We start from the raw sequence: 56,508 nt of genomic DNA, 5'->3' as shown, positions 1-56,508 counted from the left end.
CGCGAGGGCCGAGGTTGAGAACCTACTCTCGGAGTTAGGAGTTTCGTTTCGGGTGGAGGAGAGGCCTTTGGGCGTCGAGGGCAGGGTTCTGGCTGAGGTGGGCGAAGCTTTCTACACCGACGAAAAGGGCAGGAGGAGGGAGCTGAGCGTTCCTACCTACCTCAACGAGCGCTCAAGGCTCCTCCACCGCGTAATCATGGAGATAGCGAGCGAGCGCTTTGAGGGGATCGGGGAAGACGAACCCGACCTTGCCCTCAGGAGGATAGAGGAGTTCGTCTCGGGGCTTCCAGTGGAAAGGTACGTCAAGGTGAGCGAGAGCTTCGCCGTGAGGAGCTTCCGGAAGGGGGAGCACAGGATAACGAGCCTCGACATATCAAAGACCGTCGGAAAGGCGATATTCGAGAGACTCTCCCGCTTCGGGACTCCCAAAGTCAACCTCGACCACCCGACCGTTATTTTCAGGGCGGAGCTCGTTGGAGGGGTCTTCTTCCTCGGGATAGACACGACGGGTGATTCTTCCCTCCACAAGAGGCCCTGGCGCGTTTACGACCACCCAGCGCATCTGAAGGCCAGCATAGCGAACGCCCTCATAGAGCTGGCAGAGCCGGACGGAGGTTCATTTATCGACCCCTTCTGCGGCTCAGGGACGATTCCGATTGAATTAGCGCTCAGGGGCTACGAGGGGAGGATAATCGGCCTTGAGAAGTTCAGGAAGCATCTGATCGGGGCAAAAATGAACGCCCTCTCCGCGGGGATTCTGGAGCGGATAGAATTCATACTCGGCGACGCCACGAGGCTGAACGAGTACGTCGGAAGCGTCGATTTTGCCGTCAGCAACCTGCCCTACGGGCTGAAGATAGGAAGGAAGAGTGCCATTCCGAAGCTCTACATGGACTTCTTTGGCGAGCTGGCGAAGGTGCTCGAAAAGCGTGGCGTCTTCATAACGACGGAGAAGAGGGCGATAGAGAGGGCGATAACCGAGAACGGCTTCCAGATCAAGCACCATCGCCTCATAGGGCACGGAGGGCTTATGGTGCACACATACGTCATAGAATAGCGGGAAAGAAAAATTTAGGGTCAGACCTTCAGCGCCTTGACCGCGCTGAGGGTCTCCTTAAGGTCGTTGTAGCCGTAGCGGAGGTACCTCCGTCCCTCCTTCTCGTAGCCGTCAGCGAAGGCGCTCCAGGCCCTGTTGAGGGCCCTCTCGCCCCTGCTGAAGACGCTCATGATGGTTCCGTAGGTCATGAGCCCCTCTATCCTGAGCGGCTGGGCCTTCTCTGCGAACTCGTCGAGTTCTTCGAGTATCTTCGTCAGTTCCGCCGTGGCTCTTTCGCCGGAGGCGTCCATTATCCTCTCGATTCTGCCAAGGGCATCGGTGAGGAGCCTCTCAAGCTCCCTGACGCCGCCGGTTCCGGTCTGGGCCGCCCTGTGGAGCTCCTCCTTCGCACCCCGGCGCCTGAGGAATATTCCGACACCCATGACGGCCAGGGAAACCGCTAAACCACCCCACATGGGCGGTATCCTGGCGGCGGTTATCGAACCTGCGACGAGGCCTACCGTGAGCAGGACGTTTCCTATGAGCTTCTTCATTTCCATCACCTCACGGGTGGAGCACTCCGAGCACTGTGAGGACCGCGAAGAGGAGCGTCATCGCGGCCTCTCCGACCATGAGTCCAGCCGCCACTGGAAGCACCTTCTCGGTTATGAACTCGCCCCCCTTCTTCCTCTTGGCTATCTCGTGGACGATACAGCCGAGTCCGTAGGGCAGGATGTAGAGCATCGGCAGGTACATTGACAGACCGACGAGGACGCCGAGTCCCGGTATTCCGCTCATGGAGAGGGCGAAGCCGAGGATTCCTCCCGCGATGAACTTGTCCACCGGGACGTTGCCGCCGAGGATGGCCTCGACCATGGACTTGAGGGCCATGGCCTGCGGCGCCGGGACGGCCTCGTTTCCTATTCCGTAGGCCTTCCAGATGAGTCCGACGACGGTGAGGGCTATTATCGGCCCTATCCAGGCGGTGAGGAGCTCGACCTTCTGCTGCCTGGAGGGAATGCCGCCAACGAGGTGGCCGGTCTTGAGATCCTGCATCATGTCGGCCGCTCCTGAGATGGCGACACCGACGGTGGCTCCGAGGAGTATGGTCAGCGGCACCTGCTTGCCGGTGAGGTAGAGGAGTATCATGACCGACACGAGCGAGAGACCCGAAACGGGGCTCCAGTCGGTCATTCCGGTGGACATGGCCACGAGCAGTGAAGCGACGAATATCCAGGCGACGCCGACGAGGGCAGTGAGCAGGCTCCTGCAGATGCCTAGGTTACCGAGCTTGTAGGTCGTGACGAGGAGCAGCAGGAAGGCGAGGGTTATTCCGGCGTAGAGGTACTTGATCGGGAGCTCCTCGTTCCTGCTGGAGTCGAGTTTGCTCGCGTTGGCTATGCTCCTGAGGGCGACGATGATGACCGGCATTGAAAGGATGAGGCCGGCTATCGAACCGCCGAGGAGCATACCGATGCCGAGCGGCCTAGTCATGTTGGCGTAGACGAAGCCACTGATGGCCCCTCCGGTGACGTCGCTCGGGAGCCAGCCGAGGCTCTTGACTATGGGGGTTATGATGTAGTAGGAGAGTATTCCACCGGCGAGGACTATGAGACCGTTCCTTCCGGTGATGAGGCCCATTCCAAAGACCATGAGCGAGAGGGCCATCGCGAGGCTGACCCAGTCAGGGAGGTGGAGCATGGCTCCAAGATCGATGTATTCGGGGATGATCTCCGGGAGGCCGAGCACCGGGAACTGCTGGACAAGGTAAACAATAGCGCTGACGGCCATGCCGAGGAAGAGCAGCCTGGCCTTCTCGATTCCGCTTCCCGGGGTCTTGAGGACGGTGGCGACGGCCGTTCCGGTCGGGAAGCGGAGGCGGTCAATCTCGATCATCTGCTTCCTCAGCGGGATGATGAAGGTGATTCCCAGTATCGCCCCAGCCGCGGTGGCGAGGAAGAAGTACGTAGTGTTTATTTCCCCGTGGAGCCCCATGATGTAGAGCGCCGGGATGGTGAAGATGACTCCAGAGACGGAGATGTTGACTGCCGAAGCGATGGTCTGGACGATGTTGTTCTCAACGACTGTTCCCTTCTTGAGGATTCCCCTAAGGACTCCCCAGCCGACGATGGCGGCTATGGCCGAACCGCCGGAGGTAAAGCCCATTATCATCCCTGCGTAGGTGAAGCTGGCCGCCATGAAGGCGCCCCAGATGACGCCGAGGATTACCGCCGCGGGAGTGATTTCGCGGTAGGTCTCGTCAGAATTGCCACGCTTCCATCCAGATGACCTCAGTTTCCAGCTGGCGTCTGCCATCTCCCAACCTCCTGCACATTTATGAGCATTCATGTCCACATGCCCATGGGATGTGCAACCCTTAGATATCGCCTCTTTCCAAAATATAAAGTTTTTCAGACCTGTAAAAGTCAAGAAAGTGGATTTAAATCCAGAAACGAGTCAAAAAAAGCCTTTATGACCTTTTTAGCTTCCGCATGAATAAAAATTCATCAGGAAGATGGACAAGTGAACACCAGCGCACATTACGACATTGAAGGCTCGAAGGGTGTTTAATGTGCCGTTTAATCTGCCGAACGAGGGTTAGTTGAAACTTGAAAAGGCTGAAGCTATTTAGGAAAATTCCAGAGAAAAACGAAGGCTCAGGCTTTAATGGTCACATCAATGACCGCGGTCTCGTTGCCGGGGTTCCTCACCACGACCTTCCACCTGCCCTTCGGAAGCTCAACGACCGCATTTACTTCCCTGACGGTTCCAAAATCCTTCAGCACGGTTCCGCCGGAGGAGACAACCTCCACCTCAACGGGAATGTTTGAGGTAACCTTCACGGTCAGGTTCGCTGGCCCCTTGAAGAACCACCCCCTGCTCTCCCCCGGCGGGACGCTCTTCCCCCTGGCGTAAACGAAGTTGTTGTCCAGACAGCCAGCCATCGCAACGGAAAGAACCAGCAGGAGGACGACCCCCAAACGCACCCTCTTCATGACACCACCAAAAATAGTTAGAAAGCAAAAACTTAAAAAAGTTTCTCAGCAGAGTATCGCGCCCTCGGCCAGAACGTCGAACTCGACCTTCCCAATGCCCTCAATCCATGCCTCGATGTGGTCGCCGTGCCTGAGCGGGCCGATTCCGGCCGGGGTTCCGGTCGCTATTATGTCGCCTGGCTCAAGCGTCATGACGGAGCTTATGTGCTCTATCAGCTCAGGAACCTTGAAGACCATCTCGCTCGTCCTTCCGAGTTGCCTGAGTTGGCCGTTCACCCTGAGGCCAATTTCAAGGTCGTCTATGTTCAACTCGCGCCTGTCAACCACCCTCGGGCCGACCGGGGCAAAGGTGTCGAAGCCCTTCGCTATCGTCCAGGGGAGGCCCTTCTCCCTCGCCTCGGCCTGAAGGTCGCGGGCGGTTATGTCGAGCATTATCGTGTAGCCGAGGATATAATCGAGCGCCTTTTCCCTCGGGATTCTCCTCCCGCGCTTTCCGATTATCACCGCCAGCTCAACCTCGTGGTCAACCCTTTTGCTTATCCTCGGGAGGATTATCGGCTCGCCGGGGCCTATCAGTGCACTCGGTGGTTTGAGGAAGAAGACGGGCTTTTCCGGAACGTCGCCCTTCATCTCTTTAGCGTGTTCTGCGTAGTTTTTGGCTAACGCTATTATCTTGCTCGGACGGAGCTCGTAGTAGGTATCGCGGAAGGGGAGTCTGACCATCTTCAACACCGGATAGAGTTGAACGTCCAAGGTTATAAACCGCTCGCAAAGGATAATAACGATGACGCCGAAATTCCACCGGTGAATCCAATGAAGCTGGTCGTCCTCAAGGAGAGGGGGAGCACGGTTGCACTTGCCGTTCTGGGGGTCTTCACGATACTTTTAATAGCGGTTCTCGCCTTTGTGTTCATCAGCGTGTCGGAGGGCAGGCTCCTGATTACGGCGTTCTTTGCGTTCTTCCTGCTGATAATGTTCTCCGGGCTTTACGTCCTGATGAAAAAGCGGGGAGAATACAGGCGTGCTGAGAGCTTTGCTGGTCTGTCCGGCTTTTCCGACTCGGGGTTAACGTTCCCGGAGGAGCTTGAATTCGAGACAGGAACTCTTGAGATGAGGGGCTACTGGGTCGGGAGCGGAAGGAACAGGAGCTACCACGTGGAGAGGAATTTCCTTCCCGGGAAGCGGGAGAGGGCATCCAAGGTTCCCTTCATGAGCTCACCGTTCAAGGTGGCCGTTTCCCCAGACGGAACGGGCTTCGTAAAGGCCCCCGCCGTGAGAATAACCGACGAGCCCTACAAAAACATCGTGGTGCTTTTCTTCACAGATGAGGGTGAAGTCAGGGGGAGCGGCACGGTAACGGTGGTGACCGAGAGCGACTCGGCGCAGGTAAACTACCGTGGAGACGGGAAGTTCATAGCGGGGACGGTTTACTCCACCCTCACAAAGGCGAGGCGCGTAAAGGTGGTTCTCACCGCTGAAGGCTTTGAGTACGAGAAGGTCATCGGAAAGGGCCGGAGCTTCGAGTTCCGTGAGAGAATGCTCCCAGAGGAGAAGGTCGTCATGGTAGGAACCTACGGGACGGTGACTCCGAGGATGGTGGCAAAGGCTCTCGGTGGAGGGACGGTGCTCCTCGGTCACGGTGAGTTCATAATCCGGGGCGTTCTGGACGTAAGGCTGAGGCCGGACGTGCGGGCTGAGGAAACCTTCAGGGTCGAGCTGAGGGGAGAGGAAATCGAGAAAGGAAGGGAGTTCGAGGAGGAGTGGGGGTTCAGAGATTAGCGATCCTCCCAAAGAGCGTACAAGAGACAAAAAGAAGCGCCAGGACAATGAGTGAGGTCAGAAGTGAAACGAATACCAAAAAGCCCCCATAAGAGGGAGTTGCCGTCCCCAAGAGCACTGCACCAGAAGCTATTATCATTGGAGGCAGAAGGAGCGCTAGAAGTCCCCAGAGGACTTTTCTCTCCATGAAAACTGCGACGGCAGTCCAGAAAAGGACTATCTGAATGGAAACATTGAGCGGAGGATAATACATGACCGCACCTAGGAGGAGAAAAGAGACCGTTGCCAAGACCAACGCCCCGAGCAGCGTTTTCTTCCCCGGATGAATGTGGCCAAAAATCACGGCGAATGCAATCACAAGGACGATGAATCCGATGCCGCCCATCGTGAAAAGGCCTTCCCACAAATCCATCACCGAGAAAAGGTTATTATAGGCTCTGAAAATCGCCCTCAGGCCAGGTTCACCTGGTGTGTAGATGTAGCCGTTTATCCGGGGAAATATTTTGGAGTAGAACCCCGTTTCAGGGCTTTTCACGAGGAGGTATTCGCTTGAGTTCACCGGAACGAGCGCCGGGTCGCCAAAGAGAACCACCTTAGGCCTCACCCCGACCTTCATGAAGTACGCGTTGCTTATCTGGACAAGCTTTCCCATGGGGTAACCCGAGGCCCAGAATTGCTCCGGAAGGTAGGAGACGCCGCCCATGTCTATTGATGCCACCACGGATGGGGAGCCCTTTCTGAGGAGGGCGAACACGAGGGAATCGCCCGTCTCCCAGACCTTCCCAACGTCGCAGGATTCCAAAACAAAGGCCTTTCCAGAAGGGTTGCCGAGACGTGAAGGATAGAGACCCCACGACCCCATATTCACACCAAAGGGACTGCCGTGGCCTTCAAGCCACACGAGGGATGCGTTTTCCGAAAGCCTCAGGTACTCATCGTATTCAACTTTTCCGGCCCGAAGAAATATTGCCCCATCAGGCCTGAACTCCCGGAGCGAATACATGAGCGGAGCGATATCGGGCGAGCCCCTGACCGGCAGGAAACCGACGGCAGGGTCGTAGATGCCGTCGCCGTCAAAATCCAGGCGGTCATAAATGGAATAGACAAAGTGCTCGTTAAACTGATAATAGCTAACTATTAGGAGAGCATAGTCGTCAGAGCTTAAAAAGGTAAGATCGGAGAAGTTCGAGACGACTACAGTTCCGTTGTGAAGTTCGGCGATCACTTGGGCGTAGGGGTACAGGCCGCTCACGTTTTCGTCGAGGAGGATGTAGTAGTGAGCTGAAACCATGGGAGAGAAAAGGATGAGAAGAAAGAGGGGAACGAATATCCGCTTCAATTCACATCCACCTCTATCCCTGCAACTTCAAACTCCCGGTTCACATTGGCCATTACCTCATCCGGGTCGATGACTATCCTCACCGGCTTGAAGGGGAGTTCAAAGCTCACCGTTGCCGTTCCGTTAACCCAGACCGTCCCCTCAACATAGCTCCCGTCGTCGAGGTAAATCCGCACCGGGACGGGCATCGTGAAGTTGCTGGCGTCGACGATGGTGAAGGTCAGGTTGTAACCGTCCCCCACCTGTGAGAGGCTCAGGTTGGTGATGTTGTAGTCCGGGAACAGCGTCGAGTTGAACCACTCGTCAAAGAACCAGCCAAGGTCTTCGCCGGAAACGTTCTCAACCGTTCTGATGAATGCCGTGTAGTTGCAGGAGGAGCCGTGGCACTCCTCAAGGACATCGTGAAGGGCCCTGTTGAAGGTCTCGTTTCCGACGATGAAGCGGAGGGAGCGGAGCATGAAGGCGCCCTTCCAGTAAAGGGTGAGGGTAGAGCGGGGGTACTTCATCGGGTCCCTCACCACCTCGTAGAAGGGCATATCGTCCCCATATTTCAGCGCCGTATACTCATTTTGGTTCAGCCAGGAGAGATAGCCCCCGGGGTTCCACCTGCCGTACGCCTCCATCTGCATAAAAGTTGCCAGTGGTTCGCTAAAGTAACCGAAGGGAGCGTAATAGCCGGCCCACTCGTGGGCAATCTCGTGGAAGATTATTGAAGCATAGTTTACCGCGGAGTCTTCCATGTCAACGGGGCATTCCACGAGTATAACATGTCCTAAATCTATTCCAAAGGGCTTCCTTCCAAAGCGTTTGTACATCATCCTCCGCAAACCAGGGAAGAAGACGGCATCAAACCTTTCAACCGGAAGAATCCCTGTCAGGTTGCTGTACAGCCCCATGGCGAAGGTGAACTCCCTTTTAACCAAATCAAAGCCTTCCTCGTTGTATATGTTCTTGGTGAAATAGACGGTGAAGTTTACCCCGTTCCACTGGAAGCCCTTCCATTCCATGTCCGGGATGTAGAGTGTAAAGCCCTCGTAGGGCTTAAGGGAGGCGTTGTAAACGACCTTCATGCCCGAACGGACTATGCCCCACTTTGACAGCACAAAAACCGTGTTCTCTGGAAACGTGGGGATTACCGTGATGGTTGCATTCCTCGAAGCAAACTCCCACCAGGAAAAGTCGGTTCCAATGAGGACGTCCTGCTTCCACATCTCACGCAGGTAGTCCTCGTTCTCAAGGTATCGAAACTCGTAGGTGGCAACGCCGTGGAGCTCGGACAGGCTGGTCGAGACGTTGACCGCGTAGATCTCAATGCCAACGCCATCTTCATCAACCCATCTGTAAACGTCCATGCGGGAAAGCTCAAGCGGAACGCCCTCTATGGTGATGTTGAGGGTTATAGGGTCCTTCTGGGTGACAAGGAGCGCCAGATAAAGCGTTCCAGAGGTGAAATTTGTGAGGACGAACTCGTACCTGCCCCTGAAGGTTCCATCTGTGTAGTTCACGCTTATGTTCCCGTGCTGGGAATAAGGCACTGCAGAATACGTCTTCCAGAAGAATTCGGTCATGTTCTCAAAGGTCATGTTTACGTCAGCCCGCTCTTCTGGGTAGAGGAACTTCAGCGGCGTCTTGTGCTGAGAAGCCGGTGATTGAAGGGACGAAACTGTGTTCGAGGCCGATCCAGTTGATGTCGTTCCGGTTGTCGTATTCCCACCAAGACAGCCGCTCACGAGAACCACGAGAATAACCAGAGAAGCAAGAAGGGCCTTCCTCACCTTTAACTCACCGGTAAAAGTTAACCTCAGCGAGTATAAAAAAGTTTCGAGAAAATAGATTAAAAATCCGGCTCAGCCCCTCAGAGGCCCCGGGATGCTCTTCTCCCACTGCTCCCTCGCCAGTTCGCCGGTGTACTTGAACTTCTCGACCTTCTTCTCGGCCTCTTTCCTCTTCCTCTGGTGCTCCTTCAGGAAGTTCTGAACCTTTTCGATAAGGTAGCGCTTGCACTGGCCGCAGAGGAGCTCGCCGTTCTTACATGCCTGATAGCGCTCCATGAGCTTCTTGTCGTCTTCCTCGAAGAATATCTCCAGCCACTTGAAGACGACACACTTCTCGGGCTCGCCGCCCTTCTCGCGCTGCTCCTTTGCGGTTGCCCTGCCTCCGGTTAGGGCGTACTTCCATATCTTCTTACCGGCCTCCTCCGGGTCGTCGGTGAGGTAAATGGCCGTCTCGGGCTTGCTGGCGCTCATCTTGCCCTCAAGGCCCATGAGCCCTGGCACGAACTTGGAGTGAATGGCAGCGGTCTTGTAATAGCCGAGGCTCTCTGCAAAGTCCCTCTGGAGCCTCCAGTACGGATCCTGGTCTATAGCCGCTGGAATGAGACAGCGCTTCCTCTCAAAGAAGGTCGGCGCCGCCTGAATCGCCGGGTAGAATATCATCCCAATCTTGCTCTGCTCCGTGAAGCCAAAAACAGCACGGGCCATCGAGTAGTTTATCTTCTTCGCTATCGGTATCGCCATCTCGTATATCTTGGTGAACTCGCTGTCCTGGAAGATGAAGGTCTTGTCCGGATCGAAGCCGACAGCTATGATGTCAAGGATGTTGTCGTAGGCCCACTTCTTGGTGTCGTCGAAGGTGAGCTTCTCCTTGAAGAGGAACTTCTCGTCGTCCGTAATCTGGATGTAGAGGTTCACGCCGAACTTCTCCTGGAGCCACTTTGTGGCGAAGAATGGAATGATGTGGCCTATGTGCATCGGACCGCTCGGGCCCCTACCGGTGTAGAGGAAAAAGCCCTTTCCGCTCTCGTAATCAGCCAGAACCTTGTCGTAGTCCCTGTGGGAGAAGAAGAACCTCCTCCTGAAGTATATCGGCAGTTCGCTCTTCGTCAGCTCTGCTGTTTTCTCTATCAGTTCGTCCGTCAGCGGACTGGTTCCGAACTCCTCTATCAGCTTCGCGTAGTCCACAACACCCTCAACGTCCCATGGGGTGACCTTAAATTCGTCCATTCAAAACACCTCCATTTCCAGTGGAAACGAAACTCAGGACTAAGCCGGGGCAGAAAAGGAAGGCTTCACCAGGGCCAAAAACGACCACCGCGCATGGAAAGAAAAAGGGAGGAAGGGAATTTAAAGTTTTTGGAAATCATGACTTTAGACATGCGCCCAACTTTTCCGTCCTGCTCTTTGACTATTCAATGCCAATTCTCTCCACCAAATGATAACATACCAGAAAGGTAAAACACGCCAAAATCCTTATTAGCCTCAAAAGCGGAGTTCCATTGGTGGGACAATGGAAGTCACAGTCGAGGCTGTTTATGAAAACGGAATTCTAAGACCCAAGAAAAAGCTCAATCTTCCCGAGGGGAGCAAGGTTACCCTCAAGATTCTGCCAAAGAAGGTATCGGAGAGAACCTTTGGGATAGTCAAGATGGAGAAGGATGAAATTGATGCAATAATAGAGGAGATCGAGGATGAGTGGCAGGCCTAACGTTTTCTTTGACTCAAACGTTCTCATATATCACTTAGGCGGCATAGAAAAAGCCAGATCACTTATAGAAAGCGTTGAAAACGGCGATGTGAGGGGATTTATAAACCCAATAGTTGCCTCTGAGGTCATGTTCTTCTACATAAAGGCTAAAACTGGGATGAAATCCTATGAAATCAAGAAGACTCCCTCAATCTTGGCCGAGGTTGATCTGGAGCCGCTCTTTGAGCTCCTTTCCATATTCGTCACCCTGGATATAAACTCCGATATAGTGTCGAACTCGAAGAATGCAATTGAAAAGTATCATCTCCTCCCAAACGACGCTCTGATCGTCTCAACCTGCGAGTTCTACGGGATAGAAACGATAGCGACCTTCGATGATGATTTCAAAAGAGTGGAAACGCTGAAGATACTGAGATAAGAGTCAGAGCGGTATGTCCTCCTTAACAAGGATTCCATCAACGTCCCACTTTTCGTCCTTGGCCCTCTTTGAGAGGAGTTCGAACCAGCTGGCCAACAGTTGGACGGCACTGACTTTCTGCCCCCCTATGTATTCGATGTCCTTTTGGGTGCTTTTAGTCTTAAAAGTCATCCAAAACCTTGCCTCCTTCGGTCTGTCCCACCCTTCGAGATAAAAGCTGTCATAATCAACCCTCAAAGTCGAGCCAGAGATAAGGCCATCCTTTATGGAAACCCTCTTTATTGCATAGTGAGGGAGTCCAGCAAAAATAGTGTGTATCTTTTTTCCTCTTACGCCCCTACTTGTCCACATTTTTAAGATGTATAGCCTTTTGTCAGCCAGTAACACGTCGGCATCGGCCGTTTCCATCTTCCACTCCGGGGGCGGGTAATAAACACTTGAAAGCATTCCAAATTTAACATAAAAACCCACAGGGATCGTCCGAATTTCTGTCCACGAGCCTATTGGCCCCAAATTAAACGGAGCGTCTTCATCTTTTTCCATAATGTTCTTCAGTGCTTCCATGTACTCCGAATACAACTGTTTAATTGCCTCTCGTTCTAATAAGCCCTTTCCTCCCCGGAGAAACAAATTAATCCCCACCCCCTTCTCCCTCCGGGTATTTATACTTTTCCCTTCTCCCGAAGGGTAATATACTGGGGAACGTAAGAAGCAGAAGTCTATAAGGTCTCCACAAATGAAAGTCCCAAAAGTTCAGACACGATAATACAAAAGTGTTAGAAAACTGTAACAAATGCCAAAGAAGAAAACAGAAAGTCCTCAAAGCTTCTCGTTCTCCCTCAGCCACTCACCGTACTTGACGAGGGCATAGACCGCATCGACGCCGTCCTCGACTGTCTCGTAGACGGGGACACCGGCTTCCTTCTCCATCCTCCTGGCCATCCTGTGCGGGTAGTCTCCACCGGGGGCCACAAAGACTATCGGCTTGCCGTACTCCCCCATTCTGACCATCGCCTCGACGATTCCCTCGTCCAAAGCCGGGCTCTGGAAGAGCGCTATGACGACGAGGACATCAACATTTGGATCCTCCAGCGCGTAGCGCATGGCAAGCTCGTACCTGCTGGAGGGAGCATCGCCAATGACGTCTATCGGGTTTCTGTAAGACATGTGGTGCGGGAGTTTGCCTTCCTCGATGTCTTTCCTAAAGCGCTCGTTGGTCTCATCGCTCAGCTCTGCGAGCTTCATGCCGCGCTCAAGCAGGCCGTCGCTCATCATGACCCCGGCCCCACCGCCGTTGGTGACTATGGCGACGCGGTTTCCTTTGGCCGGCTTCTGCATTGCCAGAGCTTTGGCGTAGTTGAAGAGCTGGCGCATGCTCTTGGCGCTCAAAACCCCGGTCTGCTCAAAAGCGGCCTCGTATATCTTGTAGGAACCCGCGAGCGAACCGGTGTGGCTTGCGGCGGCCTTGGCGCCGGCCTCTGTTCTTCCGGCTTTGAGGACTATGATGGGCTTCTTGAGCGTGACCTCCTTGGCGACGTTGAAGAACTTCCTCCCGTCCTTAACGCCCTCGATGTAGCCGGTGATGACGCCGGTCTTCTCATCCTCGCCAAGGTACGCTATGAAGTCGCTCTCGTCCAGGTCGGCCATGTTGCCGAGGCTGATGAACTTGCTCATACCTATCTCATGGTTGGCCGCCCAGTCAAGGATTGCAGCGCCGAACGCTCCACTCTGGCTCATGAACGCTATCTTTCCAGCGGGCGGTCTTGCCTGTCTCTCCGGCGGGTTGAAGTTGCAGTCGAAGCCGTTCTCAAGGTTGGTGACGCCGAGACAGTTGGGGCCGACGAGCCTGATGCCCCACTTCTTGGCTCTCCTTACGAGCTCCTCCTCAAGTTCGACCCTTCCGGCCTCCTTGAAGCCGGCGGAGATGACAACCGCCCCCTTAACGCCCTTTTCACCGCACTCGTCTATAACGTCCGGGACGAACTTCGCGGGAACCGCTATGACGGCCACATCTATCTCGTCCGGTATCTCCCTGATGCTCCTGTAAACTTTAAAGCGCTTCCCGTTGACCTCGACTTCGCCACCCTTGACGTTGACGGCGTAGACCTTTCCATCGAATTTGAGCGTTATTGAGCGCATTATCGAGTTTCCTATCTTTCCTGGGACGTTTGACGCCCCGATGACCGCGACGCTCCGTGGATAAAACAGGAAATCGAGCTTTGGAGCCTCCATCGTATCCACCTCCGAAGGTTTTTAGGGAGCCCATATTTAAGCCTTCCTCCGCAGATGGGTACATCCGGAAAGGCTGGATATTTTGTCCAGCATGTGTTCTAAGAGGGCATGGATTTTACATATATAAACCTACCGGGGAGCAAAAGAGTTAAATTCTCGAACGTTCAAAAAACCATTAGAACGTTTAAATTGGGTGGTGGGAATGGCGAAGGTGAAGGTCATAACAGACCCCGAAGTAATAAAGCTGATGCTTGAGGACACGAGGAGAAAGATCCTCGGGCTGCTCCGCAACAAGGAGATGACCATCTCCCAGCTGAGCGAGATACTGGGCAAGACTCCCCAGACTATATACCACCACATCGAGAAGCTCAAGGAAGCGGGCCTGGTCGAGGTTAAGAGGACGGAGATGAAGGGCAACCTGGTGGAGAAGTACTACGGGAGAACGGCCGATGCGTTCTACATAAACCTCTACCTCGGAGACGAGGAGCTGAGGTACTTCGCCCGCTCCAGACTGAAGACAAAGCTCGAAGTCTTCAAGGCGCTCGGATACGAGTTTGACGATGAAGAACTCCTCAACACGATGGACGAACTGCTGAAGAAGGAGCACGAGTTTAAGACTGAAATATCCCGGGAGATAGAGGAAAACGAGGACAGGCTCAGGGACTTCTCCAACGAGGACATCATCCACGCCATCGAGTGGCTCGCCATGGCGAGGATGGGGCGCGATGAAGAGGCAATGGAGCTCCTCAAGAGGCTCGGGAAAATACTTAAAAAGTGATGGGGAAAGGAGAAGCGATGGGATATGGCGAAGGGGATACGGCTTCTAGTCCTGGACGTGCTCAAGCCGCACCAGCCCATGGTGACGGAGCTGGCCCTTGGACTCAGCGAGCTTGAGGGCGTCGACGGCGTCAACATAACACTGGTGGAGATAGACAAGGAAACGGAGAACGTCAAGATAACGATGGTCGGCGACAACCTCGACTACGATGAGATAGTCAGAACCATCGAGGAGTTCGGCGGGGTAGTCCACAGCATAGATATGGTCGCGGCGGGCAAAAAGATAGTTGAGGAAGGAGAAACTCCCCAGGACAAGCTGGAGGAGTATTGAGTTGAGGGAAGTTCTCATTATCACCGAGCCCGAAAAGGTCAAGGTTCTCTCCGAGGAGACGCGCTTTAAAATTCTTCAACTACTCAGAGACAGGCCAATGACGATCAACGAGCTCAGCGACGCCATAGGAAAGGACAGAACGACTATATACAGGCACGTGAAAATGCTTGAATCAGCGGGCCTCGTGGAGGAGCTGGAGATTCACGGGAACGAGAGGGTCTACGCAAGGGCGGCGAGGATATTCCTCATAAAAGCGGATCCGGATGAGAGCGTCGAGGAGTTCAGGCAGGACTACCTCCAGGTGGAGGCAGAGAAGCTGGTTCAGATCCTGGAGAAGGCAGGATTCCGGATAGAGGACAGGGAGACGCTCAAGAAACTGGCGAAGGAAGTCCTGAACGAGATAGAGCTCAACTCCCAGCCAATAATCAAAAGAATATCCCAGGCCGACGTTGACCTCACGGAGATAGAGCTCTTCCACCTCCTCAACATGCTGGTCTTCCTCCAGAGCTGCGAACTCTGTGAGAAGGCAAAGGAAGTGAGAAAGCTGGTTGGGTTCTAACTTTTTTACACACCCAACATGAAACATGACGTTTTATTTTTGGCCCCGATTGTAATGAACAATTACGCTCCTTAATGTACATTAACGATAAAGCTTAAATATTTCACCACCGGTGATATATTCTGACCATCAGGTGGTGATTGCCATGGCCAGGAAGGTGACGGTTGCACTTCTCGTGCTTCTGGTAGTTCTCAGCCTCTCGGCAGTTCCGGCAAAGGCGGAGACCCTTGAGAACGGCGGCGTCATAATGCAGGCCTTCTACTGGGACGTCCCGATGGGGGGAATCTGGTGGGACACGATAGCCCAGAAGATACCGGACTGGGCGAGCGCCGGGATTTCGGCGATATGGATTCCCCCTGCGAGCAAGGGCATGAGCGGCGGCTATTCCATGGGCTACGACCCCTATGACTACTTCGACCTCGGCGAGTACTACCAGAAGGGAACGGTGGAAACGAGGTTCGGCTCGAAGCAGGAACTGGTGAACATGATAAACACCGCCCACGCCTACGGCATGAAGGTGATAGCGGACATCGTTATCAACCACCGCGCCGGCGGCGACCTGGAGTGGAACCCCTTCGTGAACGACTACACATGGACAGACTTCTCAAAGGTTGCATCGGGCAAGTACACGGCCAACTACCTTGATTTCCACCCGAACGAGCTCCACGCTGGAGATTCCGGAACATTCGGAGGCTACCCGGACATATGCCACGACAAGAGCTGGGACCAGTACTGGCTCTGGGCAAGCAATGAAAGCTATGCCGCCTATCTCAGGAGCATCGGCATCGACGCCTGGCGCTTCGACTACGTTAAGGGCTACGCTCCCTGGGTCGTCAAGGACTGGCTGAACTGGTGGGGAGGCTGGGCGGTTGGAGAGTACTGGGACACCAACGTTGATGCCCTTCTCAACTGGGCCTACGCGAGCGGTGCCAAGGTCTTTGACTTCCCGCTCTACTACAAGATGGACGAGGCCTTCGATAACAACAACATCCCAGCACTTGTCGACGCCCTCAGATACGGACAGACTGTGGTCAGCCGCGACCCGTTCAAGGCGGTGACTTTCGTGGCAAACCACGACACCGACATAATCTGGAACAAGTATCCAGCTTATGCGTTCATCCTCACCTACGAGGGTCAGCCCATGATATTCTACAGGGACTATGAGGAGTGGCTCAACAAGGACAGGCTCAAAAACCTCATCTGGATACACGACCATCTCGCTGGGGGAAGCACCGACATAGTCTACTACGACAGCGACGAGCTGATCTTCGTGAGAAACGGCTACGGAAGCAAGCCCGGACTGATAACCTACATCAACCTCGGCTCAAGCAAGGCCGGGAGGTGGGTCTACGTTCCGAAGTTCGCCGGCTCCTGCATACACGAGTACACAGGCAACCTCGGCGGCTGGGTGGACAAGTGGGTGGACTCAAGCGGATGGGTCTACCTTGAGGCCCCGGCCCACGACCCGGCCAACGGCCAGTACGGCTACTCCGTCTGGAGCTACTGTGGGGTAGGGTGACATTAATTTTCCACCCTGCACACCTCTTTATTTATCCTCACAACCTCGTCGGTGAGATACGTCCCGTTAATGACCTCCACCTGGCAAAGAAGGGTTCCGTTCGCCCCGGTTATCTCCGCGAAAATTCCCCACGTTCTCCCAACGACCTCAGCGCTCCCGTTCACACAGGTTGTCTCGTTGGAAGTCTCGAAGAGGAAGTAAACGATGGAGTTCCTTTCAATTTTGTAGCCGAGGTAAGTGCCGTTGATGCAGGAACTCAGGGTTATCCTGCTCTTGAGGGCGTCTTCAAGGGTTGAGGAGCAGTTTTCTTCACGGATCACAAATCGTCCGTCCTCAAAACTCGCCCTGCAGTAGAGCATGTCTCCGTCGCGTATCTCCGCCACAACGTAATCGACGGGAAGGTCAAAGGCCTTCACGAACCGAAAGTCCCTTCCACTCCCGCCTGAGCGCCTGAACTTGAAGAGCGCCACGTGGGTGACCTCGTTGGGATAGCCGGCCATAAGCTCCGCACCCTCAAACTCAACTGGAGAGCTGAAGTGAGCCTCGACCTCTATCGGGTACTTCTCCCCTGAAGAGAGAATAAGAAATGAAACCAGAGCCAGGGAGGCAACAACAAGGAAAAGGAAGGCCTTCAAAAAACGCCCCATCGTACCACCTCAGAACTCCATCACCCATCTAACCGCGTGCGGCACCTTCTTCGCAACCTCTAAAGCAGTGAAGTTCTCGCCGAGCTCTTCCTTCACCATGTCCCCGGCAAGGCCGTTGAGGAAGGCGCCAACGGAAGCGGCCCTTAGCGGCTCGTTGCCGAGTGCAAGGAGTGCTCCAACCAGGCCCGCTAAAACGTCCCCGGTTCCCCCGGTGGTCATGCCCCTGTTACCGGTTCTGTTGTACTTCCAGGTTTTTCCGTCGCTGATGATGTCGTAAGCACCTTTGAGCAGGATAACGCCGCCAATTTCCCTTGCCTTCGCCCTCACGAGCTCTGCTTTTTCCTGGAAGGAACCCTCTGGCTTCACGCCAAAGAGGACCTTGAACTCGCTACCGTGGGGAGTTAGAACGAAGGTCTTGCCCTTGAGAACACCCAGATCCTCGGCCACCGCCTTCAGGCCATCGGCGTCTATGACCAAAGGCTTTTCGCAGCGCTTTACAAATTCCCTGACGAACTCATTAGTTTCTTCGGCGAGACCGATTCCCGGGCCGATGACGACGGCATCGGCCTTTTCAGCTATGCTCAGGAGTTCATGAACGTGCCCCGGCGAGAAGTTTTTCCCCTCAACCGGCCTGAGTATCAGATCGGGGTCGCTTATCCGTTTCGCCGGTTCGGAGGGCATCGCTAAGTAAACCAAATCGACGAGGTAGCTCGCCCCCTTGGAAGCAAGGTAAGGAGCACCGTAATAGCTGGAACTCCCACCGATGATGAGCAGTTTACCGTTCTGACCCTTGTGCTCGCCCTTCTTCCTTAAAGCGAACTTTGCACCACCTGGGCCGACGAGGTGGTAGAGCTCCTTCGGATAGCCTATCTTAACCACAACACGCTCGAAGCCCTCATACTCCTCCTTGTCCCACTGGAAGGTCACCGCGAAGTCGGCATTGACGCGAACCGAGGATGGATAACCGCTCGGCAGATCAACGCTAACTATCCTCGCCCTTCCCGCGTATTCGTTAATCTTCTCTATCGCAGAGCGTATCGGTTCGCGCGGCTCGCCCCTCGTGCCGGCCCCGAGGAGAGCATCAACGATAACGTCAAAGCCAGACAAATCAAGGGCTTTAATGTATGCCGAGTCCCTAAGAACCTTGATTTTCACGAAGTCCAGGCCCTTGAGTATCTCCCAGTTGTGCCTAGCTTCCTCGCTCCTTATCTTCGTCTCATCTCCGACGAGGAATAGGGCGACATCGTTCTCGAAGCTGAGATGCCGGGCGGCAACAAATCCGTCGCCGCCGTTGTTGCCGGTGCCGGAGAAGACCGCCACCCTCAGCCCTGTTCCAAAGCGCTCCTCTATAACTCTGGCAACGCTCGCTCCGGCGTTCTCCATGAGCTGGTAAGGGGTAATCCCGAGCCACTCCGCGTTGATGTCCCAGATGTAAACGTCCTCGATGCGCATGAGCACCACCAGGGGAATTTGGGCATCAGTGGTTAAGGGGTTTTCCCCGCTAGGACGAAATCAAAACGAGAAGCAAACCTGAGGGGGCTGTGATATACCAAAAAAGGGCAAAGAGGAGAAGTCCAACATATCCGCTCTTAACGAGCGCGTAGGGAAACTCAAAAATGATGGCGATGATGAAATAACCCATGAGAAGTTTGAATGGAAACCCTCCCTTTCTGAGGACTATCAGCAGGTGGGCCTCGACGATGCCCATTAAGATAGGATAAGTCAGGATTAAAAACCTGGGAAGGTGCAGAAGGAGCTGTGCGTTGTAAAAAAGCGCCAGACCGAGAGCCGAATCGAGGAGCGTAACGAAGCGAAAACCGAGCCGGAAGAGGATAAGAACAGGCAACCAATGAAAAAAGGGAGGATTGTTCCTTCCAGTCATGCTATTCTCACGTCCCATAGACGATGCACCCGTTATTTCCTGTCAGATTTTTCCGTTCCGCTGGACGAGAAATACCAGAGGACGGAAAAGAAAACAACGGAAACGACGAAAATCATGACGAGCATGTCAACGCTGCTTATACCCGGCGGCTCAGGCCAATGGGCCGATGAGCACAGCCCCGTTGATGCACATGCCAGCTTCCGGATGGCGTAGTAGATAACCAGAAAGCCCGAGAGGAACAGCATGATAAATCCAAGGGCAAGCTTTCTGATGAGTTCCTCAACCCTCTCGCAAGACATTGCACTCCTAGCAAATTTTTTAACTCGAAGATTTATATACCTTTCTACAGCATAAAGTTTAAAGTGCTCAGCCCAAACCGAGGGTTTCAACCGCGGTTCTGTAATCCCTCTCCGAGTACAGCACAAGGTAAACCCTCTCAACGCTCATTGCTTCCGTCGAGAACCCCTCCACAACCTCCTTGAACGTCCTCACGACCCCCTCCAAGGGACAGCCGTAGATACCGGCGCTTATGGCCGGAAAAGCCACGCTCCTGATGCCAAGCTCATCGGCCTTCCTCAGTGCGCCGAGGATGGCTTTCCTGAGCTTCTCCTTCTTGTTCTCGTCCCAGCGACCGCCGCAGTATGGCCCGACCGTGTGGATGACGTACCTGATTCCGTATTTCTCAAGCCTCATAGCCGGAGTAACGACGACCTCTCCGTGCTCAATGGAGCCCTTTCCGAGCTGCTCCCTCATCGCCTCCTTGCTTATTCTGATGTACTCGCGGGCATTTCCAGCGGCGGCCTTAGCTATTGCATAGGCGACGCCACCGCCGTGTTCCAGATAGCGGTTGGCGGCATTGACTATGGCCTCCGCCGGAAAGCGGGTTATGTCCCCACGGACAATCTCGAAGGAGACCATCGGGCTCACCGTTTTAGGGATTACTCAGAGGGATTTAACCCTTGCGCGATTTATTACTATGATTTGCCTTACAACATCTCTCCTCTCCAAGCTTTGCTCTTCGGGACGGAGAGGAGGGCAGTGGAAGACCAACATGGAGAAAAAGAGATGAGGTGAACGTCGATCCGGACTGGCTAGCCAGTCTTTAGGCCAGCTTTTCTATCGTTTTTTCGGCCTCGTCAATTATCTTCTCCTCGTCGAGCGTGAGCACTTCCCTGTCGAGCATTAGGATTTTTCCGTCGACTATCGTAGTCTCGACGTCGCTACCGGTGGCGGAATAGACAAGGTGGCTTATCACGTTGTTAATCGGCCTCAAGTGGGGCTGGTTGAAGTCGATGATTGCTATGTCCGCCAAATAGCCCTCCTTTATGACTCCGGCGTTGAGGTGCAAAGCCCTGGCCCCATTGAGGGTCGCCATCCTGAAGACAGTTTTAGCATCGGCAACCGTTGGATCGAGGTTGTGCACCTTGTGGAGGAGAGCCGCTAACTTCATCTCGTCGAGCATGTCGAGGTTGTTGTTGCTTGCGCTTCCATCGGTGCCGAGGCCAACGTTCACACCCGCGTTGAGCAGCCTCTGGAGGGGCATCACGCCGCTCGCGAGCTTCATGTTTGAGCCGGGATTGTGGGCAACGGTGACGCCGTGCCTCGCGAGTATTTGGATGTCCCTGCTGTCGAGCCAGACGCCGTGGGCGATGATGACGTCGCTCCCAAAGAAGCCGATTTCATCGAGCAAAACCACGGGGCTCTTGCCGTAGCGCTCGCTTATCTGGCCGATCTCCGCCATAGTCTCGCTCACGTGGATGGTGATGAGCTTGCCGTGCTCGTTCGCGAGCCTTCTGACCTCCCTGAGGAGGGCTATGGAGCAGGTGTACGGTGCGTGAGGCCCGAAGACGAAGTGAACCCTATCGGAGCCGAGCTTCTCTATGAATTCCATCACCCTGAGGGCCTCTTTGAGCTCCTTCTCGGTCTTCTCGGGGTCACCGAGGTCTATCATCCCATAGGAGAGGTAGCCCCTGAGGCCAGACTCAAGGACAACCTCCGCAACGGCGTCCATGAAGAAGTACATGTCGAGAAACGTGCTGGTTCCGCCCTTTATCATCTCCAGCGCGCCGAGGTATGCCCCAACCTTGGTGTACTCCCGCGTGAGCTTCGCCTCCCGAGGCCATATGTGGTTCTGGAGCCAGTCCATAAGGGGCAGATCGTCAGCCAAACCGCGGAAGAGGCCCATTGGAGAGTGTGTGTGGAGGTTGACGAAGGCCGGAGAGACAACGCGCCCCTTGGCGTCTATGACCGTGTCAGCGGACTCATTGATGCCCTTTGCAACCTTAACAATCCTGTTGTCCTCGATCAGAACGTCGGCCTCGATGATTTCGAAATTCTCGCCGTAGACAACGTAACCGTTCTTGATGAGAATGCTCATGACCATCCCCCCTGTTTTAAAGGGGTGTGTTTCCGGTGGAAGTTAAAAATGTGTCGGAGAAGAAAAGATCAAACGAACATAGTCTTCAGAACCTCTGCACAGCCGCACTTCCTCTCCTCGGGGATCCTGGGAACGGCCTTCTTGAGCAGTTCCTGAACCTTGTAGTTGTTTTCCTTCATCACCTTGAGAACCTCCTGAGCGTCAACGGGCTTGTCAGCCCAGACGTCGTAGTCGGTAACGGTCGCTATGTTTGCATAGCACATTCCAAGCTCCCTGGCGAGGTTTATCTCCGGCACGAGGGTCATGCCAATGATGTGGGCGTACTGCCTGAACATGAAGCTCTCAGCGCGCGTTGAGAACCTCGGGCCTTCAATGCAGACGTAGGTGCCCTTTTCGTGGACGGAAAAGCCGAGCTCTTTTGCCGTCTCGTAGAATATCCTCCTCATCTCAGGGCAGAATGGGTCGGCCATGCTCACGTGGGCAACGCGGGGCCCATTGTAGAAGGTGTAGTCACGCTTTTTGGTGAAGTCAATGAACTGGTCTGTTATGACGATGTCGCCGGGCTTGTACTCCTCGCGGAGGGAGCCGACGGCGGTGATCCCGATAACCCTCTCAACGCCGAGCTCCTTGAGGGCCCAGATGTTTGCCCTATAGGGAACCTCGTGCGGAGGGAACTCGTGGTGCTTGCCGTGTCTCGGGATAAAGGCGACCTCAACGCCCCCTATCTCCCCTATTTCCACTGGAGCGGAAGGCCTGCCGTAGGGGGTGTGGACCTTCACTGTTTCCTTGGGCTCGAAGACGCCGTAGACGCCGGAACCGCCGATGATACCTATCTTCGGCATGGTCATCACCGTGTTAAATGCTCGCTCCATGCATATAAGGATTGCTTTTCCAGTGGAAATGAAGCCCGGAACAAAGCTTAAGGCGGAGAAACCCCAAGAGAAATTTGGGGAGATCTATGCTGAACGACCCCGGGACTAAGTGGCTCCTATCATGGACTCTCGCAGGAATCCTCGGCTGGTTCATTGGGACTTTCCTCATGTTCTACCTGCTAGGTTCTGGTATCAGACCTTCGGCCGGCTGGTTTGTGGCCTTTATGGTGGGTTGGATAATCGGTGGCTTCATCTGGTACGAGCGGAGAATAAAGGGGGAACTTAAGGGGAGCACCTAAGCGGGAAACGAAAATTTAATAACCTTTTGGAACTAAATTTCTCCGGGGGTGGTACCGTGGAAAACGGGAGTCCGGTCAAGATAGTTCTGCCGGAGATAAAGAACCCCATCCTGATAGAGGGCTATCCCGGAATAGGCCTGGTCGGCCACATAGCGGCCAACTTCTTAGCCAAAGAACTCGGAATGGAGATGATAGGCTACGTGGAGAGCCCGTTCATCCCGCCCATGGCACTGATCCTCGATGGGAAGCCAAACCCCCCGCTCAGGTTCTACGGGAAGGACAACATAATACTGGCAACAGCCGACATCTACGTGCCCCCAACCCTCGTGAGCGAGATAGCGAGGGAGCTCGTGAGGTACCTCAAAGAGAACAACGCCCGGAAGGTAATATCCCTCGGCGGCATAGGTATAGGGCTCTTCAAGGAGAAGATGGACGTCTGGGGTGTTGGGGCCAAGGAAGAGCTGAACAGGGAGCTTGAGAACCTGGGCGTGAAAATCCTCCAGTACGGCTCGATAATGGGAATGAGCGGGAAGCTCCTCTGGGAGGCGAGCAAGGAAAAACTCGACGCCTACGTCCTTCTCGGCGAGACCTTCGGGGACAGACCCGATCCGAGGGCAGCGGCGAACGTCATAGAGATCCTCAAGAAGCTGACGCCAATAGAGGTCTCAACGGAGCCGCTCATCAAGGAGGCGGAGATGATAGAGGCCCAGCTGAGGAAGATGCACGAGCAGATGGAGCAGGCGAGGAGAAAGGCCGAGAAGCAGTACGAGAGCATCTACCTGTGAGGTGGGAGTATGGAGGCGATAACCCTCGCCGGAATCGCGAGACGAGTTCTCGATGAGCTTTTGAGGAGCCCGTACAAGACACTTGAACTAAGGAGCGCGAGGAACGTTATTGCACTTGAAAGAGCTAAAGAGCTTGGAAGGGTCTTCCTCACCTACGAGACCTTCCAAGACGTCACCGTGGGCACGGAGGGACTCCTGGCGGAGATACTCCGCCTGGAGAGCATGGAGCAGAGGATTCCATGGGAGGATAGCGACGAGAGAGAAGTGACAGTGTGCCGGGCACAGGTGAAGCTCCTCGGCCTCGGCAGGATAGTTGAGGTGAGGAAGAGGAACTCGGTGCTTGTGGTCAGGGTTCGCGAGATGTTGCCGCAGGAGATGGACATAGGCTAAAACAGGGTTTTCTGTCTGCCCCTTCCGAACTTTTCCCTCTTCGGCGGCTGAACCCTTCTGAACTCAAGGCCCTCCTTTTCGAGGAGCTTCTTTGCACCAGCGGTAAGGGACGGTGCTACCAGTATCCCCCTCACAGTCTCGTGTTCTCTTTTCAGCGCTTCAACGTAGCGCTTAAGCTGGCTGACGGCATGGAGGTCAGCCTTCCTGCGCTTCAGCTCAAGGACGACGAGGTTTCCGTCCCTATCGCGCCCCAGAATGTCCACTATGCCGTGGCCGATCTGCTTCTCCCGGAAGAGAGGCTTGAAGCCCGGCTCGATAAGCTCAGGGTTCCGGAATACCATCTCCGCCATCTCTGCCTCGCTTCCGGTCAAGGCAAGCTCCTCATAGTCCTCAGCCTTGAACAGGGAGATCAGATAGACTTCCTCAAGCTCGACTTCAAGTATCTCCTTCGGCTTTCGCCGGACAGAGCGGAGGACTAGAATCCCATCGCGCTCCTCCATCATCACGAAGCTCCCCGGCGGCTGCCAGTTGACGGGTTCCCTCTTCCTGCTCTGGTGGATGAGGAAGGCACCATCGGGCTTGATTATTATCACCCTGTCGCCGGAGCCGAGCTCGCTCTTGGCCCTTCCATCGTAGTGAACCTTACATCGGGCGAATATCGTCAGCATTGCCTCGGCTGACAGGGCAGAATCAACCATCCTCATGAGCTCATCGCGGGAGGGGTTCTGAACGGCCTCAACTTTTGACATGGGACGAAGTAAAGAAGAGGGGTTAAAAAGCTAACTCAGTCCTCGACGCCCTTGTCAGTTATCCTGAAGATCGCCTCACCCTCTGGAAGGTGCGGGCTGTCTATAAGCCTGGCGACGCGCTTCCCGGCCTTACCTTTCCTGAGATATATCCTAAGGGTCGCGCTGTGGGCCAGGATGTGACCGCCAACGGGCCTCGTTGGGTCACCGAAGAAGGCATCGGGCTTCGCCTGCACCTGGTTGGTAACGAAGACCGCTATGTCGTAGAGGTCCGCTATCCTGTGCAGATCCGAGAGGTGCTTGGCCAGCTTCTGCTGTCTCTCCGCTAGAGTCCCCCTGCCGACGTACTCGCTCCTGAAGTGGGCCATGAGAGAATCGACGACGAGGAGCTTCACTGGCCTGTCTGTCTCGGCCTTCTCCTTGATTATCTCTTCCGCCTTCTCGATGAGGAGCATCTGGTGGTTGCTGTTGAAGGCCCTGGCCACGTAGATGTTCTTGAGCGTCTCATCGGGGTCAAGGCCTCGGTTCTCGGCGATCTGCCTTATTCTCTCGGGCCTGAAGGTGTTCTCGGTGTCTATCCAGATGACCGAACCGTGGAGGCCGCCCTCTTCCTCGGGGAGCTGAACCATCACCGCGAGGGTGTGGGCCAGCTGGGTGTTGTGGAGGACGAGGCCGTTCGGGGCTATGAAGTTGTGAGTCTCTGGAACAACGAGGTCGTAGACCCAGTCGTTGTATTCAACCAGTTCAACGGACTTTACCTCGTAGAACTCCAGCTTTTTGACGAGCTCAATAAATTCAATGGCTTTTCTGGCAATCTTCTCGTGCTCTTCAATCTCACGCAGGAGAGCCGAGACCACCCTACCCCTAAGGGGTTCGCGCTTTGGAAGTCCTCTCGTACGGTAGTTCGAAATCTGCCTATCGGTAAAGCCATACTTCCTGAGAACCGTCCACGGGAACGGAAGCTCTGGTTTCTCCCCGTTTTCAATTGCTTTCTTTGTGAGTTCAAGCCTGTTGAGAGCATCCCTGAAGTAGTCAGAGATCCTTTCGAGGGTTCTCTCGGTGAACCAGACGTTCTTACTGCGTGTCAGAATGTGGTATGCAGTTTCACCCTCCCTCTTTGGCAGCCTGAATTCAGAGTAAAGGGCAGAGAGGTACCTGGCCACTGCCGGGGGATAACGACCAACGCCGCCCCCAGGTAGCTCCGAGTTCTTGATGAGGGAAACCTCAAGAACAGAGCTGAAGGAAGCCCTGTCCTCACCAGTTATGAAAATCCTGTAGTAGGTTTCTCCGTTTATGACCTTCTCGGAGACCGTTGGGGAAATCCCGAGGCGCTTCAGCAGGAAGACGAGGCCTTCCATAAGGTCTTTGCTCTTGGTGACGAACTCAATGTGGGATCCGGCAACGTGGCCATCACCGTCGAGGTAGCCGGCGAGGAAGCTGGTTACTGCCCTCTCATCCCCGTTGAGTATTTCCTCTGGAACGGATTTTGTCTCGGCCGTTGACGCCGCGATGCCGCCGAGCCACTCGGCGGTCTTCTTCCTAAGGAGTATCCTGTAAAGGCCGCGTCTCATCTCAACGGTGGGGTCGTAGCCGTCGTACTTCCTGATGAACTCCACTATGAAATCCCTGAGCTTCTCCGAGGACGTTGTTATCGAGAGCGGGTTGGATGTACCCTCAGCGACAAAGAGACCGAGGAAGTACGCCTTCTCCTCTAGAACTTCCAGAGAATTTGCAGGAACCTTGCGGATCCCGACCACAACGTCGCCTTCCCTAAGCTCCCCAGCACGAACCCACTGGAGGCCGTTTCTAAAGACAAGAACAGGATGAACTGCGGTTATCCGGAGCTTCCGCCCCCGGGAGAGGTTAAGATGAAGTATTTTCCTGACCCGCTCGCGGTACAGATAAGATGCCTTAGTGCGCTTTATTTCTCCGGTCGCAGGATCAAAAGTGTAGACACTGACGGTTTCCAGTGGAACCGCAAAGCCAGTGTCAAAGGGAACTTCCCCGCCCAAGGCCCTGTACTTCTCGTACATCTCCTCAATGGTCTCAAAGTGAACCAGGGTGTCGTTCTCATAATAAACTTTCGTGTCCTTGGCAAAGCACTTCCCGCTACCGAACTCTCCAAAGACCTCTGTTATAGCCTGGGTCTCGACCCCACCGCCGACGAGCTTGTCGAGGCTCTTGCTTCCAGTGGAAATCCTGCCTATAGTCTTCCTCTTCTCCATGTACTCATCTGCTCTCATGAAGGTTCCGATGTTTGCCGCTTCCCTTGCGGCCTGGATTATCTTGAGGGCCGCACCCTCACTTATGCCAGCTATCTCCTTGAGCTCCATTGGAGATGCAACAGCTATGGCCTCGATGCTGTCGTAGCCAGCCTCGCGGAGCTTCTCGGCAGTGGCTGGCCCAACACCAGGGAGGTCTTCAAGGGTCTTTATTTCCTTCTCCTTCTTTTTCTTGGTTGAGCTTGATGGTGACTCCTCAACGATGTCGAGCTCCTCAAACTCTTCGAGCTCTTTTATTTCATCGTCAGCCTTCTTCTTCCGTGGCATCTCACTCACCCTCTACACCTACCTTTCATAGGGGTAAAAAGTCAAAGGGTTATATACTTTTCTTTCCGATGGAGAGGTGGCTGAAACTGCCATGTGTTAAGAAATATTGCAAATCCCTGCCCCCGAAGAACCGTTATGCGCTGAAACAGGGCATGTGGTGGAGTACAAAGGGAATAAAGCAACACCATCAATTTTTTCCACTGGAAGAGCCGGACCGTATAACGATCAGTTTGGATCCCTTAGGGATTCTCTCGTCCAGTGCAGGGCTGAGGACGGGCCTTTCCCAGTAGTAGCCAAGGAGGAAGTAGCCCTCCTCACGGAGGCGCTTCATGGCCTCGACGTATGGGACACCCCAGAGGTTCTTACGCTCCAGAACGGAGATGTCATAGCCACCTGTTGATGTGGTAAGATCATCTATGACGTCTACCACTTCCGGCTCGAAAACGGAGCTGGCGAGAAGCCTTCCCGCGAGGCTCCTGCTGAGTATCACCCTATCGGCTCCGGCCCCCTTGAGAAGCTCCAGGCTCTCCCCACGGAGGGCCTCGACGAAGACCTTCGCGTTAGACATGCGCTTCACCATGAGGGTCGTGAAGACGGACTTCGAGTCGTCCTCCAGGGCGAGGATGACGTAGGAAGCCTCTCTCACATGGGCGCGCTCCAGCGTTTCCGGATTCGTCGGGTCGCCTATGAGAACCTCCACTTCCTCTGGAAGCTCGACCTTCTTCCTCTCACTTTCATCTGGAAAGACCACCACTATGGGTCGCATCTCCACCTCTCCACTGGAAATCGCCGCCATGAGTTCATCCACGCAGCTCGGGATGCTGCTCCCCCGACCGATTATCACGTAGTGCCCGGAATAGTTGACCCTGTGCATGCCCATCATCCTCCTTAGAGACGATGAAATAAAGTATTCGGCCAGAATTGAAACAAGGGCCGTAAAAGTGGAGATTCCGGCAACGGCAGCGACCATAGCCACCGCGCGCCCGGCCTCGGTCTGGGGTGTTATATCACCGTACCCGATCGTGGCCATCGTTATGACCGCCCAGTAAAAGGCCGTGTAAAAGCCCACGTTCTCGAAATACATGAACAGAAACGCGAAAACAACCGCCAGCAGGAGCACAAGGGTGGCTATCTGCAGGAGCCGGTTCCTGCTGACCTTGACCTTCATTCTGAGGAGTCTCCGCACTAGGGGTACCGGAATCATGGTGTACACTATGATGCCTACTTTAAAAAATTATCACCCATGTCCCCACACATCCACGGATGGACTCATTTTTCCAGTGGAAACGAAGGTCTTTTTCGATGCCCATCTGAAAGACCCCCCAGAGTTCCATTTCCACTGGAACCCAGTTTTGGAGATGGACGGATTTAAGCGGACAGTTTATAGAAAGGGCAATTTATAAAGCGGATTACAAATGCCAAATCCACAATTTTTAAATAATGCTGGATTCGTGATGAACTAGTTTTCATCACTACAATTGATTGCATGATTTTTATGAACATTGTTCATGAAAAAATATAAATACCAGAAGTCGTAGACAGAACGGGAGAGTTTCACCATAGATTCAAGAAAAGAGGCGAGTAGCATATCCGTGTTCCACAGGAAACAAAACTCCCGGGGGTCATGTTTTGTTAACGATTTATCAAAGATGATAACAATTCTGTTTTCTCAAAATGTCTAGATAGTTGCTCTGATGGACTTGTATGGATATCCACAAGAGTACATTCTTCCTTCAGTGGAAGTGATGGAATGCCCCACTGATCCATTTACAAACAGAAACTCTTGATGTACATTACTGTACTCAGAACCCCTTTGCTTCCTGTGGAGACTCTGCTTCGGGTGCAATATTATTAACCCCTTTGACAAATTTGTATCGGTGGTTCGCATGGAGGATATTGAAACTCTGGTTGTGGGGTGGTTGAAGGCTGGCAATGACAATGCAGAAGACATCGTTGATCTGCCATGGTCCGTTAGGGAAATGCGGCCGGGAATGTACGTGGCGGAGCATCCGAGGATGCCCTTCTCCCTGCTGGTGGCCTTCTCGGAGGACTTTATACACCTGCTGGTGCCTCTGGGCTTGGAGACGTTCTCCATGACAAAGGACGAGAAGCTTAAGGTCTACCACACCCTCCTGCGTCTCAACGACCAGGTGAACCTCATGAAGTTCACTCTCTCGGGCATGGATGATGATGTTTACCTCCGCGTTGATTTGGATAAGAAGACCCTCGGAAAGGAGGAGTTCAACGACGCCCTGACGTCGCTCTTAATAGGGCTTATGTCTGCCGTCTCAGCGCTGGGCCTTGAGGAGGCCTTTGCGAAGGAACTCTTTGACCGCATCGTGGGGATGGTCTTGGAGAGGGTTGAACGCGGCGCCAGCAGGGATGAGCTCATGAGGTTCCTAACTGTTAAGGTTGGGATGAGTGTGGAAGATGCCAAGAATCTGCTCGACGAAGTATTTGCGGCCAAGAAGGAAATGGAGGAGCGGGGAAAGGATGTTGGTTATTTCTGAGCTTTTTATTCCCCAGTGATTTTTCCATGTGGGTATTTTCTTCTGATCCGTTTGCACTAACGGCTCCTCGACGCCGTTTAGGGTTATATCTGGGGAACTGGGCGACAAAGAATGGTGATTCGGCCTTATTTTCATTGATTATCTCTTTTATTTTCCACCTGCCTTTTTACATTCGCCTGTTCAACAAGGCATATAAACCCCTTGGCTCGACTATCTATGCTTTCCTCTGCATCCGGTGCTTCCTCTGGAGCACATGTTTGATGTTCAGGATCTCTTCGATAGAATTGGCTAATTGGCAACTATAAAATATAACATTGTCATATGTTTAATAAATGTTGGACCTCATGAATAAAGATCAGCGGTAGGGCTGGATTTCCAGTGGAGTGGGTGGTGTCCATGGACGACAATTACCTTGATTCAATCTTTGAGAAGTACCTTCACGCCAAGAAGATCTTTAAGAATAAGGAGGTTCTCAGGCACAGCTACACGCCCAGGGAGCTTCCTCACAGGCGTGAGCAGATTGAGAACCTTGCCCATATCCTCGTTCCCGTTCTCCGTGGAGAAACACCTTCCAACGTTTTCGTCTATGGGAAAACCGGAACCGGTAAGACTGTGACCATCAAGTTCGTGACTGAGGAACTTAAGAAGATATCCCAGAAGTATAACGTCCCCGTGGATGTTATCTACGTCAACTGTGAGATAGTCGACACTCAGTACCGCGTCCTGGCCAACATTGTAAACTACTTCAAGCTTGAGAGCGGTGTCGAGGTTCCCCTCGTCGGCTGGCCGACTGATGAGGTCTACGCCAAGCTCAAGGAGGTTATAGATGCCAAGGAACGCTTCGTTATAATTGTGCTGGACGAGATAGACAAGCTCATCAAGAAGAGCGGCGACGATATACTGTACTCCCTGACGAGGATAAACACGGAGCTTTCCAAAGCCAAAGTCAGCATAATCGGCATTTCCAACGACCTAAAATTCAAAGAGTACCTCGATGCCCGTGTTCTCTCAAGTCTGAGTGAAGAGGAAGTCGTCTTTCCGCCCTACGATGCCAACCAGCTCCGTGATATTCTCATGCAGCGTGCAAAGGACGCCTTCAATGAAGGGGTTCTGGACGACGGCGTTGTTCCCCTATGTGCGGCTTTGGCGGCTAGAGAACACGGCGATGCCCGGCGCGCCCTTGACCTTCTCCGCGTGGCCGGTGAGATAGCCGAGCGTGAGGGGGCCAGCAAGGTCACTGAGAGGCACGTATGGAAGGCCCAGGAGAAGATCGAGCAGGACACGATGGAGGAGGTTATAAAGACCCTTCCGCTCCATTCGAAGGTCCTCCTCTACGCCATAGTTCTCCTCGACGAGAACGGCGAGCTTCCGGCAAACACCGGTGACGTTTACTCCGTTTACAAGTCCCTCTGCGACCACATAGACCTCGAACCCCTTACTCAGAGGCGCGTGAGCGACCTTATAAACGAGCTCGACATGCTCGGTATCATCAACGCCAAAGTCGTCAGCAAGGGCCGCTATGGGAGGACCAAGGAGATCCGCCTGAACGTAACCCCTTATAAGGTTAAGAACATATATCGCCATGACCACCAGCTCCAGACCGTGCTGACAATCAGCATGTCCCGCCAGAGGAGGCTGCTCTGATGGGTCTGATCGAGGATTTAATGGCTAACAACTATCTAATCACCCCATCGGCTTACTATCTTCTAGTTGATGCCTATAAGAGAGACTTCACGCTCGCGGAGCTGATAAAGTTTGCAAAGGCAAAGGGGACCTTCATGATAGACTCTGCACTGGCAAAGGAGTTCCTGTCGCAGAAGGGTGTCTCTCCAATGGAAAGTCCGACCGAGTCTCCGTCCCAAGGGGGGCCCTCCCTTGAGGAATACATCTTGCCTGACTCGACTCCGAGTGTGGAAATATCTGAAGAATCGCCTTCTTCAAGCAAATCTGCGGAGTCTGCATCTTCTCGGGCGGAAACGGCCGAGAAGGTTCTTTCTTCTGGTGAGGATTTCCGAACGTCTATTTCCACTGGAACTGCCTCTGAAAGCGGCAATGAAACATATGAAATTCCGGAATCTGGGGAAAATGATGGCAGTTTTTCTGGGGGAGAGAGTTTCATTTCCACTGGAGATGTCGAGACCGCCGGCGCCGGAGGGGACTTCGAATCTGAAACCGGAGTTACGAAGTCTCCCTTATCGGGGGCTTCAGATGAAAGCCTTCCCGTGGAAAGTGAAGCCGTCGTTGAGGAGGCTCTCCCCGAAAACGGCAACGGCTATAATAACGGCTACGTTAACGTGGATGAAAACGGAAACGGGGTTAAGCCCAAGGTGGTCTACGGAGACTACGGGGTGCCCATTGCATACGTCGGCGATGAGGTTCCAGAGGAGGAGAAGAGCTACTCTGTCTACTCAGATTTCAAAATCTCCCCCGTGGAGGGCTTTCACTATAGGGCGAAGGAGATATCCGACGACTATGAGGTAGTCTTCGATGTAAAGAACGTTAAATTTGCCCTTCCCAAGGCCAAAAATGCTGCCGGCAAAGAGGGGGACATCATAATCAAGGTCTACTCCGACTACTTCAGGAGCAGGCTCAGGAAGATGCGTAGAATCCTCCGGGAAAACCCGGAGATAGGTGGTGTAATCGACATAGCCAAGCTGGGATACGTGCGGGGGGAGGACGAGGTAACCATCATTGGTCTCGTGAACAGCAAAAAGGAAACCGCCAGGGGATTTATGTTTGAGGTTGAGGACAACACAGGTGTTATCAAAGTTTTCATAAACCGCAACAACGAGGAGAGCCAGAAGTTCTTTCAGATAATGCCCGATGCGGTGGTGGCCTTCAGGGGGCGATACTCTGGAAGGGGAATATTCTTTGCGAACAGGATTTATCTCCCTGACGTTCCCAAGTTCAAACGCGAAAAGCCGCCCCTTGAGGAGAAGGTTTACGCAGTTCTTCTAAGCGACATTCACGTCGGTTCGAACAAGTTCTGCGAGAAGGCATTCATGCGCTTCCTGGAGTGGCTGAATGGAGACGTAAACAACAGGGCCGAGGAGGAGTTCGTCAGCAGGATCAAGTACATGATAATCGCCGGTGACGTTGTCGATGGCATCGGCATCTATCCCGGTCAGTACAACGAGCTTGCCATTCCCGATATTTTCGACCAGTATGAGGCTCTGGCTAATCTTTTGAGCAACGTGCCGCAGCACATAACCATGTTCATCGGCCCGGGCAACCACGATGCGGCCAGAACAGCCCTGCCACAGCCGGGCTTCTACGAGGAGTACGCGAGACCCCTTCTGGAGTTAAAGAACGCGGTCATAATAAGCAATCCTGCTGTGATAAGGCTCCACGGCAGGGACTTCCTCATAGCCCACGGCAGGGGGATAGAGGACGTCGTCACGGCTCTGCCAAACAGGAGCCACCACAGGCCGGCGGAGGCGATGCTGGATCTGCTCAAGCTCCGCCACCTTGCGCCGACCTTTGGGGAGAAGGTGCCTATAGCCCCGGATTCGGAGGATACCCTCGTCATAGAATCCGTTCCCGACCTCTTCCAGGCGGGCCACGTCCACGTTATGCAGTACAAGATTTACAACGGGGTTTTTCTTATAAACACGGGCACGTGGCAGGCGCAGACCGAGTTCCAGAAGATGGTCAACATAGTCCCGACCCCTGCGAGGGTTCCGATAATCGACATTGAGACGGCCCGGCTGAGGGCGGTTATAAGGTTCGACCAGTACTGTGAGGGTGTCTGAAATGGCCGAGATTTATTCTCCCGAGATGAAGGCCTACTTTGAGTCCCTCCAGCGCGAGATAGACCGGGCCTACGAGGTAGCGAGAAAGGCCCGTGAGCAGGGCAAAGATCCCAGCCTGGAAGTGGAGGTGCCCCAGGCGACCGACATGGCCGGCCGTGTTGAGAGCCTCGTTGGGCCGAAGGGCGTCGCCGAGAGGATCAGGGAGCTCGTCAAGGAGTACGGGAAGGAACTCGCCGCCCTCAAGGTCGTTGATGAGATTATCGAGGGGAAGTTCGGCGACCTCGGGAGCAAGGAGAAGTACGCAGAGCAGGCGGTCAGAACGGCCCTGGCAATCCTCACGGAGGGAATAGTTTCGGCCCCACTGGAGGGAATAGCCGACGTTAAAATCAAACGCAACAGCTGGGACGATAACTCCGAATACCTCGCCCTCTACTATGCGGGGCCGATAAGGAGTTCCGGAGGGACGGCTCAAGCTTTGAGCGTCCTCGTCGGCGACTACGTGAGGAAGAAACTCGGCCTCGACCGCTTCAAGCCCAGTGAGAAGCACATCGAGAGAATGGTCGAGGAGATAGACCTCTACCACAGGGCAGTTACAAGGCTGCAGTACCACCCCGAGGCAGACGAGGTAAGGCTCGCCATGAGAAACATCCCCATCGAGATAACCGGTGAAGAAACGGATAAAGTCGAGGTCTCCCACAGGGACGTTCCCGGCGTTGAGACCAATCATCTTCGCGGCGGAGCGATTCTTGTTCTGGCCGAGGGTGTCCTCCAGAAGGCCAAGAAGCTCGTCAAGTACATAGACAAGATGGGCGTTGAGGGCTGGGACTGGATAAAGGAGTTTGTTGAAGCCAAGGAGAAGGGCAAGGCCGAGAAAGAAGAGAAGAAGTCCTCAGGGGAATCAAGGGCTGAAGGGGCTCGTCCCGAAGAGGTGAAGGAGAAGATCGAGAAGGGCTTCTACTACGAGCTCTACGAGCGCTTTAAGGCCAACATAGCTCCCAACAAGAAGTACACGAAGGAGATAATCGGGGGCAGGCCGCTCTTCGCTGAGCCCTCAAAGAACGGCGGTTTCAGGCTTAGATACGGCCGCTCCCGTGTCAGCGGTTTCGCGACCTGGAGTGTCAATCCTGCGACTATGCTGGTTCTGGACGAGTTCATAGCTATTGGGACCCAGATGAAGACGGAGAGACCTGGCAAGGGCTGTATCGTGACGCCCGCTACCACCGTGGAAGGTCCGATAGTCCGGCTCAAGGACGGAAGCGTTATTCGCGTGGACGACTATGAGACCGCCCTGAGGGTGAGGGATCAGCTGGACGAGATACTCTACGTCGGTGATGCCTTGGTGAACTTTGGCGACTTCGTGGAGAACAACCAGACGCTTTTACCTGCCAACTACGTCGAGGAATGGTGGATTCAGGAGCTGGTTAATGCGATAGCGGAAACCTACGAGGTCGAGCTTAAGCCGTTCTCCGACAACCCGCGCGGGGCAATAGAGGAGGCGGCGGAGTACCTTGAGGTCGACCCTGACTTTCTCGAAGACCTGCTGAAAGACCCCCTCCGTGTGAGGCCGAGCGTTGAGGTCGCGGTGCACCTCTCAAAGGTCCTCGATATTCCTCTCCACCCGTACTACACCCTCTACTGGAACACGCTCAAACCTGAGGAAGTCGAGGAGCTCCAGAGGGCATTGGTTAATGCTCAAATCGAGAGGGACGAGTTCAGGGGGATAAAGTTTGCCCGGAAGGTGGTTCTCGAAAACGACCCGAAGATAAAGCGCTACCTTGAACTCCTTGGCCTCCCCCACAGGCTTGAGAGAACCGAGGGCAGGAAGAAGGTAATAGTGATCGACTACCCCTGGAGCGCCGCGCTCCTTACACCCCTCGGGAACCTCGAATGGGAGTTCAGGGCGAAGCCCTTTTTCACCGTCATAGATATCATCAATGAGAACAACCGGATAAAGCTCCGTGACAGGGGCATAAGCTGGATAGGGGCCAGAATGGGCAGGCCAGAGAAGGCTAAGGAGAGGAAGATGAAGCCGCCGGTTCAGGTTCTCTTCCCGATCGGTCTGGCGGGAGGGTCGAGCAGGGACATCAAGAAGGCCGCCGAGGAAGGAAAGGTAGCGAGCGTGGAGATAGCCTTCTTCAAATGCCCTGAATGCGGTCACACCGGGCCCGAGCACATCTGCCCGCGCTGTGGCACCAGGAAGGGGCTCCTCTGGCACTGCGCCAAGTGCAACGTTGATTATCCTGAAAACGAGGCAGAGAGCTTTGACTTCCACTGTCCCAAGTGCGGCACCGAGCTGAAGCCCTATGCGAGGAGGACGATAAAGCCGTCCGAACTGCTCAGGAGGGCTATGGAAAACGTGAAGGTCTACGGAATCGACAAGCTCAAGGGCGTCCAGGGTATGACCTCGGGCTACAAGATGGCCGAGCCGCTTGAGAAGGGCCTGCTGAGGGCCAAAAACGACGTCTACGTCTTTAAGGACGGCACGATTCGTTTCGATGCCACCGACGCCCCGATAACCCACTTCAAGCCAAGAGAGATAGGCACGAGCGTTGAAAAGCTCCGCGAACTCGGCTACACCCACGATTTCGAGGGTAAACCGCTCGAAAGGGACGACCAGATACTCGAGCTGAAGGTTCAGGACGTCATACTGCCCTACGAGGCCGGCCGCTATCTCCTCAAGGTTGCCCGCTTCATAGACGACCTCCTTGAGAAGTTCTACGGCCTTCCGAGGTTCTACAACGCCGAGAAGATGGAAGACCTCGTTGGACATCTCGTGATAGGCCTTGCTCCCCACACCTCGGCTGGAATCATAGGCAGGATAATAGGCTTCTCTGACGTTCTTGTGGGATATGCTCACCCGTATTACCATGCCGCCAAAAGACGCAACTGCGACGGGGATGAGGATAGTGTGATGTTACTTATGGACGCATTATTGAACTTTTCTCGTTACTATCTGCCCGAGAAGCGCGGCGGAAAGATGGACGCGCCTTTAGTCGTTACCACGCGCCTCGATCCAAGAGAGGTTGACAGCGAGGTTCACAACATGGACGTTGTCAGGTACTACCCCTTGGAATTCTACAGCGCAACCTACGAGATGAAGTCGCCCAAGGAGATAAAGTTCATCGAGCGCGTTGAAGATAGACTCGGCAGGCCGGAGATGTACGAGGGACTGAAGTTCACCCACGATACGGACGACATCGGCCTCGGCCCGAAGATGAGCCTGTACAAACAGCTCGGCGACATGGTTGAGAAGGTCGAGCGCCAGCTGGCTTTAGCAGAGCGCATCCGCGCGGTGGACGAGCACCACGTGGCCGAGACGATAATCAACTCCCACCTTGTCCCCGACCTGAGGGGCAACCTGAGGAGCTTCACCCGGCAGGAGTTCCGCTGTGTGAAGTGCAACACCAAGTACAGAAGGCCGCCGCTGACAGGTAAGTGCCCCAAGTGCGGCGGGAAGAACGTTCTGACTGTTAGCAAGGGCGCGATAGAGAAGTATCTCCCCACGGCAAAGATGCTTGTTACGAAATACAATGTTCTCGATTACACGAGGCAGAGGATATGTCTGACCGAGAAGGACATCAAGAGCCTTTTCGAGAACGTCTTCCCCGAGAGGCAGAGGACGCTGATGGGCTTTTCCGCTGATGTCTGTGAGAAGATGATAAAGGCAAGAACCGGCAAGTCCAACGGGCGGAACGGCTACCTCGATGAGCTGAAGGCGAACGGAAAGCTCAAGCAGAAGTCAAAAGTGGGGAAAAAGAAGGAATCCAAATCTCCCAAGCGCTCTGAGAAGAAGGTAAAGCCATCGCAGGGGCTGGAGAAGGCGGTTAGGAAGGAGAAGGCCGCCATGAAGAAGAAAAAGAAGGGCATAAGCCTCGACGAGTTCTTTGGCTCTTAGTTTTTCCGTTAATCATATATATCATTATACCGCTCTTTCTTTGATGGAGATGAACCCAGGGTTCAAATTGCTCCCCAGCGTGGCCTACCTCCGCGTCCAGAGGCAGGCGTTCATAGGCTATTCTATGCCCCTCGCGGGATGGATAGGTGAGTACCTGGTGAACTACCAGCGGCTTCCGAGGCCGAACTTCCTTGGGAGGGCCATGGGTAAGCTGGGCTTTCACCTCGCCGGCGAGGGGCGCGATGATGGGTACATAACCCAGTTCTTCACGAAGGGGAGCGTTTCAGTAAGCGCGAGCTGGGACGTTGAGAGGGAAAACCTTTTCCTCCAACTGATTCCCCTTCGCTCAAGGCTCTCCCGCGGCTTAACCGTCAGGGCTGAGCACATAGAGTTCTACGACCAGTACGTGGTGAGCATAGAGCCGACCGGCAAGCTCCCGCCTGGAATCGGGGGCATTGGAATAAACGCCCTTATTCTGGAGGACTTCTACCCGGTCGAGACCCCCTACTGGGGCATGCTCCACGAGGACTGGGAGGTTGAGCTGAACCTTCTCGTCATGAAGGACGAGGTTTACGACAGGCTTTCCCGCGAGGAGTACCGCTGCCCGGTCTGCTTTGCCCCGCTCCATGAGGAGAACGGTGTCCTAAAGTGCTCTTCCTGCGGCTTCACCTACGCGCCCGAGCACGACTTCGAGAGGGTAATGGAAGAGTTCAGTGTGGAGGAGTTCGCGTTCTAGCAAGCTTTGCTTGCGCAAAGCTTGACCAAAATATTCCAACTGTTCAAACTGGGAGTGTGGAAATTAGCATGCCTTCTACAAGGCGTTCTTAGAGGGTTTTATACTAACGTTGGACAATTTGACTAGTGTTTCACTCCAAACCAGCGCCCTTCGGGCGCCAAAAACAAGAAACACAACCAATAACATTGACAATTAAAGCACAAACTTTTGTAAAGAGCTTCACCAAAGGCATGTAGCTCCTCATAAAGAACGTCCATACAAGCCGATTTTACACGCCAAATGTTCATTTTCAGGCGAGAACACTTTGAAAAAGCCTGCTGAAATGGGGTTTATTCTCTCCTGACGCCCAAGGGGCGTCGATTTTAAAGTTAAACCCGCAATTAGGAAACAACTAGGAAAGTTCTTACTTCCAAAACAGCCACTCAAAGAAAAAATCACCTGGAATCAGCCTTTCAAGAGGAGCTACAAACTTTGATGAAACTTTGCGCAGGCAAAGTTTCTATGGTAGCCCCGCCGGGATTCGAACCCGGGTCGCGGGATCCAAAGTCCCGCATGCTTGGCCGCTACACCACGGGGCTGCCCGATAGAAAAAGCCGGGGAGGGGCTTATAAATCTTAGGCATTGTTCGTGATAAAAAATGATGAAAAGCTCAGAGGATCAGCGACACCAGGTCCCTTATCGCCTTCTCCGGGTCCTTGGCCTTGGTTACACCGCTCGCGAGGAGAACGCCAACGCTCCCGAGCTCAAGGGCCTTTTTGACGTCCTCTCCGGTGGAAATCCCAGCGCCGGTGAGAACCTTGACGTCCGGGTTGACCCTCTTAACCAGCTCGACGGTGTCGGTGATGACTTCCGGCTTGGCCTTGCTGACGGGAATTCCAGTACCTATCAGTTCGGGCGGCTCGACGGCGACGTAGTCCGGGCCAAGGGCGGCAACTGCCGCGCTGACTGCTGGATTGTTGGAGCAGACCATCGTCATCAGTCCAACTTCCTCCGCCCGTCTTATAGCTGCCTCAAGGTCAGCAAGAATCATTCTGTTCTCGGAGTGGTTGAGGAGCGTCCCAACTGCCCCGGCCTCTTTAACCGCCTCCGGAAGAACGTGACCGGTGTGGCTGCCCGGCGTTATCGGGTCGATGTGCTGGGCGAAGACAGGAATCTCGACCTCCTGGGCTATCCGGTAGAGGTCGGCAAGCTGGGGGGCGACGACGATTGTTATCCCTGTCTCCTTCCAGACCTTTTCCGCTGCTTTTGCTATCTTCAAGGCTCCATCCCCAGTGGCCTGGGCATAGGTCTTGAAGTTAATCGCTATAATTGGCTCCCTCAACTTTGACATTGGGTATCACCAAGAGTGACTTAACGCTCAACCCTTAAATTCTTTTATATTCTTGGAGGAGTATGACTTGGTGTTGATCATGAGTGACCTAAAAACCTCAGCTCGCAGGCTTGAAGAGGATGATTTGAAAGACCTGATCATCGGATGTACCTTTCTTGGCTGTGGTGGTGGGGGAAGTCCTGAAAACGGCTGGAAGTGGATTGAAGGGGTGCTCAGGAAAGGCTATGAGATACGGCTAATTGGAGTAGAAAACCTGCCCAAGAACGTTTTTACGGTGAGTCCGTACTTCGTTGGGCCTGTGGAGGGTCTCCAAAGAGAAACATTGCGGCCTGGCTGTTCTGGAGCTCAAAGAGTTCTTGGGGAAAAATTTGGGGCCGTTGTTCCCACTGAGTTGGGGGGCAACAGCACGGCAGTTGCCTTGGCCACCGCCGCTGAGCTGGAGATTCCCACGATTGATGGGGACATGGCCGGAAGGGTCGTTCCGGAACTCCACCACTCTGTTTATTACCTCCATGGCTACAAGATGACGCCCTTCTCCATCGTTACTTCTGGAGAAGATGTTCTACTCGTACCTCGCACTGTGGATGACAGGAGGGCAGAACTGCTCGTTAGGGCGGTCGTGAGTGCTGTTGGAAAGGTTGGAGTTGCCTCCCACCCCTTTGATGCTGCGATTTCGAGGCGGGTTCTTCTAAGGGGCACCCTTAGCGGGGCTATTTCCATCGGTCGGGCTCTGAGAAGTGAGGAATGGGAGAGCAATCTGATGGAGCTCGGGGGCATTCTCCTCTTCAGAGGTGTCTGCACTTCGCTTGAAAGGAGGGACGAGGGAGGCTTCACCCTGGGACTGATGGGATTGGATGGAACGGGTGAATTTGAAGGGGAAAACTATGAGGTTCTGTTTAAAAATGAAAACCTTCTTGGATTAAGAAACGGAAGTGTAGATGTGACTGTGCCCGATTTGATAACAGTGCTGACTCCGGAGGGAGTTCCGGTGGTAAACTCCGAGGTAAGGCTTGGAAAAGAATATGTGGTTTTTGGATTTTCTGCCCCGGAAGTGTGGAGGTCTCCACGTGGGCTTGAACTGCTTGGGCCGAGAGCCTTCGGTTTTGACGTGGAATACGTCCCGGTAACGAAGGGGGGATTACGGTGAACCTATCTTCCTTGGGTTCCCGAGGGGGTCGATTAGGCCCGCCCTTATCAAGGACGAGCTGATTTTGGGGCCTAAGGAGCTCCTCACGAGGCCTATAGTGACTATTTCTAGGGGCTTCAGGCCCTTCTCCTTTCTTGCCCTGTTCACGATGAGAGCACCCTTGTAGGTCTCCTCGCTGACAACTATCGCTTCGAGGCTTTTCATCTTATCCGCAAAGCCTATTGCCGTGCGAATTTTGATGATGCGGTAGTTTGAGTAGCCATTCACTTCAAAAAACTTGAGCAAATCCTTTAATCGGAGCTCGTAGGGGAGTATCTTCTCGGCGTAGGGCTTGTCTCTAATCATTTCGTCCGATGTGAGGCCGATGTAAACGTACTCTCCCACCTCAAAGGCCTTCCGCAGCAGGGCTTTATGGCCCAGGTGGAGTCTGTCGAACGTTCCGCCGACGACGACCTTTCTGTATCTCTTCCTCATGGAGGAAGCTTAGGCGAAGGAACCAATAAGCTTTTTTATTCGCCGAGAAGATTTCCGTGGAGGTGGTTGAATGAGGCGGTTCATGGCGTTCATGCTCATCGTCTTTCTCCTCACTTCGCTCATCGGTGAGGTCAGTGCAGTCGACGACCCGCAGCCCCTTTTCAGGATGGAGATGACCATTACGGTGGCTCCTGTTAAGGTCGAAAACGCCTCCACCTGGATGGGAACCTTCAAAATATACGTGGTTCTGAAGGATCCCGGCTATAGGGCGTACTTCGACTACCTGGCCGCCAACAACAGTACAAAGGCTAGAGAGGAGTTCAAGAGTTTTGTGAAGCAGCTGGTCTACGACAACATGAGGGACAACATTGAAAAGAGGTTCGAGGCAGTTAACATGACCAGCACGATATACCTTCCATCGGGGGGCCCCGTGAAAGTTCTCGACAACTGGTCTGCGGTCGTAACCTTCGCCCTTGCGAACTTTCTTGTGAGCGATGGGAAGGTGCTTAGATGCCCCCTGAGCGGCTCCCTCGATTTTGTCTACAAAGGGCATGTCTTTGACTACAGCTGGGACAAGCTCACCCTGATTCTGCCCAAGGACTACCAGATAAAGAACCTGGCCCCCGTTCCCGATGACCTGAGCGATAACGTTGCCGTGTGGAAGGACGGAAGCTTTCTCCCGATCATAGAGCTGTACACCCCCGTGTATTCCTACGTGCTGTTCCTGAACTCGACCCGGAAGGAGATTTCACTCCTCTACGATCCGGAAGAGGGCTACGTCCAGTTCAACGCGACCTTCACCGGTGCCAACGCTACCCCGTCGATAATAAACCAGCTCCTGGCCAGCTTCAGGGCCACAATGGACGTTATGAGTATAGACACCCGGCAGGAAAACGGTTCGCTGGTCGTTATCGGAGTTGCCAGACCGGAGGTTGCTTATCATGAGACGTCCTCTGAAAAGGTATGGAAGGCCATGGTAAAGCTTCCGGGGGCTTTTGACAGCATCTCCGTCGTCGGGGGCACTTACGTTCTGGCGCCGGACCACACTCTGATAATAACTGTCACGGAGAAGAAATCTAACTACCGGCTCTACGCCTATGGAATAGCCGTTGTGCTCGTGATAGCGGCCGTTATCCTTGTGAAGAAGAAAGGGGCCGGGAAAGAGCCCGAAATACCCGAGGGATCGGCTGGGGCTTCTCCACCTGAAACAGGAGAGCAGGAGCTACCCGAGGAGCCGGAGGGGAGGTGAGTGAATGGACTTCTTCTTTTATCCCTCAAGCGTTGCGGTGTTCGGCTCCTTCAAGAAGGGCGCCATAGCATACGAGATTCTCCGGAATATCGTGGAAGGGGGCTTTGGGGGCAAGATAATCCCGGTCAATCCGAAGGGCGGAACCGTCGAGGTCGCGGGGAGAACCTTTGAAATCCGTGGGCGGCTCGATGAACCTGTGGACAGCGCCATCATAGCAATCCCGGCGAAGTTCGTTCCCACCCTCATCGACGAAATCGGTCCCCTTATCAAGGGCGCCGTCGTTATCTCCGCCGGCTTCTCTGAGGTTGGAAACGAGGAGCTTGAGCGTGAGCTGGTGGAGAAGGCCAGGAGGCACGGCGTCAGAATCATTGGCCCCAACTGCGCCGGCATCTTCGGCGTCCACGGGAGGTTCTTCGGTTCCTTCGAGGTCAGGGTTAGGCCCGGAGGGCTGGCATTAATCAGTCAGAGCGGTGCCTTCGGTGGCGCGGCTTTGGCAATGGGCAACGATGAGGGAATTGGATTTTCTGCCTTCGTTTCCTATGGAAACGCCTCCGATTTGAACGAGAGCGACTTTTTGGAGTACTTCGCGGACGATGAGAACACAAGGGCGATAGCCCTCTACATAGAGGGCGTCAAGGACGGCAGGCGGTTCCTAAAAGCCCTCCGCTACGCAAGTGCCAGAAAACCGGTCATCATCCTCAAGGCAGGGAAGAGTGCGAGCGGAGCTAAAGCTGCGGCTTCACATACAGGCTCTCTGGCCGGGAGCTACGAGATTTACAGGGCGGCGTTCAAGCAGGCAGGGGCGATAGAGGTTGAGGAGATGGAGGAGCTCTTCGATGCCGCCAAGGCCTTCGAGATGCACACCAGAGCCGGGAAGCGGGTCGCGGTGATCACAAACTCCGGCGGCCCAGGTGTTCTGGCAACGGACAAACTCGAAAGGCTGGGCCTTGAGATTGCAGAGCTGGGCGATGAGACGGTCGATGAACTCCGCTCATTCCTTCCGAGTCAATGCTCGGTGAGGAACCCGATTGACCTGATAGCCGATGCGGACTACGAGCGCTACAGAAAAACGATTGAAGTCGTCTGTCGGGACCAAAACGTGGATTCGCTCCTCGTCATCTGCGTGCCGCCCATCTTCCTGCCCAGCGAGGAGATAGCCAAGGCCGTAATCGAGGCCGACTGCGACAAACCTATCGTGGTAAACTTCATGGCCGGAGAGCTGGTGAGTGGGGGAGTTAAGCTTCTCGAAAACCATGGAATCAAGAACTTCCCGACACCGGAGAGAGCCGCCAGGGCACTCCACTGGCTCTCCCTGCGCTGATGCTTCTCTCTTTTAGTGTCCCGGCGTTCTTGGGGACTTTAACCTTTTATACCATGAAGCGGGATTCATATTGGGTGGTGGGATGAAGTCGTACAGGCTGCTCTATCCTATGAGGACTTACCTCGTCGTAGCCGGTAGGGGCGAGGAAGCAAACGTCATGGCCGCTGACTGGGTTACCATAGTCTCAGCGAGGCCCTTTATGGTCGGTGTTGCCATAGCGCCCCAGAGGCACACCTGGAAGCTCGTCAAGAAGTACCGCGAGTTCGTGATAAGCGTTCCCGGCGTGGACATGCTCGATGACGTCTGGATAGTCGGGACGAAGCACGGGCCTGAAAAGCTGAAGGAGACCTCCATAGAGCTGGTTCCCTCGAAGGCAATTGAAACGCCGAGCATCGGGAACGCACTGGCGAACATCGAGTGTAAGCTGGTAGATGAGAGGGACTACGGCGACCACACGTGGTTTGTGGGCGAGGTCGTTAGCGGTTCGGCCAGAGAGGATGCCTTCAGTGGAGACCGTCCGAACCTTGAGGCCGGGTTCCTGGCACACCTATCGTGGACCGACTTCGTGACCTTTGAGAATAAGATTTACCGGCCGGGACGGTAGCCCGGCAACTTTTTATACACTTTTCCCGAGCGTATCACGATGATAGCCCTTGGCCTAGAAGGCACGGCCCACACCCTTGGCATAGGCATCGTTACAGAAAAGGAAGTTCTGGCCAACGTATTCCACACTCTCACGACGGAGAAGGGGGGAATACATCCGAAGGAAGCGGCCGAACACCACGCTAATCTCTTGAAACCCCTTCTCAGAAAGGCCCTCGGCGAGGCTGGAATAGGTATGGAAGATGTTGACGTCATAGCGTTCTCACAGGGGCCGGGCCTCGGTCCCGCCCTCCGCGTCGTGGCAACGGCGGCAAGAGCTCTCGCAATAAAATACGGTAAGCCCATAGTCGGCGTCAATCACTGCATCGCCCACGTTGAGATAACCAAGATGTTTGGCGTTAAGGATCCCGTTGGTTTATATGTCAGCGGCGGGAACACGCAGGTTTTAGCTTTAGAAGGCGGTCGCTACCGCGTTTTCGGCGAGACGCTGGACATAGGCATAGGCAACGCTATAGACACCTTTGCCAGGGAGCTGGGCATAGGCTTTCCCGGTGGCCCAAAGATCGAGAAGCTCGCGCTTAAGGGCGAGCGCTACATAGAGCTCCCCTACGCAGTAAAGGGCATGGATCTGAGCTTCTCTGGAATACTCACGGAGGCCGTCAGGAAGTACAGAACCGGGAAGTACCGCGTTGAGGACTTAGCTTACTCCTTCCAGGAAACTGCCTTTGCCGCTCTGGTGGAGGTGACGGAGAGGGCCGTGGCGCACACGGGCAAGGATGAGGTGGTCCTCGTCGGCGGTGTCGCCGCCAACAACCGCCTCCGCGAGATGCTAAAAATCATGACCGAGGACAGGGGTATAGGCTTCTTCGTTCCGCCCTACGAACTCTGCAGGGACAACGGGGCTATGATAGCCTACACCGGGCTGAGGATGTATCTTGGAGGCGTTCGCTTCGGCATTCGGGACACCGTAGTCAGGCAGAAGTTCAGAACCGATGAGGTGGAGGTAGTATGGAGCTGACGGTGTCTCTGCCGGTGTTCATTGCAGACGTTGTTCTGTTCGTTGTAATCGGGTATGCAGCCCTCTATGCCCTCAAGAGGATCAACCGTTACGAGGGGGCACTCAACAGATTCATAGTTGTGACGGCATTTTCGCTTTTCCTGGCCTCTATAGGGCGGGCAGTTGACATAGTGGATGATTTTGTGAGAGACTCTGGGATGCTGATGCATGTTGAACAGATAGCATACTTCTTCTCAATACTCGGCATAACTTACGGGCTGATGAACTACATCCGGAGCGTTGAGAGGAGAATCTTTCCGGTGCCCTCCGGGAAGGCCCTCGATGGGAAACTGCCCTCTGGCGGCTTCATGTATCTTGGCGGGGAGGATGAGGTTCTGGGGTTCCTCGGGAGGTGTGGGATTCCGGCAATGGTTATTACCAGAAGCCCCTGGAAGTATGAGGGCTCCTGCAAGCACGTCCAAACCCTCTGGATAACCCAGGCGAGCGAAAGCGGCGTTGGTCCGACTAAGCTCCACGTGATTCTGGACAGTGCCGTGAAGTTCTTCCAGGGCGGGGGAAAGCTTGTTGTTATAGACTGCCTTGAGGTTCTCATCCTCTACAACGATTTCCAGTCCGTGTTCAGGTTCCTCTCCGCGCTCAAGGACTATGCGATTGGGACTGGCTCCACTGTTCTTCTCCTCGTTGGGAGTTCCACAATGGATGAAAAGGAGATGATGATACTGAAAAGGGAGTTTGCCCCAATAAAAGACCTGAAGGAGCTGCTCAAAACTTCCCCTTGATTTTCATTGTGTACTTGGGGTACACCTCACTGGTGAAGCGTATGAACTTGGCCTTTCTTGGGGAGAGTTTCACGGTTATCTCCGTTTCCGGTTCGAGGTACGTGTAGAACTGGCCGTCGATGGCGAGGATGACCTCCCTTGTAATGGCGATGTTTCTGATGTCTATGGTGCTGTACGAGGGCACTATCATGGGCCTTGAGCTCAGGGCTATTGGTGCGAGAGGTGCTATGACCACGACGTCCAGCCTCGGGTCCACGAAGGGCCCGCCCGCGCTCATTGCGTAGCCCGTTGATCCCGTCGGTGTCGAGACTATCAGTCCGTCGGCCCTTATCTCGTCGGCCAGGCCTCCGTCTATGTAGTACTTGAGGTGGATTATCTTTCCGGGGATTCCCGTCAGGACGGCCACCTCGTTGAGCGCGTCCGGCACGGTGTTCTCGCCGTTTAGGTAGGTCCTCAGTTTTATGCGCTCATCTATGTGGTAATCGCCCTCAAGGAGCTTGCTCAGTGCAAAGAACGTCTCGTGGGGCTCCACCTCCGTGAGAAAGCCGAGGGTTCCCATGTTGATTCCGAGGATGGGTATGTCCTTCCTGGTTCTGTGCTCCACCCGCAGTATCGTCCCATCTCCCCCTATGACGATTATAAAATCGACGTCGAAATCCTCAAGCGGGCAGACGTCCTCCTCATGGAACTCGGGGAGATGCCTGTGGGTCTCGCTGTCGACGCAGACCTCGTATCCACTAATCTTTAAAAAGTCGTAAACTCTGTACGCCAGCTTCAGCGCCGCTTCCCTATCCCTTCGGGCAACGATTCCGAACTTCATACTACCCTCTTCCCCACGAGGCAGTAGTGCTAACTCAAAAATGTGGGAGGTTGGATTTATACCTTTCCCTCTTCCTCGCGGGACTGCCTCTCGGCCCTGACCTTTATGCCGAAGTGCGCCATCACTATAGCCCCCGTGAATGTGGGGGCCCAGTAGGAGATGAGCCTCTCAAGGACCGTTGCCGTAACGGCCACTCCCTTCCCTATGCCCAGTAGGACGTACACCGCGGAGTTTATGGCCTCGATTATTCCGGCCCCTCCGGGGAGAACCATCATCATTCCCACCACTATGCCGATGGTCTGGACGACCATGACGTCGAGGATGCCTATGGGGTTGTTGATGCTCAGGAATATCAGGTACGACCTGAGGAGAACAAGGAACCAGAAGGCGAAGGAGTATGCCAAGGAGAGTGCAAAGGCGCGCCTGTGGGTGAGCAGGAACTTGAACTTCTCCTGGAACTGGGGGACGCTGACTTCAACGGCATGGACAAACTTCTCCTCGTACTTGGCGGCCTTTTTCGGCATAATCCTTCCAAACTGCCGGTAGACCCAGTAGAGCATGCCCTTGGTCTTCCTTTCGCTGAGGAGTATGCCGACCGTTGCCAGGGTTAGGGCGGCAAAAGCGAGGTCGAGTACAAACACCGTGATTGTCAGCGTGAACGACCCGAGGTGGTATACGTACACTGTCGCGAGGAAGAGCATGACGACGACCGGGATCACATCGAGTATCCTGTCTAGCATTATCGTGGCGAAGACGTTGCCGTAGGGTTCTTTGGTATGCTTGGATATGTAGTACATCCTCACAGGCTCGCCGCCGCCCCTTGCGCCAGGAGTGACGTTGTTCACAAATATGCCCGCGAAGAGGGCCCCGAGAATCGTCCTGAAGGGAACCCCAATGCCCAGGCTGTTCAGGAGAACCCTCCAGCGGAGGGCCCATATGATGACGGCGGCGATGTAAACAAGAACCGCCAGGAGGAAGTAGTCCGCCCTCGCGTTCCTGAGTATCGCAATGACCTCCTCTATTCCGGCCCACCAGAGGAGGAGGGCTATTATCGCCAGACCCAGGCCTAGGAGGGAGTACTTCCTCCAGTCCATGGCTACACCTTCCTGAATTTGGCTATGAAGAATCCCTGGGTCAGGTGCCTGTTCGGATAGAACCTCTGAACCTCGTCGATACCCATACCGCTCGAACCTATAAAGATGCTCTGCTCTTCGAGCTTTAAACCTTTGCCGAGGATGTACTTCACGTTCCCCTCGTTCTCCTCGTAGCTCAGCGTGCAGGTGGAGTAGACGAGAACACCGCCCTTCCCTAGGGATTTTATGGCGGCGTTGATGAAATGCCTCTGGTAGCGTGCTGTGGCCTCGATATCCTTTGGAGTCCTGCTCTCCCACAGCTTTGGCCTTATGCCAAGGGCCGTGCACGGTGCATCCAGGAGTATCTTGTCCGCCTGGATTCCCAGCTCGGGAAGCTTCCGCGAGTCCATGTGGATGGCCTTGACGTTCTTCACGCCGAGCCTTTTGAGCTCTTCTTCCATCTTTTTGAGCCTGTTTCTGGACTTGTCTATGGCTATTATCTCGCCCCTGTTCTGCATCAGCTGAGCGATGTGGCTTGTCTTCCCTCCGGGAGCGGCGGCCATGTCGATTACTAGCTCCTCCTCACTCGGCTCAAGGACGTGGGCGACCACCATCGAGGGCAAACTCTGGGCGTAGAAGAGGCCCTCCTTGAAGCTTTGAAGCTCGCTCAGACTTGGCAGTTTGAACTTCGGCAGGGTGACCTCAACCGCCACTCCGCGCGTCGAGACCACCATCTCCTTGGCGTTCATTCTGGCGATGCCGATTCCGACGAGAAGCCCCCTCGGGTCGCGTATCTCCACCTCGTCGCCGGGTTTTATTCTCTTGTCCGCCTGGAGGACACCGGGGGCGTAGAGCATGGCCCCCTGGTAGACGCTCTCGCTCGCGAACTTGTTGGCCCTTACCACGGGCAGGCCGGGTTCATAGTCGTCCGGGAAATTTGGGCCTTCGCGCTCGAAGTATATCCCCTCTTTGAGGTAGGGGCTTCGCTTCGGCTTTAGGCCCTCCTTCCGGAGGATGCTCATCAGCTTTGACCTGCTGGTCTTGAGGGTGTTTACCCTGATGTAGTACTTCTCCACCGGCGTTCTGAGGGAGGCCATTATCTCCTCCGCCTCGCTTCCGAAGAGCCTCCGGTAGTACTCCCTCAGCTCCTCGGGGAAAGCATCGGCGTACATAGCTACACCTCAGAGATCGAAGATTTCGAAGAGCTTGCCGGTCTCTATGAGCTTCAGAAGTCCCCTCTTCAGCTCCCCGGCGCTTTCGAAGTTTGCTTCAAACTGGAACAGCTTCTCATCACTGGCTTTGATCTTTTCAAGTATCTCCCCCGGGGAGACCCTTCCGTCGCGCCTCCAGTTGTAGATGTCGCTGAGAAAATCGGTGGCACCGTAGATGAAGCTCCTCGGGAAGAGCTCGATGAATTTCGCCAGAAACTCGGCCTTTATCCTCTCCTTCGGAACCGCGACCACGAAGTAGTAGCTCTCCGGGGTTGCACCGACCTCTATCTGGGGCTTTATCTCGAACGCTGGGTGGGGGTACTTCATGAGCCTCCACTCGCCGTCTATGAAGATGTAGGCCCCGAAGGCCTCCTCGACGTCTTCAACCTTAAAGCCCTCCTTCGGGAGCTCAAGCTTGAGCTCTTCGTTGAGGGTGAACATGTTCTCCCACATCTCGTTTAGGAACTCGTGAATCTCTCTCACGTTCATTTCTCTCACCAGAAAATGGAAAAGACGGGAGCCTTAAAAACCTTCATCCGGAGAGGAGGTTCTCCAGCATGCTGTTGAGGCCACCCATGATGTCCGTCTTCACGGTCTCTTCGTAGCTCGCCAGCTTGATGCTGTATCTCTGGTTAAGGACGGAGATGTCCATGAAAATATCCGCGCGAACCTTACTCATCTCACCGTTTTTTACATGGATCTCCCACACTTTGGTCAGTCTGCTCTCATCAACGTACATCCTGACGTCCACGGTGGAGTATCCGCCGGAGGGTATGATGGTGGTCTCTTCGGTTTCGCCGTACCCGATTTTTATACCGTTTGCATATGCGTCGAAGCTGAGCTTCGTGATCGGGACGGGGTATTTGTTTGGGTTGTAGAACTTCATGTGGGCTATAAGGACTGCCTTTCCGTTCTGCTCGCCGGCCCAGTCGAAAGTTGTTTCGACCAGCGCAGGGCTCTTGACCAGTCCACCAGCGAGCTCCTTGCTCTCCGCGGTGAAGTTGAGGTACGCCAGGACGTCCTCGCTGATAACCTGCCTTATGTCCGCGTTGATGGGTATCACCTTTAGGAGACTTCCCTTGAGGCGGAACTCGACCTCCCCCGTCTGGCCGTTGTCCAAGTAGGCCACCAGGGAGCGGACTAGGTTTTCGTTGTCTATGACTATGGCCATGTTTACCTCCGACCTCGTCGCACCGTAGTCAAACCTCGCGACTCTGGCAACGGGTATCCCCATGAAGTTCAGGCTCAGGTTCTCTACCTCCACCGGGACGAGCAGAGGCTTGCTCAGCTCTGCGTCCACCCATATTTCTGTCGTCTTCTCATCCACATAGCCCCAGCTGGCGTGAACCGTTGGGCTGGCGGTAATAGCGGCATAGGCCACGTAGCCTATCCAGGAGATGATTATAAGCACCACACCGAGCATCAGCAGCTTCCAGTTCATTCTTTTCACCGTGTCCCCTCATTCTTCGAAGTGCGTTTAAAGTTTTCCGGCTTAGCTGGACCGTTTCCTGTAGGTGTAGAGCACCGCGATAATCACGAGCACGCCGATGACTATGGCCAGGTTTCTCAGGTTGGTCTGGGTTTTTGTGTTCTCCTTCACGGCGATGGTCACGGTTCTCTCGAAGACGTAGACGTTGTCGTCCCCCTGGGCCGGGTCTCCGACGGCCCTTATGCGCAGCTGGATGTTGTAGTCCTTCGGAATTGCGTTCCCGTCTATCCTGAGCACGATTACTCCTTCTCCCGTTGCCCCGGGGGCCAGGTCGCCGATGTAGTCCGTTCTCTTATCCAGACTGAAAGGCTGGTCCGCCTTCACAACCCCCTCGATGAGCACGCTGGTGGCCTTTTCACCGCCCGTGTTCTTCAGCTTGATGTACACTTTGACCCTCTCCCCCTGGAGGGGCTCTGGAGCAAAGTCCACACCGACGACCTCGATGTTCGGCTTGGCGCCGATTATTATGGGAACCTTGAGCGTGACGTTTTTCTCCATCCCGAGGTCGTTGGTGTATGTTATCAGCAGGGGTATCTCGTAGGTTCCGGAGCTGGCGTTCTCGGCGACGTTTATCTTGAACGATGAGTGTGCGGAGTCGCCCTTCCCCAGGCTTCCCAGGCCAATTACCTGCTCGCTGCTCTCGCTGAGCGAGAAGGGCCACCCCGGCATGGGTTTGACTATTACCGTCCTAGCAGTACCGGTTCCAACGTTGTCCACCTGGAAGTCGACCTCAACGTTGTCCGTCCCGGGGATTATCTTGCCGGGCGACGTTGAGACCTTTGAGAGTATCAGCTGGGCCCTCCCGGTCACGTCTATTCCGACCAGCCTCTCGTCGGTTATCTCCTTCTCGTTCGGCTCCGTGATGTACTTCAGCTCTATCCTGAGCGGGTATATGCCGTTCTCCAGCTTCTCATTGGCCTTGATTCTGAACTCAAGGGTGGCCTTCTCCCCGGGCTGAAGCTCTGAGAGATACTTCACGTTGTCCTCCCCGATGGGCAGGAAGGCCTCTATGTTCTGTTTCGCAAGCTGTGCCATTATCCCGTTGAGGGCATCCTGCAGGCTCTGGCTCAGCTGCTCGCTCCCCTGGGCTGGGAGCTGCGAGAGGGCTGAGAGGTCGACGTTCTTTATCTCGCCCTGCACCGGCACCTTGTATGAGCTTATCTTCAGGCTGAGGGCTTTAACGGGCTCCGCCCCCGTGTTCTCAAGGGTGAAGCGCACGGTGAAGGTATCGCCAGGGCTTATCTCCCGGGGCTCGGTCTCGACCTTGGTTATCTCGACGAAGGCTTCCCTGGGCTTCTTAACTGTGAGCGCCACGAAGTTGTAGCTCTGCACCATGCGCATGTTCGCCCCCAGGCCGGTGAAGTAGACGACCCCGACGTAGAGGGGATACGTTCCGACGTCGGCGTTGGGGTTTATCTTTATCCTGAATGTCAGAGTCGCATTTTCCTTGCCTTCGAGGTACTCAATGTACTGCACGGCGCTTTCCTCTGGGTAGAAGACGCTCTTGGACATTCCGCTCTGGCTCAGGGCCATTGAAACTGCGCTCGCTATTGAGGAGCTGTCGTTGAAGCTCATCGGCGTGGGCGTAACGAAGACGTTTATGTAGCGCACCTTAAGTGCCCCCTCGTTCCTTAGGTGAACCTTGATGGTAACCGTGTCCCCCGGCTGAACCGTGCTCGGCATTTCGACGTTTGAAATTATCATTCCTGGGGCTGTTGCGGCTCTCCATTCAGAGGGCCCGCTTATGCTTACCCTGACGCTGTTTGGATAGACCTCGTTGACGGTCACATAAACCGTCTGGTTGTCAGCGCTGACTTCTACCGTTTCTCCTTCCCGGACAGGGGTTACATCTGGATAGGTTATCTCCATCAGGACGTCTTCCTTTCTTATTCCAAGTTCTGGGTGCTCCTCGATGGTCTTAATCACGGCGTCGGCTATCTCCTGCGGGGACGCGCTGTTGAGCCACTGGTAGAATCCGTAGGCGTTGGCGATCAGACAGGCGTTGAATTCGGCGCTGTTGTTCACGTACTGCTCGCACTGGGTCACGTCGTAGCCCATGGTCTGTGCCATGGCCGTTAGGAACTCCGGGTCGAGGAGAAGGCGCTGTATCTTGTCGGGATCAGGCACGAGTATCGTCTTGTATTCGGCGTTGAGTATTCTCCCGTCCTTCATTATGAGGAGGAAGGCGTAGTAGTCGCCGCTCCCGTAGTCCTTCTGGGTGTCAGTTAAGGTCACTATGAGCGGGCCCACGAGAATTGCCTCGCCCTTGCCCAGGTAGCCCTCGAAGAGGGGGCTTCCGGTTGATGCGCTCACGCTCCCTGAGAGCATCGCGGTGATGAGCATCAGGGCGAGAATCAATCCGGTTTTTTTCATTCCCTACCACCTCCGGTATTTCTTCCGTAAAAGACCTGCAGCAGTGCAGGGGTTACGAGGTAAGCGGCAAACATTGACGCGAATATTCCAAACGCCAGGGTCGTTCCGAAGTCGTGTATGGTCGGCAGCTCGCCGGCGAGCAAAGCCAGAAAGCCGCCGGCCGTTGTCAGGGCACCGGCCAGTATGCCGGGCCCGACGCTCTCAACCGATGTGACTATCGGCCTGGGGTTTCCCTCGTTCATCTCCTCAAGGAAGCGGTGGGTTAGGTGCATGCCGTAGTCAACGCCCAGGCCCACTATCATTGAGATAACCCCGGCCAGACTCTGGGTGAACGGTATTCCGGCCCACCCCATGAATCCGACCGTCCAGAGGGCACCCAGGAACATAGGTGTTATCATAGCCACCGAAACTTTGGGTTTTCTAAAGAGGAGGAGCACTATCAACACGACAAAAGCCGTTCCGTAGGTCGAGATGCGGTTTATCTCGACCTTTGTGAGCCCGTCGAGTACGTAGTTCAGGTATATGTCTCCTGTGAGGGAAAGCTTCACTCCTGGCGGGAACTCCGTTTCCTGTGCCCTAGCCGTTTCCTCCTCAAAATAGCGCATTATCCTCCTGAAATCATCCATGCTTGCTCCCCCGAAGTCGCCCTTGAACTTGATGAGGGTCATGGAATAGTCGCTTGAGACCAGGTTTACGCCCTGGCTCTTCTCCAGGGCGCTCTTTATCTTCTCCTCATCGCTGGGAATGTAGCCGTACTGCCGGTGAACCACGTCGGCTATGCTTTCTGAGTCGAAGACACCGTTGTAGTAAGAGTCCGCCTTTACCTGATTCTCGAAGCGGTAAATGCCCCTGACTATGGCTGGGTTCCTGACGTCGTTCGCCTTAAGGAGGACGTACAGCTCGTCCTGACCGCCGAAGTCGCTCCTTATGTCCATGAGCGCCTCTATCTCCGGCATGCCCTTGGGGACGAACTTTTCAAGCCTCACCTCGGTGGTCACCTGCGTTATTCCGTATCCGAAGAAGAGGGTTATCAGGAACACCGCCGCTAGAAATGTTGCGGGTTTTCTCCTTATGGTCTCTCCGAGGCTGTGGAAAGCCTTCCCCACCACGCCCGAATGGGAGCGAACCTCCGGTACCACGTAGTGGCCCTTCAACCTCTTCATTATGTCCTCTTCCAGGATTATGACCGCGGGGGTTATCACGACGGCGTTGAGCGCGGCCAAACTTAAACCGAGGATCAGCGCGGTGGCCAGGTGGTGGAGCATCGGGAGGCTTGATAGATACATCGCGGCGAAGCCGCCTATGGTGGTAAGCGCCGCTCCAAGGAGGGCTTTTCCAGTCTCCGCGACCGCTTCTTCCGCCGCTTTCTCTATGCTCCTTCCCCTTTTCCTCTCCTCGTAATAGCGGTTGGTCACGTGGATTCCGTAGTCTATGCCCATGCCTATCATCATCGCTCCGACGGTTGTCGTGGCCAAATCGAGGGGGATTCCCATCAGCCCCATGAAGCCGAGCGTCATCGTGACGCCGAAGATGAGGGGAATGAGCGGGATGGCCGCCTTTACCGGGGATCGGTAGAAGTACAGGAGCAGGGCTATAACGAGGATGAAGGAGATCACCATCGTCTTATTGAGGTCGCTCTGGAGGAGTTCCAGTATGCGGTATGTTATCCCTATGTTCCCGGTCTGGATGACCTCAACGTTCTTCGGGAACTTGACGCTCTCTATGTCCCTCTCTATGCCCCGGTAGACCCTTACGAGGGTCTCCGTTTTCTTTTCCCTGCTTATAGTCACGGCTATTATCGTCGTGGTGTAGTCCCTGCTGACGAGACTGTACCTTTCGTCCGGTGGGAGCATGTCGAGGACGAACTTTGCCTCCTCCTCGTTCTTTGGGAGCCTCCCCAGAACCTGCATGTAGACATCAGCGATGCTCACCGTGTCGGTTACGTACTCCCTCTGCCTGAGCCTCTGCTCAAGCTCGTAAACGGCCTCTATGACCTTCGGGTCGCGGATGTCGTAGACTCCTCCGGGCTCTATTGAAGCCACCTTGACGACTATCAGCGTGCTGTCACCGCTCTGGAACTCGTTCTGCAATGCCGTGTAGTCCGCTATGGATGGGTGGTTTTCAGGGAGCATGGTTCTGAGGTCGCTCTCAAAGCGAAGCTTCTGGATTCCGTATACCGAAACGACCAGCAGAAACACCGCTATCAGTGCAAAGGCCACCCTGTACCTCACGATGGTTCTCGCGGCGCTCCTCAGTGGATTCATGGTTTCTCCCCCAACTTTCGGAAACTTCCGAAAGTTTTAAATAAATAAAACCTTAAAAACCTTTTGTCAGTTGATTGATGCAGTCCCTTTCGGCGATGGTATAAAATCGGGGTGTTGGTGATGGGGATCGAAGAGGCCAAGAGGATAATTATGGATCATTTCGCAGGGGCCGCGAGGAGGTTCGGCTTCAACGAGCTTTACGGTTACATCTACGGCGTCCTGTTCCTTGCCCGGGAGCCCATGAGCCTGGGTGAGATCGCCGAGGCGACGGGCTATTCCCTCTCCCACGTGAGCACCGCCCTCAAGTTCATGGAGCGCATAGGACTCGTCGTGAGGATTAAAAAGCCCGGTGACAAGAGGGCCTACTACAAAGCAACAAAACTCCTCAAGGACTGGAGGCAGGCGGCCTATTACAACAAGATAATGGAGGACATACAGCAGACCAGGGCGAACTTGGAACGGGCCCTTCGGGAGCTTGAGGGTGAGGAAAGCGAGGAGGCGGAGCTAATAAGGGAGAGCATCAGGTTTGCTATACACAGAAATGACCTTGCGGAACGGATCCTGAGGTTTCTGATTGAGCACGAGGACGAGGAGGTTCTTGAGAGGCTCATGGACTGTCTTGAAGCACCCGAAAAACGGTAGCTTTAAAACCGGCCTTCAATAATCAGACCGGGTGAAATTATGGCGATGTCGCTCTCATCACTGCTGTGGGCGTTCTGGTACATCCTCCCTGCCTACTTTGCCAACGCGAGCCCCGTGCTTGTCGGAGGTGGGCGACCCATTGACTGTGGCAGAACGTGGAGGGACGGCCGCAGGCTGTTTGGGGACGGAAAGACCTGGCGCGGCCTCATCGGTGGTGTTTCCATAGGCACCCTCGTGGGGGTGGTTCAGTACCGCTTAACCCCCGGCTTCTACGGTGATTTTAGGACGGCCGTTCTTCTGGCGTTCCTCCTGTCCTTTGGTGCCCTCCTGGGTGACCTCATTGGGAGCTTCTTCAAGAGGAGGGCAAACCTCCCGCGCGGTGCTCCAGCCATAGGCCTCGACCAGCTGGGGTTTCTTATAAGTGCACTTGCACTCGCTTATCCTGTTAAAACCCTCAGCTCGGGCCAGATAATCTTCCTCCTCGTGGTCTCCCCCTTCGTCCACTGGGGGGCCAACTACTTTGCCTATAAAATGGGCTGGAAGAGCGTGCCGTGGTGATGAGTGCTCTTTCAGATTTTCCGTTTTTTGTGTACTATTTTTTGTGGTGTGCAAAATGTGGATAGAAAATTCTTTTAAACTTCAATTGGTTTTAGTATTTTGGTGACATTCCCATGAGAAAGTTAGTGGGATTATGGTTAGTAATACTGATTTTAGGTATGACGGTAAGTGCTGGAATGTCAAACAATTACGCGGCAGCAGTAACGACCAGTGACCCCTACCAAGAATTCTGGGATATTCTAAACAGG

52 protein-coding genes and 1 tRNA gene (1 of these 53 only partly in view) are annotated in these 56,508 nt (G+C 54.5%); 24 read left to right on the top strand and 29 right to left on the bottom strand.

Translation table 11 applies throughout. The features are described from left to right. A protein-coding gene (gene trm14 / locus A3L14_RS00275) for a tRNA (guanine(6)-N2)-methyltransferase (protein ID WP_055428357.1) crosses the window boundary here: on the top strand, positions 1 to 1,057 show its 3' portion. It extends 41 nt beyond the left edge of the window; only the last 1,057 of its 1,098 coding nucleotides appear in the window; its start codon lies beyond the left edge, outside the window; its stop codon occupies positions 1,055 to 1,057. 20 nt (positions 1,058 to 1,077) lie between these two features. On the opposite strand, the gene A3L14_RS00270 is transcribed toward trm14, so the two are convergent. From A3L14_RS00270 to A3L14_RS00255, 4 genes are all read right to left on the bottom strand, one after another. Then, a complete protein-coding gene (locus A3L14_RS00270) occupies positions 1,078 to 1,596 on the bottom strand; it encodes a cell division protein (RefSeq protein ID WP_232473357.1) in 519 nt (172 codons plus the stop codon). Positions 1,597 to 1,600: 4 nt separating this feature from the next. Beyond that, complete coding sequence (locus A3L14_RS00265; protein WP_055428355.1) at positions 1,601 to 3,352, bottom strand: OPT family oligopeptide transporter; 1,752 nt, start codon at positions 3,350 to 3,352, stop codon at positions 1,601 to 1,603. A gap of 341 nt (positions 3,353 to 3,693) precedes the next feature. Beyond that, on the bottom strand, positions 3,694 to 4,032 hold the full coding sequence (locus A3L14_RS00260; protein ID WP_055428354.1) for a hypothetical protein: 339 nt from the start codon (positions 4,030 to 4,032) through the stop codon (positions 3,694 to 3,696). A 45-nt stretch (positions 4,033 to 4,077) separates the two neighbouring features. Beyond that, entirely contained in the window at positions 4,078 to 4,755 is a 678-nt protein-coding gene (locus tag A3L14_RS00255) for a fumarylacetoacetate hydrolase family protein (protein ID WP_055428353.1), read from the bottom strand. Positions 4,756 to 4,845: 90 nt separating this feature from the next. Between A3L14_RS00255 and A3L14_RS00250 the strand changes: the two genes are divergently transcribed. Next, entirely contained in the window at positions 4,846 to 5,811 is a 966-nt protein-coding gene (locus A3L14_RS00250) for a hypothetical protein (protein WP_074631365.1), read from the top strand. Here the strand turns inward: A3L14_RS00250 and A3L14_RS00245 are convergent. The 3 genes from A3L14_RS00245 to A3L14_RS00235 form a co-directional block, all read right to left on the bottom strand. Further along, entirely contained in the window at positions 5,801 to 7,150 is a 1,350-nt protein-coding gene (locus A3L14_RS00245; protein ID WP_055428352.1) for an immunoglobulin domain-containing family protein, read from the bottom strand. The two genes, A3L14_RS00250 and A3L14_RS00245, sit on opposite strands and share 11 nt — an antisense overlap. Then, the gene (locus A3L14_RS00240) at positions 7,147 to 8,925 is read right to left on the bottom strand and encodes a M1 family aminopeptidase (protein WP_143597801.1); all 1,779 of its coding nucleotides are present in this window, start codon (positions 8,923 to 8,925) and stop codon (positions 7,147 to 7,149) included. Before A3L14_RS00240 ends, A3L14_RS00245 begins: the two co-directional genes overlap by 4 nt. Positions 8,926 to 8,997: 72 nt before the next feature. After that, positions 8,998 to 10,152: a tryptophan--tRNA ligase gene (locus A3L14_RS00235; protein WP_055428350.1), complete on the bottom strand. Its 1,155-nt coding sequence runs from the start codon at positions 10,150 to 10,152 to the stop codon at positions 8,998 to 9,000. Positions 10,153 to 10,435: 283 nt separating this feature from the next. Between A3L14_RS00235 and A3L14_RS00225 the strand changes: the two genes are divergently transcribed. Together A3L14_RS00225 and A3L14_RS00220 are read left to right on the top strand one after the other, a co-directional pair. After that, positions 10,436 to 10,633, top strand: coding sequence for an antitoxin family protein (locus tag A3L14_RS00225; protein WP_055428349.1), 198 nt, complete (start codon positions 10,436 to 10,438; stop codon positions 10,631 to 10,633). Continuing rightward, positions 10,617 to 11,051 (top strand): type II toxin-antitoxin system VapC family toxin, encoded by a 435-nt coding sequence (locus tag A3L14_RS00220; protein ID WP_055428348.1) that lies wholly within the window; start codon positions 10,617 to 10,619, stop codon positions 11,049 to 11,051. The genes A3L14_RS00225 and A3L14_RS00220 overlap by 17 nt, the downstream gene beginning before the upstream one ends. A gap of 3 nt (positions 11,052 to 11,054) precedes the next feature. Here the strand turns inward: A3L14_RS00220 and A3L14_RS00215 are convergent, their stop codons facing one another. Beyond that, complete coding sequence (locus tag A3L14_RS00215; RefSeq protein ID WP_074631368.1) at positions 11,055 to 11,693, bottom strand: hypothetical protein; 639 nt, start codon at positions 11,691 to 11,693, stop codon at positions 11,055 to 11,057. 177 nt (positions 11,694 to 11,870) lie between these two features. Further along, positions 11,871 to 13,283 carry an acetate--CoA ligase family protein gene (locus A3L14_RS00210; RefSeq protein WP_055428345.1) on the bottom strand — a complete coding sequence of 471 codons (1,413 nt, stop codon included), beginning with the start codon at positions 13,281 to 13,283 and terminating at the stop codon, positions 11,871 to 11,873. 202 nt (positions 13,284 to 13,485) lie between these two features. On the opposite strand from A3L14_RS00210, the gene A3L14_RS00205 reads away from it, so the two are divergent. The 4 genes from A3L14_RS00205 to A3L14_RS00190 all read left to right on the top strand — a co-directional run bounded on the left by A3L14_RS00205 (position 13,486) and on the right by A3L14_RS00190 (position 16,469). Next, positions 13,486 to 14,061: a winged helix-turn-helix domain-containing protein gene (locus tag A3L14_RS00205; protein WP_055428344.1), complete on the top strand. Its 576-nt coding sequence runs from the start codon at positions 13,486 to 13,488 to the stop codon at positions 14,059 to 14,061. Between the two features lie 24 nt (positions 14,062 to 14,085). After that, positions 14,086 to 14,391, top strand: a complete 306-nt coding sequence (locus A3L14_RS00200) for a DUF211 domain-containing protein (RefSeq protein WP_014788876.1) — start codon at positions 14,086 to 14,088, stop codon at positions 14,389 to 14,391. Position 14,392: 1 nt separating this feature from the next. Further along, the gene (locus A3L14_RS00195) at positions 14,393 to 14,950 is read left to right on the top strand and encodes an ArsR/SmtB family transcription factor (protein WP_055428343.1); all 558 of its coding nucleotides are present in this window, start codon (positions 14,393 to 14,395) and stop codon (positions 14,948 to 14,950) included. Positions 14,951 to 15,095: 145 nt separating this feature from the next. Further along, on the top strand, positions 15,096 to 16,469 hold the full coding sequence (locus tag A3L14_RS00190) for an alpha-amylase (RefSeq protein WP_055428342.1): 1,374 nt from the start codon (positions 15,096 to 15,098) through the stop codon (positions 16,467 to 16,469). Positions 16,470 to 16,471: 2 nt separating this feature from the next. Here A3L14_RS00190 and A3L14_RS00185 read toward each other — a convergent pair whose 3' ends face one another. The 7 genes from A3L14_RS00185 to A3L14_RS00155 form a co-directional block, all read right to left on the bottom strand. Further along, the gene (locus tag A3L14_RS00185) at positions 16,472 to 17,116 is read right to left on the bottom strand and encodes a hypothetical protein (RefSeq protein ID WP_055428341.1); all 645 of its coding nucleotides are present in this window, start codon (positions 17,114 to 17,116) and stop codon (positions 16,472 to 16,474) included. Positions 17,117 to 17,125: 9 nt separating this feature from the next. Further along, positions 17,126 to 18,568: a bifunctional ADP-dependent NAD(P)H-hydrate dehydratase/NAD(P)H-hydrate epimerase gene (locus A3L14_RS00180; RefSeq protein ID WP_055428340.1), complete on the bottom strand. Its 1,443-nt coding sequence runs from the start codon at positions 18,566 to 18,568 to the stop codon at positions 17,126 to 17,128. 49 nt (positions 18,569 to 18,617) lie between these two features. Next, positions 18,618 to 18,824, bottom strand: coding sequence for a hypothetical protein (locus A3L14_RS11605; protein ID WP_157628406.1), 207 nt, complete (start codon positions 18,822 to 18,824; stop codon positions 18,618 to 18,620). A gap of 206 nt (positions 18,825 to 19,030) precedes the next feature. Further along, entirely contained in the window at positions 19,031 to 19,297 is a 267-nt protein-coding gene (locus tag A3L14_RS00170) for a hypothetical protein (RefSeq protein WP_055428338.1), read from the bottom strand. 67 nt (positions 19,298 to 19,364) lie between these two features. After that, entirely contained in the window at positions 19,365 to 19,916 is a 552-nt protein-coding gene (locus tag A3L14_RS00165) for a [protein ADP-ribosylglutamate] hydrolase (RefSeq protein ID WP_055428337.1), read from the bottom strand. A 184-nt stretch (positions 19,917 to 20,100) separates the two neighbouring features. Beyond that, entirely contained in the window at positions 20,101 to 21,375 is a 1,275-nt protein-coding gene (locus tag A3L14_RS00160) for an amidohydrolase family protein (RefSeq protein ID WP_055428336.1), read from the bottom strand. 68 nt (positions 21,376 to 21,443) lie between these two features. Continuing rightward, positions 21,444 to 22,217, bottom strand: coding sequence for an S-methyl-5'-thioadenosine phosphorylase (locus A3L14_RS00155; RefSeq protein ID WP_055428335.1), 774 nt, complete (start codon positions 22,215 to 22,217; stop codon positions 21,444 to 21,446). A gap of 116 nt (positions 22,218 to 22,333) precedes the next feature. Here A3L14_RS00155 and A3L14_RS00150 point away from each other — a divergent pair, with 116 nt between their 5' ends. From A3L14_RS00150 to A3L14_RS00140, 3 genes are read left to right on the top strand one after another with little or no spacing between them, the layout of a single operon-like run. Then, the gene (locus A3L14_RS00150) at positions 22,334 to 22,546 is read left to right on the top strand and encodes a hypothetical protein (protein ID WP_055428334.1); all 213 of its coding nucleotides are present in this window, start codon (positions 22,334 to 22,336) and stop codon (positions 22,544 to 22,546) included. Between the two features lie 56 nt (positions 22,547 to 22,602). Further along, positions 22,603 to 23,331, top strand: a complete 729-nt coding sequence (locus A3L14_RS00145; RefSeq protein WP_055428333.1) for a proteasome assembly chaperone family protein — start codon at positions 22,603 to 22,605, stop codon at positions 23,329 to 23,331. 9 nt (positions 23,332 to 23,340) lie between these two features. After that, on the top strand, positions 23,341 to 23,721 hold the full coding sequence (locus A3L14_RS00140) for a DUF473 domain-containing protein (protein WP_055428332.1): 381 nt from the start codon (positions 23,341 to 23,343) through the stop codon (positions 23,719 to 23,721). On the opposite strand, the gene nucS is transcribed toward A3L14_RS00140, so the two are convergent. The 3 genes from nucS to A3L14_RS00125 form a co-directional block, all read right to left on the bottom strand. After that, positions 23,718 to 24,470 carry an endonuclease NucS gene (gene nucS / locus A3L14_RS00135; RefSeq protein WP_074631372.1) on the bottom strand — a complete coding sequence of 251 codons (753 nt, stop codon included), beginning with the start codon at positions 24,468 to 24,470 and terminating at the stop codon, positions 23,718 to 23,720. The genes A3L14_RS00140 and nucS overlap by 4 nt on opposite strands. Before the next feature lie 35 nt (positions 24,471 to 24,505). Continuing rightward, positions 24,506 to 27,016, bottom strand: coding sequence for a DNA repair and recombination protein RadA (gene radA / locus A3L14_RS00130; RefSeq protein ID WP_055428331.1), 2,511 nt, complete (start codon positions 27,014 to 27,016; stop codon positions 24,506 to 24,508). A gap of 187 nt (positions 27,017 to 27,203) precedes the next feature. Next, the gene (locus A3L14_RS00125) at positions 27,204 to 28,220 is read right to left on the bottom strand and encodes a potassium channel family protein (RefSeq protein WP_074631482.1); all 1,017 of its coding nucleotides are present in this window, start codon (positions 28,218 to 28,220) and stop codon (positions 27,204 to 27,206) included. 682 nt (positions 28,221 to 28,902) lie between these two features. Between A3L14_RS00125 and A3L14_RS00115 the strand changes: the two genes are divergently transcribed. From A3L14_RS00115 to A3L14_RS00095, 5 genes are all read left to right on the top strand, one after another. After that, positions 28,903 to 29,526 (top strand): hypothetical protein, encoded by a 624-nt coding sequence (locus A3L14_RS00115; protein ID WP_055428329.1) that lies wholly within the window; start codon positions 28,903 to 28,905, stop codon positions 29,524 to 29,526. A 396-nt stretch (positions 29,527 to 29,922) separates the two neighbouring features. Further along, positions 29,923 to 31,170, top strand: coding sequence for an ORC1-type DNA replication protein (locus tag A3L14_RS00110; protein WP_055428328.1), 1,248 nt, complete (start codon positions 29,923 to 29,925; stop codon positions 31,168 to 31,170). Next, the gene (locus A3L14_RS00105; protein WP_055428327.1) at positions 31,170 to 33,278 is read left to right on the top strand and encodes a DNA-directed DNA polymerase II small subunit; all 2,109 of its coding nucleotides are present in this window, start codon (positions 31,170 to 31,172) and stop codon (positions 33,276 to 33,278) included. Before A3L14_RS00110 ends, A3L14_RS00105 begins: the two co-directional genes overlap by 1 nt. Position 33,279: 1 nt before the next feature. Then, positions 33,280 to 37,173, top strand: coding sequence for a DNA-directed DNA polymerase II large subunit (locus A3L14_RS00100; RefSeq protein ID WP_088886087.1), 3,894 nt, complete (start codon positions 33,280 to 33,282; stop codon positions 37,171 to 37,173). Between the two features lie 49 nt (positions 37,174 to 37,222). Continuing rightward, positions 37,223 to 37,909, top strand: a complete 687-nt coding sequence (locus A3L14_RS00095) for a hypothetical protein (RefSeq protein WP_055428325.1) — start codon at positions 37,223 to 37,225, stop codon at positions 37,907 to 37,909. Positions 37,910 to 38,411: 502 nt separating this feature from the next. Here the strand turns inward: A3L14_RS00095 and A3L14_RS00090 are convergent. Together A3L14_RS00090 and tpiA are read right to left on the bottom strand one after the other, a co-directional pair. Beyond that, positions 38,412 to 38,487, bottom strand: a tRNA-Gln gene (locus tag A3L14_RS00090). Between the two features lie 71 nt (positions 38,488 to 38,558). Next, complete coding sequence (tpiA, locus tag A3L14_RS00085; protein WP_055428324.1) at positions 38,559 to 39,239, bottom strand: triose-phosphate isomerase; 681 nt, start codon at positions 39,237 to 39,239, stop codon at positions 38,559 to 38,561. Between the two features lie 79 nt (positions 39,240 to 39,318). Between tpiA and A3L14_RS00080 the strand changes: the two genes are divergently transcribed. Continuing rightward, the gene (locus tag A3L14_RS00080; RefSeq protein ID WP_055428323.1) at positions 39,319 to 40,386 is read left to right on the top strand and encodes a DUF917 domain-containing protein; all 1,068 of its coding nucleotides are present in this window, start codon (positions 39,319 to 39,321) and stop codon (positions 40,384 to 40,386) included. Here A3L14_RS00080 and coaD read toward each other — a convergent pair. Beyond that, the gene (coaD, locus tag A3L14_RS00075) at positions 40,378 to 40,860 is read right to left on the bottom strand and encodes a phosphopantetheine adenylyltransferase (protein ID WP_055428322.1); all 483 of its coding nucleotides are present in this window, start codon (positions 40,858 to 40,860) and stop codon (positions 40,378 to 40,380) included. The two genes, A3L14_RS00080 and coaD, sit on opposite strands and share 9 nt — an antisense overlap. A gap of 70 nt (positions 40,861 to 40,930) precedes the next feature. Between coaD and A3L14_RS00070 the strand changes: the two genes are divergently transcribed. The 5 genes from A3L14_RS00070 (at position 40,931) to A3L14_RS00050 (ending at position 45,830) form a co-directional block, all read left to right on the top strand. Further along, positions 40,931 to 42,109, top strand: a complete 1,179-nt coding sequence (locus A3L14_RS00070; RefSeq protein WP_074631373.1) for a hypothetical protein — start codon at positions 40,931 to 40,933, stop codon at positions 42,107 to 42,109. A 4-nt stretch (positions 42,110 to 42,113) separates the two neighbouring features. Then, on the top strand, positions 42,114 to 43,430 hold the full coding sequence (locus tag A3L14_RS00065) for an acetate--CoA ligase family protein (protein ID WP_074631375.1): 1,317 nt from the start codon (positions 42,114 to 42,116) through the stop codon (positions 43,428 to 43,430). Positions 43,431 to 43,512: 82 nt separating this feature from the next. After that, the gene (locus A3L14_RS00060) at positions 43,513 to 44,034 is read left to right on the top strand and encodes a flavin reductase family protein (RefSeq protein WP_055428319.1); all 522 of its coding nucleotides are present in this window, start codon (positions 43,513 to 43,515) and stop codon (positions 44,032 to 44,034) included. A 39-nt stretch (positions 44,035 to 44,073) separates the two neighbouring features. Further along, positions 44,074 to 45,051 carry a bifunctional N(6)-L-threonylcarbamoyladenine synthase/serine/threonine protein kinase gene (locus tag A3L14_RS00055; RefSeq protein ID WP_055428318.1) on the top strand — a complete coding sequence of 326 codons (978 nt, stop codon included), beginning with the start codon at positions 44,074 to 44,076 and terminating at the stop codon, positions 45,049 to 45,051. After that, on the top strand, positions 45,042 to 45,830 hold the full coding sequence (locus tag A3L14_RS00050; RefSeq protein ID WP_055428317.1) for a DUF835 domain-containing protein: 789 nt from the start codon (positions 45,042 to 45,044) through the stop codon (positions 45,828 to 45,830). Before A3L14_RS00055 ends, A3L14_RS00050 begins: the two co-directional genes overlap by 10 nt. Here the strand turns inward: A3L14_RS00050 and A3L14_RS00045 are convergent. Genes A3L14_RS00045 through A3L14_RS00015 form a run of 7 tightly spaced genes read right to left on the bottom strand, consistent with a single transcriptional unit; the run spans position 45,814 to position 55,060 of the window. Further along, positions 45,814 to 46,650, bottom strand: a complete 837-nt coding sequence (locus tag A3L14_RS00045) for an NAD(+) kinase (protein ID WP_074631377.1) — start codon at positions 46,648 to 46,650, stop codon at positions 45,814 to 45,816. The two genes, A3L14_RS00050 and A3L14_RS00045, sit on opposite strands and share 17 nt — an antisense overlap. Positions 46,651 to 46,706: 56 nt before the next feature. After that, entirely contained in the window at positions 46,707 to 47,744 is a 1,038-nt protein-coding gene (locus tag A3L14_RS00040) for a flippase-like domain-containing protein (protein WP_055428316.1), read from the bottom strand. A 2-nt stretch (positions 47,745 to 47,746) separates the two neighbouring features. Next, positions 47,747 to 48,895, bottom strand: a complete 1,149-nt coding sequence (locus A3L14_RS00035; RefSeq protein ID WP_055428315.1) for an RsmB/NOP family class I SAM-dependent RNA methyltransferase — start codon at positions 48,893 to 48,895, stop codon at positions 47,747 to 47,749. 9 nt (positions 48,896 to 48,904) lie between these two features. Next, entirely contained in the window at positions 48,905 to 49,423 is a 519-nt protein-coding gene (locus A3L14_RS00030) for a DUF3201 domain-containing protein (protein ID WP_055428314.1), read from the bottom strand. A gap of 43 nt (positions 49,424 to 49,466) precedes the next feature. Continuing rightward, positions 49,467 to 50,375, bottom strand: a complete 909-nt coding sequence (locus A3L14_RS00025) for an LEA type 2 family protein (protein ID WP_055428313.1) — start codon at positions 50,373 to 50,375, stop codon at positions 49,467 to 49,469. Positions 50,376 to 50,426: 51 nt separating this feature from the next. After that, on the bottom strand, positions 50,427 to 52,796 hold the full coding sequence (locus tag A3L14_RS00020) for a COG1361 S-layer family protein (protein ID WP_074631378.1): 2,370 nt from the start codon (positions 52,794 to 52,796) through the stop codon (positions 50,427 to 50,429). After that, on the bottom strand, positions 52,793 to 55,060 hold the full coding sequence (locus tag A3L14_RS00015) for a hydrophobe/amphiphile efflux-3 (HAE3) family transporter (RefSeq protein ID WP_055428312.1): 2,268 nt from the start codon (positions 55,058 to 55,060) through the stop codon (positions 52,793 to 52,795). The genes A3L14_RS00020 and A3L14_RS00015 overlap by 4 nt, the downstream gene beginning before the upstream one ends. A 120-nt stretch (positions 55,061 to 55,180) precedes the next feature. Here A3L14_RS00015 and A3L14_RS00010 point away from each other — a divergent pair, with 120 nt between their 5' ends. Together A3L14_RS00010 and A3L14_RS00005 are read left to right on the top strand one after the other, a co-directional pair. Then, the gene (locus tag A3L14_RS00010; RefSeq protein WP_055428311.1) at positions 55,181 to 55,702 is read left to right on the top strand and encodes a GbsR/MarR family transcriptional regulator; all 522 of its coding nucleotides are present in this window, start codon (positions 55,181 to 55,183) and stop codon (positions 55,700 to 55,702) included. Between the two features lie 45 nt (positions 55,703 to 55,747). After that, positions 55,748 to 56,260: a CDP-2,3-bis-(O-geranylgeranyl)-sn-glycerol synthase gene (locus tag A3L14_RS00005; RefSeq protein ID WP_055428399.1), complete on the top strand. Its 513-nt coding sequence runs from the start codon at positions 55,748 to 55,750 to the stop codon at positions 56,258 to 56,260. Positions 56,261 to 56,508: the final 248 nt, after the last annotated feature.

Origin of the sequence: Thermococcus thioreducens (assembly GCF_002214545.1) — an archaeon.
In the GTDB taxonomy this organism is placed as follows: domain Archaea; phylum Methanobacteriota_B; class Thermococci; order Thermococcales; family Thermococcaceae; genus Thermococcus; species Thermococcus thioreducens.
This window is presented reverse-complemented; position numbering and strand designations above follow the sequence as displayed.

Coding starts and splice junctions, on each gene's coding strand:
- A3L14_RS00270 (WP_232473357.1), bottom strand. CDS start 1,596: ATGGAAATGAAGAAGCTCATAGGAAACGTCCTGCTCACGGTAGGCCTC.
- A3L14_RS00265 (WP_055428355.1), bottom strand. CDS start 3,352: ATGGCAGACGCCAGCTGGAAACTGAGGTCATCTGGATGGAAGCGTGGC.
- A3L14_RS00260 (WP_055428354.1), bottom strand. CDS start 4,032: ATGAAGAGGGTGCGTTTGGGGGTCGTCCTCCTGCTGGTTCTTTCCGTT.
- A3L14_RS00255 (WP_055428353.1), bottom strand. CDS start 4,755: ATGGTCAGACTCCCCTTCCGCGATACCTACTACGAGCTCCGTCCGAGC.
- A3L14_RS00250 (WP_074631365.1), top strand. CDS start 4,846: ATGAAGCTGGTCGTCCTCAAGGAGAGGGGGAGCACGGTTGCACTTGCC.
- A3L14_RS00235 (WP_055428350.1), bottom strand. CDS start 10,152: ATGGACGAATTTAAGGTCACCCCATGGGACGTTGAGGGTGTTGTGGAC.
- A3L14_RS00225 (WP_055428349.1), top strand. CDS start 10,436: ATGGAAGTCACAGTCGAGGCTGTTTATGAAAACGGAATTCTAAGACCC.
- A3L14_RS00220 (WP_055428348.1), top strand. CDS start 10,617: ATGAGTGGCAGGCCTAACGTTTTCTTTGACTCAAACGTTCTCATATAT.
- A3L14_RS00210 (WP_055428345.1), bottom strand. CDS start 13,283: ATGGAGGCTCCAAAGCTCGATTTCCTGTTTTATCCACGGAGCGTCGCG.
- A3L14_RS00205 (WP_055428344.1), top strand. CDS start 13,486: ATGGCGAAGGTGAAGGTCATAACAGACCCCGAAGTAATAAAGCTGATG.
- A3L14_RS00200 (WP_014788876.1), top strand. CDS start 14,086: ATGGCGAAGGGGATACGGCTTCTAGTCCTGGACGTGCTCAAGCCGCAC.
- A3L14_RS00190 (WP_055428342.1), top strand. CDS start 15,096: ATGGCCAGGAAGGTGACGGTTGCACTTCTCGTGCTTCTGGTAGTTCTC.
- A3L14_RS00185 (WP_055428341.1), bottom strand. CDS start 17,116: ATGGGGCGTTTTTTGAAGGCCTTCCTTTTCCTTGTTGTTGCCTCCCTG.
- A3L14_RS00180 (WP_055428340.1), bottom strand. CDS start 18,568: ATGCGCATCGAGGACGTTTACATCTGGGACATCAACGCGGAGTGGCTC.
- A3L14_RS11605 (WP_157628406.1), bottom strand. CDS start 18,824: ATGGGCATCGTCGAGGCCCACCTGCTGATAGTCCTCAGAAAGGGAGGG.
- A3L14_RS00170 (WP_055428338.1), bottom strand. CDS start 19,297: ATGTCTTGCGAGAGGGTTGAGGAACTCATCAGAAAGCTTGCCCTTGGA.
- A3L14_RS00165 (WP_055428337.1), bottom strand. CDS start 19,916: ATGGTCTCCTTCGAGATTGTCCGTGGGGACATAACCCGCTTTCCGGCG.
- A3L14_RS00160 (WP_055428336.1), bottom strand. CDS start 21,375: ATGAGCATTCTCATCAAGAACGGTTACGTTGTCTACGGCGAGAATTTC.
- A3L14_RS00155 (WP_055428335.1), bottom strand. CDS start 22,217: ATGCCGAAGATAGGTATCATCGGCGGTTCCGGCGTCTACGGCGTCTTC.
- A3L14_RS00150 (WP_055428334.1), top strand. CDS start 22,334: ATGCTGAACGACCCCGGGACTAAGTGGCTCCTATCATGGACTCTCGCA.
- A3L14_RS00140 (WP_055428332.1), top strand. CDS start 23,341: ATGGAGGCGATAACCCTCGCCGGAATCGCGAGACGAGTTCTCGATGAG.
- nucS (WP_074631372.1), bottom strand. CDS start 24,470: ATGTCAAAAGTTGAGGCCGTTCAGAACCCCTCCCGCGATGAGCTCATG.
- radA (WP_055428331.1), bottom strand. CDS start 27,016: ATGCCACGGAAGAAGAAGGCTGACGATGAAATAAAAGAGCTCGAAGAG.
- A3L14_RS00125 (WP_074631482.1), bottom strand. CDS start 28,220: ATGATTCCGGTACCCCTAGTGCGGAGACTCCTCAGAATGAAGGTCAAG.
- A3L14_RS00115 (WP_055428329.1), top strand. CDS start 28,903: ATGGAGGATATTGAAACTCTGGTTGTGGGGTGGTTGAAGGCTGGCAAT.
- A3L14_RS00110 (WP_055428328.1), top strand. CDS start 29,923: ATGGACGACAATTACCTTGATTCAATCTTTGAGAAGTACCTTCACGCC.
- A3L14_RS00105 (WP_055428327.1), top strand. CDS start 31,170: ATGGGTCTGATCGAGGATTTAATGGCTAACAACTATCTAATCACCCCA.
- A3L14_RS00100 (WP_088886087.1), top strand. CDS start 33,280: ATGGCCGAGATTTATTCTCCCGAGATGAAGGCCTACTTTGAGTCCCTC.
- A3L14_RS00095 (WP_055428325.1), top strand. CDS start 37,223: ATGAACCCAGGGTTCAAATTGCTCCCCAGCGTGGCCTACCTCCGCGTC.
- tpiA (WP_055428324.1), bottom strand. CDS start 39,239: ATGTCAAAGTTGAGGGAGCCAATTATAGCGATTAACTTCAAGACCTAT.
- A3L14_RS00080 (WP_055428323.1), top strand. CDS start 39,319: ATGAGTGACCTAAAAACCTCAGCTCGCAGGCTTGAAGAGGATGATTTG.
- coaD (WP_055428322.1), bottom strand. CDS start 40,860: ATGAGGAAGAGATACAGAAAGGTCGTCGTCGGCGGAACGTTCGACAGA.
- A3L14_RS00070 (WP_074631373.1), top strand. CDS start 40,931: ATGAGGCGGTTCATGGCGTTCATGCTCATCGTCTTTCTCCTCACTTCG.
- A3L14_RS00065 (WP_074631375.1), top strand. CDS start 42,114: ATGGACTTCTTCTTTTATCCCTCAAGCGTTGCGGTGTTCGGCTCCTTC.
- A3L14_RS00060 (WP_055428319.1), top strand. CDS start 43,513: ATGAAGTCGTACAGGCTGCTCTATCCTATGAGGACTTACCTCGTCGTA.
- A3L14_RS00055 (WP_055428318.1), top strand. CDS start 44,074: ATGATAGCCCTTGGCCTAGAAGGCACGGCCCACACCCTTGGCATAGGC.
- A3L14_RS00050 (WP_055428317.1), top strand. CDS start 45,042: ATGGAGCTGACGGTGTCTCTGCCGGTGTTCATTGCAGACGTTGTTCTG.
- A3L14_RS00045 (WP_074631377.1), bottom strand. CDS start 46,650: ATGAAGTTCGGAATCGTTGCCCGAAGGGATAGGGAAGCGGCGCTGAAG.
- A3L14_RS00040 (WP_055428316.1), bottom strand. CDS start 47,744: ATGGACTGGAGGAAGTACTCCCTCCTAGGCCTGGGTCTGGCGATAATA.
- A3L14_RS00035 (WP_055428315.1), bottom strand. CDS start 48,895: ATGTACGCCGATGCTTTCCCCGAGGAGCTGAGGGAGTACTACCGGAGG.
- A3L14_RS00030 (WP_055428314.1), bottom strand. CDS start 49,423: ATGAACGTGAGAGAGATTCACGAGTTCCTAAACGAGATGTGGGAGAAC.
- A3L14_RS00025 (WP_055428313.1), bottom strand. CDS start 50,375: ATGAACTGGAAGCTGCTGATGCTCGGTGTGGTGCTTATAATCATCTCC.
- A3L14_RS00020 (WP_074631378.1), bottom strand. CDS start 52,796: ATGAAAAAAACCGGATTGATTCTCGCCCTGATGCTCATCACCGCGATG.
- A3L14_RS00015 (WP_055428312.1), bottom strand. CDS start 55,060: ATGAATCCACTGAGGAGCGCCGCGAGAACCATCGTGAGGTACAGGGTG.
- A3L14_RS00010 (WP_055428311.1), top strand. CDS start 55,181: ATGGGGATCGAAGAGGCCAAGAGGATAATTATGGATCATTTCGCAGGG.
- A3L14_RS00005 (WP_055428399.1), top strand. CDS start 55,748: ATGTCGCTCTCATCACTGCTGTGGGCGTTCTGGTACATCCTCCCTGCC.